This window comes from Reyranella sp. (assembly GCF_004297405.1).
Classification (GTDB): Bacteria; Pseudomonadota; Alphaproteobacteria; order Reyranellales; family Reyranellaceae; genus Reyranella.
This window is the reverse complement of the sequence record NZ_SCVC01000047.1, coordinates 1-55,687: the sequence shown is the minus strand read 5'-3', so window position 1 is coordinate 55,687 and position 55,687 is coordinate 1. Positions and strand designations below refer to the sequence as shown.

Sequence of the window (55,687 nt, the reverse complement as noted above, 5' to 3'; positions counted from 1 at the left end):
ATCATGGCCCATTTCGCGGGCATGGGCGGCATAGTTGCGGCCGACGCAGAAGATACGGCGCACTGGAAACAGATCGCTGGTTCCGTTGACCGGCACACCGACCGTGGCCGGCGGCGTCACGACATAAGCCATCGCTTTCTCCCTCAAGAGCGTGCCTTTATGAAGGGCATCGGAGTAGCAGACAATGACCGACGAAAATGTCCTGATCGTGCAGGCCGATTCGGCCGAAACCTCGCTTGCAAGTGCCCGCCTGGGGGAACGTCGCTGGCGCTGCACGCTGGGTGCAGGTGGCATACGCGAGGACAAGGTCGAGGGCGACGCCGCCACGCCCGTCGGCGAATTTCCGCTGCGCCGAGTCTATTTCCGCAACGATCGGCTGGTTCTACCGAAGACCCAGTTGCCGGCGCGACCGATCAACGAACATGACGGCTGGTGCGACGACCCGCGTGCGCCCACCTACAATCGGCTGGTCCACATCCCCAACGAGTGGAGCCACGAGAAGATGTGGCGCGAGGACGGGCTCTACGACCTCGTTGTCGTCGTGGGCTACAACGACGATCCGCCCGAGGGCGAATGGGGCAGCGCCATCTTCCTCCATATCGCGCGCGAGGATTACAGCCCGACCCAGGGCTGCGTCGCCTTCGCCCGCGACGATCTTCTGGAACTGCTGCCGCTGCTCACCCGCGACACGCGTCTACGTATGCTGGCACACCCGGCAGACGAAGAGGCTCGGCCCGCCTCGGCTGCCGAGGACGAAATGAAGCTCCTCAAGGACTTCGACGAAAGGGACTGGTAGTCAGCCCACCACGCGGCCGATGGCACGGGCGGTGTAGTCGACCAGCGGGATGATGCGCGCGTAGTTGAGTCGCGTCGGACCGATGACGCCAATGGCGCCGAGGATGCGCTCCTGCGAATCGCGGAACGGCGCCACAACCATCGAGCAGCCGGTGTTGGCGAACAGCGGATTGTCGGCACCGATGAAGATCTGAACACCCGACGCCACGTTGGCGAGTTCGAGCAGGCGAACGAAGCTCTCGCCGCGCTCCAGCGCATCGAACAGGAGCCGTACGCGTTCAAGATCCTCGATCGCGGTGATGTCTTCGAGAAGCCGCGCCTGGCCGCGCACGATCAGCGCGCCGCCACCGCCGGGCTCGCCGGCCCAGGTGGCCAGCCCCGACTCGATCACACGCGCCGTCAGATCGTTCAGCTCGGCGCGCTTCAGCTTCAGGTCTTCGAGGATCAGCCGGCGTGCTTCGTCGAAGGTCCGGCCACTCAGTCGCGCGTTCAGATAGTTGCTGGCCTCGGTGAGCGCGGACGGCGGCATGCCGATCGGCGTGTCGATCACGCGGTTCTCGACATGGCCCGACTGCGTGACCGTGACGACCAGCGCCCGGCCGGGGCCGAGATTGACGAATTCGATATGCTTCAGCGGATGCTCGGTCTTGGGCGCCATCACCAGCCCGGCGCAGCGCGACAGGCCCGACAGCATCGTGGTCGCCTGTTCCAGCGCCTCGGTGACGCTGCGGCCGACCGTGGCGCAGCGCGCCTCGATCGATTCGCGCTCTTCCTCGGAGATATTGCCGATTTCGAGCAGGCCGTTGACGAACAGCTTGAGGCCCGCGTCGGTCGGCAGGCGGCCGGCCGAGGTATGCGGCGCATAGAGCAAGCCGGCATCCTGCAGGTCAGCCATGATGTTGCGGATGGTGGCAGGCGAGAGCGTCTCGCTAAGCTTGCGCGTCAGCGCCCGGGAGCCAACCGGCTCGCCGGTCTCGACATAGCTCTCCACGACGTGGCGCAAGACCTCGCGCGCCCGATCATTCAGCTCCGCGACCGAAGCCGCCTGCCGTGGCCCCGCCGGTGTCTCGGCGAGGCCGCCTCCTTGAATACCGATACGGTGGATCGCCATGGCAAAAAATGTAGGTAGTGCAGGCATTGCGGTCAATGAAGGCCGGCGTTACACCCACCGGCTTCACCCCGTCAGGAGACCTTTTATGCGCCCTTCCGGCCGCGCCCCCGACCAGCTTCGCCCGGTTTCGCTGGAACCAGGGTTCTCGCGCCATGCCGAAGGCTCGTGCCTGGTGAAGTTCGGCGATACCCATGTGCTCTGCACGGCTTCGATCGACGAAAAAGTGCCGCCGTGGATGCGCAATACCGGCAAGGGTTGGGTGACCGCCGAATACGGCATGCTGCCGCGCTCCACCCACACGCGCACGGACCGTGAAGCCGCGCGCGGCAAGCAATCGGGCCGCACCCAGGAAATCCAGCGTTTGATCGGCCGCTCGCTGCGCGCCGTGGTCAACATGCAGGCGATGGGCGAACGCCAGATCAACATCGACTGCGACGTGCTGCAGGCCGATGGCGGCACCCGTACCGCCAGCATCACCGGTTCCTGGGTGGCGCTGCACTTCGCCTTCGAGCGCCTGATCAAGGAAGGCAAGCTGGCGGTCAATCCGATCACCGGCCAGGTCGCCGCCGTTTCCTGCGGCCTCTGGGAAGGCAAGGCCGTGCTCGACCTCGATTACCCTGAGGATTCCAAGGCCGAGGCCGACGCCAATTTCGTGCTGACCGGCAATGGCGGCATCGTCGAAGTGCAGGGCACGGCCGAGCAGGACCCGTTCACCGAAGCGCAGTTCATGGAGCTGCTGAACCTCGCCAAGAAGGGCATCGGCGAGCTCACGCTGCTGCAGCGCACGGCGGTCGGCAAAGCCTGATGGCGCGCCGCTTCGTCCTGCCGAAACTGGTCGTGGCGACTCACAACCGCGGCAAGGCGGGCGAGATCCGCACCATGCTATCGCCCTTCGGCGTCGAGATCGTCTCGGCGGGCGATCTCGGCCTGGCGGCACCCGACGAGACCGGCAGCACCTTCGAGGAGAATGCCACGATCAAGGCACTGGCCGCGACGCGCGCCAGCGGCCAACCGGTCCTGGCTGACGATTCCGGGCTCAGCGTGCACGCGCTCGACAATCAGCCCGGCCTCTACACCGCCGATTGGGAAGGCCCGACACGCGATGCGATGGTGGGCATGCGCCGCATCCAGGACGAGTTCGCCGCGCGTGGTGTACCCAATACCGACGACGCCCGCACAGCGACGTTCCATTGCGTGCTGGTGCTGGCGTGGCCCGACGAGCACCTCGAACTCTTCCACGGCACGCTCGATGGCTCGATCGTGTGGCCGCCGCGCGGTACCGGCGGCCACGGCTACGACCCCTGTTTCCAGCCGAAGGGCGACACGCGCACGACGGCCGAGATGTCCGACGCCGAGAAGAACGCCATCAGCCACCGCGGACGGGCTTTCCGGATGATGGTCGAGGCCTGCTTCAGATGAGCGCGACGCCTTTAGGCGTTTATGTTCACTGGCCCTTCTGCAAATCGAAGTGCCCCTACTGCGATTTCAACAGTCACGTTCGCGAGGGTGTCGAGCAGGCGCGCTGGCGCCAAGCCCTGCTCACCGAACTGGAGCATGCGGCACGCGAAGCGCCGGGCCGCCGTGTCGAGACCATGTTCTTCGGGGGCGGCACGCCTTCGCTGATGGAGCCGGAGACTGTCGCGGCGCTGATCGCGCGCACGCGATCGCTCTGGGACACTGCCGACGACATCGAGATCACGCTCGAAGCCAATCCGACCTCGGTCGAGGCCAGCCGCTTCGCCGCCCTGGCCCAGGCCGGCGTCAACCGCGTGTCGCTCGGCATCCAGGCGCTCGATCCCGCGGCGCTGAAGTTCCTCGGCCGTGAGCATTCGGTCGACGAGGCGCTTGCCGCCTTCGAGACTGCGCGCCGGCACTTCGCACGCCATTCCTTCGACCTGATCTATGCCCGCCCCGGCCAGACGCCGGAGGCATGGGCCGCCGAGCTGGATCAGGCGCTAGGCCTCGCCGGCGAGCATCTCTCGCTCTATCAGCTCACCATCGAACGCGGCACGAAGTTCTTCACCCAGCATGCCCGCGGCGCCTTCACCCTGCCCGTCGAGGACGAAGCGGCCGCGATGTACGAACATACCCAGGCACGGCTCGCCGCCGCCGGGCTGCCGGCCTACGAGATTTCCAACCATGCCCGACCAGGGGCTGCCTGCCGCCATAATTTGATCTATTGGCGGTATCAGGATTACGTCGGCATCGGGCCAGGCGCCCATGGCCGCTTCGCCGAGGGCGCCACCAAGAAGGCGACCCGACGCGCGAGCGGCCCGGAAGCCTGGCTGGAGGCCGTGGAGCGTGACGGCCATGGCACGGCGGAAACGTCGTCGGTCGAGGGCCGGGATCTGGTGGAGGAGGCGTTGATGATGGGACTGCGGCTGGCCGACGGTATCGACCGCGCCACCTTTGCCGCCGTCACTGGTGCCGATCCGGTCGAGGCCGTGGGTGAGGCAAAGCTGGCGCCGCTGATCGAAGCGGGGTTTCTCGACGTCGACGCCGCGCATCTGCGCGCGACGCCGGCCGGACAGCAGCGGTTGAATGCGCTTCTGGAGCGGCTGATCGCATGAAGCTACTGGCGATCTTCCTTGCCCTGCTGGCAATGATCGCCAGCGCCTCGGCACAACAGCAACCCCAGCAACAGCCACAACGCCCGCCGGCGAAGCCTGCTCAGTCGGCCAAGCCGGCGGCGCAGCCCGCGGCCAAGCCCGGACCGAAGTCGCCCTTCACCCCGCCCGCCTTCAAGATCACCATTGCGACCGAGGCGGCCTTTCCGCCTTTCAACTATCTCGACCGCAAGGGCATGCCGGCCGGCTTCGAGATGGAGCTGGCGCAGGAAGCCTGCCAGCGCATCAAGGCGGAGTGCGAGTTCATCGTGCTCAAGTGGGACGAGCTGATCCCCGGCCTGCTCGAAAAGAAGTTCGACGTCATCATGTCGTCGCTGGAAGTGACGCGCGAGCGGCGCCAACGGCTAGGCCTCTCGCGGCGCTACTATCTCTCGCCCGGCGCCTTCATCGCCGCCAAGGGTGCGCCGTTCGACGGGCCGCCATCGCTTCTGCGCAACAAGCGCATCGGCGTTCAGAAGGATTCGATGCATGCCGACTGGGCCGACAAGAGCTTTCGCCGCTCTGCCCAGCTCAAACGCTACGGCACCGTCGAGGAAGCGTTGAAGGCGCTCGCCGCCGACGAGATCGATGCGGTGTTCGGCGACAAGGCTCAGCTCTGGCTGTGGAGCCAGAAGCCGGAAGGCAAATGCTGCGAGCTGGTCGGACAGGACATCAAGGACACGCAGACCTTGGGCATCGGCGTCGCCGCCGGCCTGCGCAAGGAGGATGCCAAGCTGCGCGACGCCCTCAACAAGGCCTTCGCCGACATGATCAGCGACGGCACCTACAAGAAGATCAACGAGAAGTACTTCCCGTTCCCACTGAATTGACGCCGGAACAGCCGTCCCAGCAGACGATCAGTGCAACGAGCGTTCACGCGAGACGTAGTGGCCGCGCTTCAATTCCTTGAAGAACTGCGGCACCTGCGGGTGCGACACCGGCTTGCCGGTATCATCGGGCAGCAGGTTCTGTTCGGACACGTAGGCGACATAGGTCGTCTGCGCATTCTCAGCCAGCAGATGGTAGAACGGCTGGTCACGACGCGGCCGGACCTCTTCGGGGATCGAGGACAGCCACTCCTCGGTGTTGGCGAACACCGGGTCGACGTCGAAGATGACGCCGCGGAACGGATAGATCCTGTGCTTCACCACCTGGCCGATGGCGAACTTGGCACGACGGAGGGGGGCCGCGCCAAGCGCCGCCCCGGAGGTGGGGTCGGAAGCTTGGTTGTTGGGTTCCATAAGCAAAGTATTGCTCCGAAGCCGCCCCGAGGCAACGCAGTACGGCCGTAGATTCGACTTCGGACTGCAACAATACGTGAAAAATGGCCGCATGGTCCGCCCCGCAAGATTCCGGCCAATACGCGCCGACCATAAACTTGCCGATTGGTGCAGGTCCGTGAGGAGGCGGCTCGGTTGACGGCTGCCGCCTGCCCGTGGACTCTGCGCCGAGAGGCTGCACGGGAAGGTATAGTTGGCCGACGGCTTGAAAGTACGGTTCTGGGGCGTGCGAGGTTCGATCTCGTGCCCTGGTGCTGAATATGCGCGCTACGGCGGCAATACCTCGTGCCTCGAGGTCACTGCCGGCGGCCGCCGTCTCATTTTCGATGCCGGCACGGGTATTCGCACGCTGGGCGTAGAACTCGCGCGCCAAGCATCGCTCGACCTCGACATCTACTTCACGCACACGCACCTCGATCACATCTCCGGCCTCACCTTCTTTGCACCGCTGTTCGAACGGCGTAACTCGGTGCGCATGTGGGCCGGCCATCTCGAAGCGCCCTACACGCTGAAGAAGGTCGTTGGACACTTGATGCAGGCGCCGCTCTATCCGGTGTCGCTCGATGTGTTCCAGGCCAGCGTCGAGTTCCGCGAGTTCCGCGCCGGCGAAACGCTGTCCTGTGGAACAGTCGGCCTTCGCACCGCACCACTCAACCATCCCAACGGCGCTACCGGCTATCGCATCGATTTCCGCGACAAGTCGATCTGCTACATCACCGACACCGAGCATCGCGAAGGCCAGCGCGACCAGACCATCGTCGACCTGTGCCGCGGCGCCGACGTGATGATCTACGATTCGAGCTACACCGACGATGAATATGCACGCTACCGCGGCTGGGGTCATTCGACCTGGCAGGAAGGCGTGCGGGTCGCGGATGCAGCCGGCGTCGGCACGCTCGCGATCTTCCATCACGACCCCAACCACGATGATGCCTTCATGGACGGCGTGGCACGCGAGGCAGCGGCGCTGCGTCCGGGCACGGCCGCGAACGGCTTGCCGCGTGTGATCGTCGCCCACGAAGGTCTTACTCTTAGCCCGTGAGCATACTGTAATGACTGCCAAGCTCAGCCTGCGCGGCCGCTGGCGGCGGTTCGCGCTCGGATTGCCGACCGTCCTCGGCATGAAGCCGCGCGGCTGGTTCATCCCGCACCGCTATGCGCCACTCCTGCCGCCGCCCGGCGCGCAGCCGCCCTATCCCGCGATCGAGCAGCTCTTCGAAAGCAGGCTGGCCGACTTCACCGCCGTGCTCGATGCCGTCGACGCCCAGGCGACTGCCCTCGAAGGGCTGAAGACCCTGCTCGACCAGTCCTGGTTCCCCTCGCTCGATGCGGCGGTCGCCTATGCGCTGGTGCGCGATCGCAAGCCGCGCCGCATCGTCGAGGTCGGATCCGGCCATTCGACGCGCCTGCTGTCCAAGGCCCTGGGCGGCCTCGGCGAAATCCTGGCGATCGATCCCGCGCCACGCGCGGACATCGCCGACCTGCCGGGTGTCCGCGTCGTACCATCGACCCTGCAGGCCGCGCCGCCCGAGGTGCTCGACGGATTGCAGCCGGGCGATGTGCTGTTCATCGACTCCAGCCATATCCTGATGCCCGGCAGCGACGTCGACATCCTCCTGAATCGCGTCCTGCCAAAGCTTCCCGCGGGCGCGCTGATCCATATCCACGACGTCTTCTTGCCCTACGACTATCCCGCGATCTGGGGTTGGCGCGCCTACAACGAACAGCAGGGGGTGATGCCTCTGTTGGCGACCGGCGCCTACACGCCGCTGTTCGCCAGCGCCTGGGCCGAGCGACGACTGGCCGACCGGCTGGCCTCTTCAGTCGTGGCGCGGCTGCCAAGGCTGCCCGACGCCCTGCCGGCGAGCCTCTGGCTCGAGAAGCGTTAGGGACTACGGATGCTTAGCCGGCTGCGCGCATGGTTGTTCGACGGCGCAGGAACCGGCGAGCTGCCCGAGCGCGTGCAGGCGGCGATCCGCCGCCAGCAGGAGCAGAGCGAGATCCTGATCGGCTGGGTCCAGCTCGCGATCGTCGTGCTGGTCACCACGGTCTACGAGTCGACCGCCATGCCCACGGGCGTGGTGCAGGAGGACTATTCCTTCGAGGTCGAGGTTCTGGCGATCTATGGCCTCTTCTGCCTGCTGCGACTCGGCCTCGCCTATGCCCGCCTGCTCAGGCCCTGGATGCTCTACCTGTCGGTGATCGCCGACATGGCCTTGCTGATGGGCCTGATCTACTCGTTCCACTACAAGTACGCGCAGCCGGCTGTCTTCTATCTGAAGGTGCCGACGCTCCTCTATGTATTCCTGTTCATTGCCTTGCGTGCGCTGCGCTTCGAGGCGCGCTTCGTGCTGTTCACCGGCTTCGTCGCGATCCTGGGGTGGACCGGCCTGATCCTCTACGCCCTAGGCGGCCGCGGCGGGCCGCCCAACCCGACCGATGACTTCGTCGAATACATGACCGGCAACGCGCTGCTGCTCTACGCCGAAATCGACAAGATGGTCGCCATCGTGCTGACCACGATCGTGCTGGCATTGGCCATCGCGCGGGCACGTTATCTGCTGGTGCGCGCGGTAAGCGAAGGCGTTGCGGCCAGCGATCTTTCGCGCTTCTTCGATCCCGGCGTCGCCGCGCGTATCCGTGGCGCCTCGATGTCGATCAAGGCTGGCGAAGGCGAGCTGCGCGACGTCGCCATCCTGACGGTCGACCTGCGCGGCTTCACGCGGCTGTCGACCGAACTCGCACCTGACGCTGTGATGAAGATTCTGCAGGAGTATCAGGGCCGTGTCTGTCCGCTGATCGCAGCTCACGGCGGCAGTATCGACAAGTTCCTGGGCGACGGCATCCTGGCCTCGTTCGGCGCGGTCGTTCCGTCGCCGACTGCCGCGGCCGATGCGTTGCGCGCTGCGGATGCCGTGATCGCCGCCGCCACGCAATGGTCACGCGAGCGGCAGGCAGCCGGCATGCCACCGCTCGAGATCGGCTTGGCCGTATCGTCGGGCCGTGTCGTTTTCGGTGCCGTGGGAGATGGCGAGCGGCTCGAATTCACCGTGATTGGCGACGCCGTGAATTTCGCGGCGAAACTCGAGAAGCACAACAAAGAGGAACATACGCGCGCCGTGACGGATGCCGCGACCTATCGCCTGGCCGCCCAGCAGGGCTATGTGTCGGCCGGCCCCCACGAAAGGCGGACAAACCGCAGCGTTACGGGCGTCGCAGAACCCGTGGATATTGTGATTCTCGCTCCTTGAAGGCTGTCGGGCCCAGAGGGGCGGCATCTCGTTGCCTTGCCCTTGCCTTGCCCTTTCCCCATTCGGAGCCTATGTAATTTGGCGACAGGGCAAGGAAAACGTGGGCAGCGAGCTGGCGGAGCGCCATCGTGGGTAACAACTACGACATCATTCTAATTGGACTCGTCGCGGTCTTCTTGATTCTGCGACTGCGATCCGTGCTCGGCAAGCGCACCGGCAACGAGCGGCCACCGGCGCGTGATCCTTTCACGCCTCCTGCACCGCCGCCGGCGACGCCGCGCAATGGCGACGCCGCGCAGGGCAACGACAACGTCGTGCCGCTGCCGACTGCCAATCAGCCGGCGCCGCGGCCGTCGAACGCCACAAGTGGTCCCGGCGGCATTCGCGCCACGGTGATGCCGACGGCAACGCCGGGCGTTAATGCCATCCGTGCGGCTGATCCGTCTTTCGATCCGCTGGGCTTTGCCGCCGGCGCCCGTGCCGCCTTCACCGCCATTGTCGAAGCCTTCGCGCGCGGCGATACCGCGACACTGAAGCCGCTGCTCGATGGCCCGACTTTCACGAGCTTCGAGGGCGCCATCCGCGGCCGCGCGGAGCGCAATGAGAAGGCTGAAGGGACGTTGATCGGCTTCGAGGCTTCCGACATCGCGGGCGCCGAGATGCAGGGCACGCAGGCCGCGGTGACCGTTCGCTTCGTCAGCGAACAGATCAACGTCGTGCGCAATGCCGAAGGCCAGATCGTCGACGGCAATCCGAACGAAGTACAAAAGGTCGTGGATCTCTGGACATTCCGACGCGACACCAAGTCCAGCGATCCGAATTGGCAGCTCATCAAGACCGAAAGCGAAGGCTGAGGGAGGCGTTGCCGATAATGCGCTGGAGCGTCCTCGCCGGCGGCGCGGCATGGCTGGCCGTTGCGGGTCTTCTGTCTGCTTGCGCCAGCACGCCGGGTGCGGCGCCCGAGAAGCGTCTCGCGATGGCGCCGATCTCCTACAACGAAATTCCCGGCTGGGCCGATGACCGGCATGGCGAGGCACTCGTCGCTTTTCGCCGCTCCTGCCCCAAGCTGACGACAGGGCCCGACACCAAGATCGCGACCGACGGCGGCGAGAAGACGATCACCCCGGCGGAGTGGAGGAACATCTGCGATTCGGCCGCCGCCGTGAAAGCCGGCGACGGCCGCGCTGCGCGCCTCTTCTTCGAAGATAATTTCCGCCCGCTGGTCGTCCAGTCTCCGGGCAAGTTCACCGGTTACTTCGAGCCCGAGCTGCGCGGCAGCAAGGCGCCGTCCCGTCTCTTCACGGTGCCGGTCTATCGGAAGCCGCCCGATCTGCTAGCCGACAAGCCCTACTACACGCGCGCCGAGATCGAGAGTGGCGTGCTGAAGGGCAAAGGCCTCGAAATCGCCTGGGTGCAGGATCCAGTCGGGCTGTTCGAGGTACAGGTCCAGGGCAGCGGCCGCATCCAGCTCGCCGAAGGCGGGACCATGACCTTGGGCTTCGACGGCTCCAACAATCGCCCCTATACGGCGATCGGTGCTGTGCTGGTCGAAATGGGTGTGATGAAGAAGGACGAGGCCACCTGGCCTGCGATCCGCGACTGGCTGAAGCGCAACCCGCAGCAGGCGCGCGACGTGATGCGTCGCAACGAGCGTTACATCTTCTTCAAGGATACCAAAACCTCCGCGCCAATCGGCGCTGAAGGCGTGGTGCTGACGGCCCAGCGCAGCATGGCGATCGATCCCACCCTCACGCCCTATGGCACGCCGATCTGGATCGACACCAAGCGCCCTGTGGCGCGCAAGCCCGGCGCTACAGAGCCCTATCGCCGCCTGATGATCTCGCAGGATACGGGCGCAGCCATCAAGGGTCCGGCGCGCGGCGACGTCTTCTTCGGCGCCGGCGCGCAGGCTGCCGACTGGGCCGGCCGTATGGTCGGCGACGGCCGCGCGATCGTTCTCGTTCCCAACAAGACCTAATGCTGGGACACGGCACCCAAAGTGCCATGTCCCAGCAGCTCAATCGTCAGCGCTTGGCGCGAAACGCCTTGATCGCGGCTTCGAGCCGGTTGCCGTAGTCGGCATCGGCCGCGCGGAAGTGGCCGATGGCGCGCGTGACAATGTCATCGCGCGTCACCTTGCCGAGATTGCCCGCGATGTTGGCGATCAGCCGATCCTTCTCTTCCGGCTTCATCAGCCGATAGAGCGCGCCCGCCTGCACGAAGTCGCTGTCCTCCTTGTGCAGCACCGGCTTGTGGGTGCCGGTAAGGCCGCTGACTTCGATGCGGGCGTAGGTCGGCTCGCTGGTTTCCGCCGGTCCGTTGAAGCTGTTGGGCTCGTAGTTCTTGGCACGGCCGCCATTGGCATCGAAGCGCATGGCGCCATCGCGACCATAGTTGTGCGCGCCGCCCTGTACACGCGTACGATTCACAGGGATCTGCGTGTGATTGATACCCAACCGGTAGCGCTGCGTGTCGCCATAGGAGAACAGGCGGCCCTGCAGCATCTTGTCCGGTGACGGACCGATGCCGGGGACGAAGTTCGCCGGATTGAAGGCGGCCTGCTCGACTTCCGCGAAATAGTTGTCGGGATTGCGGTTGAGCGTCAGCTTGCCGATCGTGATCAGCGGATAGTCCTTGTAGTACCAGACCTTCGTCAGATCGAACGGGTTGAAGCGGTAGTTCTCCGCCTCGGCCGCCGGCATGATCTGAACCTTCACCGTCCACGACGGGAACTGGCCCTTCTCGATCGACTGCAGCAGATCCTGGTGATGATGATCAGGGTTCTCGCCACCGATGCGCGCCGCTTCTTCGCTGGTCAGGTTCTTGATCCCCTGATCCGTCTTGAAGTGGTACTTCACCCAGAAGACATCGTTCTTGGCATTCACCCACTGGTAGGTGTGCGAGCCGAAACCATCGATATTGCGATAGCTCGCGGGAATGCCGCGATCACCGAACAGCCAGGTGAACTGATGCGTCGCCTCGGGTGAATGCGAGAAGAAGTCCCACGCGTTCTCCGGCTCCTGCATGTTGGTGAAGGGGTCGCGCTTCTGCGAATGGATGAAGTCCGGGAACTTCTGCGGATCGCGGATGAAGAAGATCGGCGTACCGTTGCCGACCAGATCGTAGTTGCCTTCTTCGGTGTAGAACTTCAGCGCGAAGCCGCGCGGATCACGCACCGTATCGGCCGAACCGCGCTCCAGTGCGACGGTGGAGAAGCGCAGGAAGGTGTCGGTCTTCTTGCCAACGCCGTTCAGGAAGTGAGCATGGGTCCAGGCGCTGCAATCCTTGGTGAGTTCGAACGTGCCGTAGGCCGCCGAACCGCGGGCATGCACCACCCGCTCGGGGATGCGCTCCCGGTCGAACCGCGCTAGCTTTTCGATCAGGTGATGATCCTGCAGTAGCAGCGGACCGTTCGGGCCGGCGCTCTGGGAACGTTGATTGTCGGCAGTGGGTGCGCCGCTCTCTTCAGTCAGTACGGGCCGATCAGACATCCATCCCTCCTAGGTCTTCCTTCAAACATATCTGATTAGAATCATTCTAAACAAGGGGCCGTTGCACGCTATTTTTAGCGCTGCCATGGTGCCCAGCGTGTCCAATTCATCCGAAAATCTCCACCCCCCGCCGCGCCGCGTTGCGCTTTTCGTCACGTGTCTGGTCGACCTCTTCCGGCCGGCAGTGGGCTTTGCCGCCATCAAGCTCCTCGAAGAGGCGGGCTGCACGGTCGAGGTGCCACCACTGCAGGTCTGCTGCGGTCAGCCGGCCTACAACACGGGCGACCGCGCCACGACCCGGGCCATCGCGATGCAGGTCATGGACGCATTCGAAGGGTACGACGCCGTAGTCGCGCCCTCGGGCTCCTGCGGCGGAATGCTGTCTCACCACTATCCAGGCTTGTTCGACGACGATCCCGCCCTCAAAGCGCGCGCGGAGAATCTGGCCGGGCGCAGCTACGAGCTGATCTCCTTCCTGGTCGACGTGCTCGGCGTCAAGAAAGTCGCCGCCCACTATGACGGCGCCGTTACGTATCACGATTCCTGCTCAGGCCTGCGCGAGCTCGGCGTAAAGGAGCAGCCGCGGCAATTGCTCGGTTCGGTGCAGGGCCTCGAACTTCGCGAGATGAAGACGCCCGAGGTTTGTTGCGGCTTCGGCGGTACGTTCTGCGTGAAGTATCCCGAGATCTCCAACGCCATGGTCGGCGAGAAATCTGCTGACATCACCGCGAGCGGCGCCGGGACCTTGCTGGCGGGCGACCTCGGCTGCCTGATGAACATGGCGGGCAAGCTGCAGCGCGAAGGTAGCGCAGTACGCGTACGCCACGTTGCCGAAGTGTTGGCCGGCATGGGCGACCTGCCCGCGATTGGCGAGCCCGAGACGGGAGCACGCTGATGCAATCCACTGCCCATGCCTTCAAGGACAATGTCGGCACGGCCCTGGCCGATCCCAATTTGCAGGATTCGCTGGCCAAGCTGAAGGTCGGCTTCTCCGAGCGGCGGCGTCAGGCAGCCGAGCGGCTGCCCGAATTCGAGGCGCTGCGCGATCGTGCGCGCGACATCAAAAACCACACGCTCGCCAACCTCGATTTCTACCTCGAGGAGTTCGAGCGCAAAGTCTTGGCCCTCGGCGGTCATGTTCATTGGGCGCCGACCGCCGCCGATGCGCGGCGCATCATCGCCGATCTATGCCGCAGCGTCGGTGCCAAGACGGTCGCCAAATCGAAGTCGATGGTCGCGGAGGAAATCGCACTCAACGAGCATCTCGAAGCGCTGGGCATCGCGCCGATCGAGACGGACCTCGGCGAATACATTATCCAGCTCCGCCACGAGCCACCCAGCCACATCATCGCGCCGGCGGTCCATCTCACCAAGGACCAGGTCGCCGATACATTCCTTGAACATCACCGCAAGCTGGGCTTCGACAAGCGACTGACCGAACGCAACGATCTCGTCGCCGAGGCGCGCTATGTGCTGCGCCAGAAGTTCCTCGATGCCGATGTCGGCCTGACCGGCGCCAACTTCCTGGTGGCCGAAACCGGCTCGTCGATGCTGGTGACCAACGAGGGCAACGCTGATCTCTCCAACACGCTGCCCAAGATGCACATCGTGCTGGCGAGTATCGAGAAGGTGATCCCGACGCTCGAGGACGCTGCCGTGCTGCTGCGCGTGCTGGCGCGTTCGGCGACGGGCCAGGAATCGTCGGCCTATACGACGCTCAACACCGGACCGAAGCGGCCCGGCGATCTCGACGGGCCGGAGCAGTATCACGTGGTGCTGCTCGACAATGGCCGCTCCGGTGTGCTGGGCACGGAGATGCAGGATATCCTGCGCTGCATTCGCTGCGGCGCCTGCATGAATCACTGCCCGGTCTATGGCGCTGTCGGCGGCCATGCCTATGGCTGGGTCTACCCCGGCCCGATGGGCGCGGTGCTGACGCCGCAGCTCGTGGGCGTCGAGGAAGCGAGCAATCTGCCCAACGCTTCGACCTTCTGCGGGCGCTGCGAGAGCGTCTGCCCGGTGCGCATCCCCCTGCCCAAGCTGATGCGGCATTGGCGCGAGCGCGAATTCGAACGGCATCTCACGCCCAAGGCCGTGCGCCAGGGCCTCGCTCTCTGGAGCTTCGTCGCGCGCCGGCCCGGCCTCTACCGCGGCCTGACGACGATCGCCAACCGCGTGCTCTCTCTGTTCGGTCGGGTCGAGGGTCGTTATCACAGCCTGCCGTTGGCCGGCGGCTGGACGCGTTTCCGCGACTTCCCTGCCCCGCCACCCGGCGGCACCTTCCACGCGCAATGGAAGGCCGGGAGGAAGCGGCCATGAGCGCCGACCGGTCGCAGATCCTGAACGGGATCCGCCGCTCGTTGCAGCGGGGCGAACTCGCGGGCGATGGGCTGAAGGACGTGCAGAGCCGGCTGGCCCAGCCACCGCGCGGCCCTACCGTGGCGCGCGCTCAGCTCGCGCCAGCCGACAAGGTGGCGCTGTTCTGCCAGTGGGCGGAGTTCAACAATGCCAGTGTGGCGCGGGTGAGCGCGGCCGACGTGCCGGGCGAGGTCACCGGCTTTCTCGCCCGCAATAATCTGCCGGCCAATGTCGCGATGGCGCCCTCGCCCCTGCTCGAAGGCTACGACTGGGCCAGCCAGAAGATGCTGTCGATCCGGCGCGGCCGCGGCGAAGGCGACGACCAGGTCTCGATCACCGGCGCCTTCGCCGGCATCGCCGAGACTGGCACCTTGGTGATGGCCTCCGGTCCCGACCACCCGGTGTCGCTCAATTTGTTGCCCGACACACATGTCGTGGTGTTGCGCGAGGCCGATATCGTCGGCGGCTACGAGGATGTCTGGGGGCGGCTGCGTGAACGCTACGGCAAGGACCGCATGCCGCGCACCGTGAACACCATCACCGGCCCCTCGCGCACCGGCGATATCGAGCAGACGATCGAGCTTGGCGCGCACGGGCCGCGTCGCATGCACATCCTGGTCGTGCGCGAATGAGGCCGCAGCGATGAAATCTGCCGGCGGCGCGTCTCCTTCGGAGCCAGCAGGCTCCGGCCCAAGGAATGAGCTTCGCGTCGTCGGCACGAGCGTCAGCCGAGAGATCGAGCTGCTGTTCGAGCGGGTCGCCCGGTCGGCGGGCCGGCGCGCACCGCGTGTCCTGCAGGTTGGATCGCGCACCCTCGTTTCGGATCGCAACGAACGCAATTGGCGCAGTCTGATCGCCAAGCGCTTCGGCCCCAAGGCACACTTTGTGGGCCTCGATCTTTTCGAAGGTAGCAATGTCGATTGCGTCGCCGATATCTGCAGCGATCCGCGCACACTTGCTGCAAGGCTGGACGAGGCGGACTTTGATCTGGTGATCAGCCGCCATGTGCTGGAGCGGACGCGCCATCCGGCGCGCGCCGCACGCAACATCGAGCGGCTGCTGCGGTCTGGCGGTTTCGCCTATATCTCGACGGCGTGGTCGCAGGCCTTCCACGTGACGCCTGATGACTATTGGCGCTTCTCGCTGAGTGGTCTGAGGCTACTGTTCGGCCGACTGGAAGTCGCCAGTGCCTTCTACTGCGGCGGTGATGTCGGTCTCGACGTCGCCTATCGCGTCGAACGTGACGGCAAACCCGAACTCGATCCACGGGCTGGTGCCGTCGAGCAGGGTCTCTTCCAGATTGTGCTCGACCACGAAGACAATCGCGCCGTTCTGGCCCGTCAGGCCACCGAACGCCTGCCCGTCTCGCGCACCTACCTGCCGACCCTGTTCGTGAACATGGTGGCGCGCAAATCCTGATCGGCCTCGCCGTTCAAATGGAGCGGGTCGAAGGGGTGCACAAAAGAAAAGAGCGGGCTTTCGCCCGCTCTTCCCAATTTTATCCGTAGGACTTGCGACTAGAAGCGCAGGTCCATACCGACCAGGATGCCCCAGGAGTTGCCGGAGACGGCATTCGAGGGACCCGAAGCGGCGTAGTACAGACCACCACCGGTCAGCTTCACGCCCGGCCCGAGCGCGTAGTTGATACCAACTTCGAACTTCTGGACCGACTCTTGCCCGAAACGCAACCCGGCGAGCGAGTTGGGGTTGAAGGCGTTGGAGCTGATGCCCGGAACACCCGTAGCAGCAGCAGCGACCGACTGGGCGCCCGTGCCCGGAGCGATGCTGTTGACCGACACCGAGCCGTTACCGTTGGTGTTGAACGAGCCAACCCAGTTGAACGACATCTGCCACGGACCGGTCTCGTACATCACGCCCGCGGTGTAGAAGCGGGTGTCGTTGTCGACGTTGGTGAAGTAGTTCGAGCCGAGGCCGTTGTTGTCGTAGCCGATGGCGCCACCGAGGGTGAAGCCGGCGAAGCCGACCTGCGCACCGACGACCCACTGCTTCCACGACGTCAGGTTCGCACCGTTGGCGTAGTTCTGGGTGCCGAAGGGCTGGTTGCCGGGGATGAACGAGGCGTACATGAACGCGCCGTAGAGGGCGACGGTCACATCACCGAACTTGTTCAGATAGTTGACACCGACGTCGAACACGTCCTGCCACGAGTAGTCAGCAGACGGGCAGTTCGGAGCGGATGTCGGATCGTTGTAGCCGCACACGCTGGCGAGACCAGCCGGACCCGGGCTGCCGAGGCCGGAGAGGGCGCCTGCCTGCTGGCCGAGGTTGGCCTTCGGACGATAGCCGACACCGATCTGCAGACCCTGGAAGCGGGGCGTGAAGTAGTTAATGCCCTGACCGTCCTGGAACTGACCGGCGTTGGTCGTCGTCGTGGCGTGGAACCACGCCTTGTTGTTCGCCATCACCGAGGCGTTGGCCCAGGCGAAGTTGCTGTTGTGCTGAATGGCGCCGAAGCCGAGCAGGGCCGACGGCGTGCCGTAGTACATACGGTACGAAGCCGGATCGCGGCCACCGAACTCGACACGACCCCAGTCGCCGAAGGCGAAGAGGAAGGCTTCGTCGATCCAGCGGGTCGCGCCAGTGGTGCCGGCGGAGGCGTTCCAGCCTTCGAGTTCCACGTGCAGACCGACCGACGTGCCGTTATCGAGCTTCGTCTGGCCGATGAAGTGGATTTCACCTTCCTGCTGGAAGTTGAGGCCCTTGTACTGGGTCCAGGTGCCGTCCATGGCGACCGTGGAATTGATGCCGCCGGCGATCGCGTAGAACTGATAGTAGCCGCCTACGCCGATCTTAATCGGGTCGGCTGCCATGGCCGGGGCGGCCATCAGCCCGCCGACGACCAAGGCGGTCGAGCCGAGTAGAAGCTTTTTCATCATTCTCCCTCTCTCATTGATCAGAGACTGGTACGTACCAAAAGGCCTGTCCGACCGGCGGAAAGTGGAAGCCTGAACGCAGCGACTCACGGCTCCCGCCAATGCGGCGAGCCAATAAAACACTTCACCCAAAAGGGGGTCAAGAAATGGACGCGCCGCCGCTCCATTCTGTCCGCACCTGTGGCGTCTTTGTCACATTTTCCAGCGGCTTCGGGGCATCTTCTAACCCATCGAATCCAATAAGTCTTTGTGCAAAACTTAGATCGAGTGTTGTTATAGTTTTTATAAGCTACTTATTGTGGTGCGCTGTCTCGCGCGCTTGCAGTCCACCACCGCTTGGGCCTATGGTCCGGCCGCCGCCGTGCCGTCACGGCCAAAGAGGATTAAGGGCGCCAAATCATGCCGGGCTCGTCTAAATCACCGATCACCATCGCGTGCAGCATCGCGCTCGCTCTGGCCGCCCCTCTGGCCCTGGGCGCCTGCAACGACGGCAGCAGCGCTCTTGAGCAGTCGACAGGACCGTCCGGCGCCCGGAGCAACGAGGACATGCGCCAAGGCCTGGGCGGCCGCAATCGGGAAACGGGCGGGATGTTCGGCCCCGGCGGCCTCTTCGGTTCCAAGCAGCAGAAGAAGGACGACACCGGAACGGGCGTGGCGGTGAACGCCTATCTGTGGCGCGCCTCCCTCGACACCATCAATTTCATTCCGCTGGTCTCGGCCGATCCGTTCGGCGGGGTCATCATCACCGACTGGTATACGCCTTCCGAAACGCCCAACGAGCGCATGAAGGTCCAGGTCACCATCCTCGACCGCGACCTGCGGGCCGACGGCGTCCGCGTCGCGGTGTTCAAGCAGCAGACCTCGCCCCGCGGCGGCAACTGGGTCGACGCCCAGGTCGATCCGCGCACCAATATCGATATCGAGAACGCGATCCTGACGCGCGCGCGCCAGCTTCGTATCGCAGGCGGCTCCTGACGCACTCCAGGCCTGTCGCCAAAAGCTTGACGTGAGAGGCCGCAGCGGGCATCCGCTGCGGCCTCAGTCTTTTTCGGGATCAAGTCCGTGTCGTCGACGCCCACAGCACCCGCCGCACCTGCGCGCTACAATTTCCATGAAACCGAGGCCAAGTGGCAGAAGGTCTGGGAGGATCGTCAGACCTTCAAGGCCGCCATGGATAAGGCGCGGCCCAAGTACTATGTGCTCGAAATGTTCCCCTATCCGTCGGGGCGCATCCATATGGGCCACGTGCGCAACTACACGCAGGGTGACGTGATCGCCCGCTACAAGCGCGCCAAGGGCTTCAACGTGCTGCATCCCATGGGCTGGGACGCTTTCGGCCTGCCGGCCGAGAATGCCGCCATGGAGAAGAAGGTCCATCCCAAGAAATGGACCTACGAGAACATCGCCACCATGAAGACGCAGCTCAAATCGATGGGCCTGTCGCTCGACTGGAGCCGCGAACTCGCGACCTGTGACCCGACCTACTACCGCCACCAGCAGAAGATGTTCCTCGACTTCTGGAAGGCGGGGCTCGCCTACCGCAAGGAAGCGTGGGTGAACTGGGATCCCGTCGACAACACCGTGCTGGCCAACGAGCAGGTGATCGAAGGCAAGGGCTGGCGCACCGGCGCACCGGTAGAGCGCCGCAAGCTCACGCAGTGGAATCTCAAGATCACCCATTTCGCCGATGAGCTGCTGAGCCGCCTCGACACGCTCGAGCGCTGGCCGGAGAAGGTGCGCCTGATGCAGGCGAACTGGATCGGCAAGAGCCGCGGCGCGCGCGTCTTCTGGCAGCTCACCGATGCATCCGGAAAGGACCACGGCAAGCTCGAGATCTTCACCACCCGGCCCGACACGCTTTATGGCGCCTCGTTCATGGCGCTGTCGGCCGAGCATCCGCTGGTCGCGGGGCTCGCGGCCAACGATCCCGGCCTGCAGCGCTTCGTCGCCGAATGCCGCAAGACCGGAACGGCGGCGGCCGAGGTCGAGACTGCGGAAAAGCAAGGCTACAAGCTTCCTTTGCTCGCGCAGCATCCGCTGATGCCAGGCAAGACGGTACCGGTCTACGCCGCCAACTTCGTGCTGATGGAATATGGCACCGGCGCGATCTTCGGCTGCCCCGGCCATGACGAGCGCGACCACGAGTTCGCCACCAAGTACGGCCTGCCGATCCTGCAGGTCGTGGCGCCGGCTGATGGCACGAAGATCGACATCGCTGCCGCGCCGTTCATTGAAGATGGCGTTGTCGTCAATTCCGACTTCCTGAACGGGCTCGACGTCGAGGAAGCCAAGAGCCGGGTCATCGCGCGGCTGGAAGAGATGGGTGTCGGCAAGGGCACCATCCAGTATCGCCTGCGCGACTGGCTGGTTTCACGTCAGCGCTACTGGGGCTGCCCAATCCCGGCGATCCATTGCGAGAGCTGTGGCGTCGTGCCGGTGCCGGACAAGGATCTGCCGGTCGAGCTGCCGGACGATGTGACTTTCGACCGGCCGGGCAATCCGCTCGACCGTCATCCAACGTGGAAGCATGTCGCGTGCCCGACCTGTGGCAAGCCGGCGCGTCGCGAGACCGACACGTTCGACACCTTCATCGATTCGAGCTGGTACTTCGACCGATTCACCTCGCCGCAACTCACGACGGCGCCGTTCGATCGCGAAGAGAACCACTATTGGATGCCGGTCGATCAGTATATCGGCGGCGTCGAGCACGCGATCCTGCATCTGCTCTATTCACGCTTCTGGACGCGTGCCATGCGCGAGGTCCAGATGACCAGTCGTGACGAGCCGTTCGACGGCTTGTTCACGCAGGGCATGGTCTGCCACGAGACCTATCGCGCGAGCGACGGCTCATGGCTGACACCCGAGGAGATCGAGCGGGTGGAGGGCGGCAAGGTCGTGCGTCTTTCCGACAGGAGCCCCGTCGAGGTCGGCCGCTCGGAGAAGATGTCCAAGTCGAAGAAGAACGTCGTCGACCCGGACCAGATCATCCGCGACTACGGCGCCGACACTGCGCGCTGGTTCATGCTCTCGGACTCTCCGCCGGAGCGCGACCTCGAATGGACCGAGGCCGGCGTCACCGGCGCCTGGCGCTTCCAGCAGCGCTTGTTCCGCATTGCCACGGCCGCACTCGAAGGCCTGCCGCCCGCTGGCACGCCCAAGCCCGCCGCTTTCTCCGATGCCGCCACGGCGCTGCGCCGCGCGGCGCACAAGTCGATCGCCGGCATTTCGACCGACATTGAAGCCTTCCATTTCAATAAGGCGGTGGCGCGGCTCTACGAGTTCGCCAACACCATCGACTCGGTCAAGGCTGAGGACGAGTCGACCAAGTGGGCGCTGCGCGAGGCGCTGGAAATCTTCGTGCGCCTGATCGGCCCGATGACGCCGCATCTCGCCGAAGAACTGTGGGATGCGCTCGGCCATAAGAGCCTGCTGGCCGACTCGCCCTGGCCGCTGCCCGACGACGCCCTGCTGGTCGACGACACCGTCACCGTAGCAGTTCAGTTGAACGGCAAGCTGCGCGGCACCATCGCGCTTGCGAAAGATGCGCCCAAGGACATTGCCGAGAAGACCGCCCTTGCTCTGCCCGAGCTGGCGCGTGGCCTCGACGGCAAGACGCCCAAGCGCGTGATCGTCGTGCCCAACCGCATCGTCAACGTCGTGGTGTAGTATCAGTGCCTCACCCTGAGGAGGCGCGAAGCGCCGTCTCGAAGGGTGGGCAACCGGGTGGCGGCCTGTCCTTCGAGACGCGCCGCGATGCGGCGCTCCTCAGGACGAGGTTGTTCATTGAAGATCGAGCCGCGCAACGCTGAAGCTTTTCTCAGGAAGCCGGATCCCAAGATCCGGGGCGTGGTGATCTACGGCAATGATGACGGGCTGATCGGCGAACGTGCCGCCCAGCTCGCAAAGACCATCTGCGAAGACCTCAAGGACCCGTTCCGTGTCGTCGACATTGCGGGAGACGTGCTGAAGGGCGATCCCGCGCGGCTGGCCGACGAGTTCGGCGCCATGTCGCTGATGGGCGGGCGGCGCGTGGTCCGTGTACGGCCGGCCGGCGAGGAGTCGGCAACGGCGCTTCAGAATCTGGCGGAGGCAACGGCCGGCGATGCGTTGATCATAGTCGAAGGCGGCAATCTCACGCCGCGTTCGACCTTGCGCACGCTGGCCGAAACCGAACCGACCCTGGCGGCGCTGCCTTGCTATATGGACAACGAGGCGGCGCTCGAAGGGCTGGTCGAGAGCTCGGCCCGCGCGCTCGGCCTCACAATCGAACCCGAGGCGCTCGAATGGATCGTCGAGCGGCTAGGCGGCGATCGCGGCCAGACGCGCAGCGAGATCGACAAGCTCATGCTCTACAAGGGCACCGACGCCGGCAAAACCGTCACGCTCGACGATGCGATGGCCGTACTGGGCGACACGGCCTCGATCGGCATCGACGACGTGATTGCCGCGACCTTCGATGGCGAACCGGTGGCGCTGGACCGCGCGCTCGATCGCGTCTTCGCCGAAGGCGGCAATCCGGTGCAGCTCGTGCGTTCCCTGCAGCGCCACGCCGACCAGCTTCATCTCGTGTCGGGACATGCCGCGAAGGGCGGCAATCTCGAAGCCGCGATGTTCAAGGCTCGTGGCCTGCCACGCGGCGGCCCGGTGCGCCAACGCTTCGAGCGTCATCTGCGCAACTGGCCACTGCCGCGACTTTCCTCGGCGCTGACGACCATTCTGGAGGCCGAGATCGAGTGCAAGCGCACCGGCTTGCCCGACGAGGCGATCGCCCGTCGGCTCTGCCTCAGGCTCTCGCAGGCCGCACGCGCAGGACGGGCGCGGCGCTAACTGTCCTTGCCGGTTGTGGGATCCCACAGCGGCGAGGCCATGGTCTCGCTGAAATTCTTGAACATCAGGTTGAAGGAAATGCTAATGCGCTCGCTCTGCCCGTTGTTGGCAGGCACGGTGTGCTTCAGCCACGCCGGGAAGATCAGCAGGCGGCCTTCCTTGCTCTCGGCATTGGCGCCATTGGCGGTCAGCCGTGTGTACTGACGTGGCTTGGGCATGATCATCGACGCCTGGCCGCGCGGATCCTGGAACAGGATCAGCGAGCCCGCTGTCGGCACCGACACGTAGTAGACGCCGCTCAGATAGTTGTTCGGATGATGGTGCATCGGGTGATAGGCGCCCGGCGGATTGACGTTGGCCCAGCAGCCCGTGATGGCCATCGGATACTGATCGACCTGCAGGAAGCGCGCGACGCCCCGCGCGGCCGTCTCGACCAGCTTGGTGAACTCGGCAAAGGCCGGACGCGTGTGCAGATCCTGCGGTGTCTGCCAGTTGCTGCCTGCAGGAACGGCCGGACGCGGCGCGATCAGCCGCTCGATCTCGGCTTTCAGCTTGGCGTTCAGCGTCGCCGCGGCGGCGGGCTGGAGATCCACGATCCACAAAGGGGTGGGGAAGAGTTCCTGGACGTCCTGCTTCTCGATCATGCCGGACGATCATATCCAGCAACGTCCGCGAAGTCGCCGCCGGGCAGGGGAACTATCGCTTGCCCTTCGTCGCACCCCCGGTGTTGAGGGGGATCGCGGCCTGCGCGGAGAGCACCAGGAAGGTGAAGCTCTCCTCGATGTAGAGCCGCACGCGCTCTGAATCGTGATCGAGGTAACCGATCGAGAAGTCCTGGCCGACGGTCAGTTCGAAGTCGCCGCCGCGCAGCGAGATCACCAAGCCACCATCCAGGCCGGGCGCGGCATGGACGTCGCCGTCGATCAGCCGCTGCACATGGCTCAGGATCGGATAACCGCCATCGGTGCGCGCAGTGAGATCCTTGTAGAGCTGCTCGCTCAACACGACGGCGAAGGGACCTTCGACGCCTTCGTCGCGCAACGCCTTCAGCGCCGCGGCGACCGCGTCGGGATAGTCGGCATGGCTGCCGCCCAACGGCACGGCCTTGCCTGCCTGCACTTCGCAGATACCAGCGATTTGCGCCGCCTCATAGCCGTGAAAGATTGCGCGATCCTCGGCGATGGCGATTTCGCGCGCCGCGGCCGTGACGGAATCCAGATCGGGATCGCGGGCACCGCGATCGATCGCGTCGAGTTCGCTGCGGCTCATTTCGAAAGGAATGCGCAGCTCGACCAGCGGTTGGATGCGACGCAACCGCGCCTGCACTTGATCGGCTGAGGGCGGCGAGGCGATTGGATCGGCGCGGCCCAACTCGACGTCGGACGCGCCCCAGCCCAGCGGCCCTCGAAAATCGACGACGCGTCGAGCGGCCAACAGAGCGTGCAGGGTGCGCTTCGCTTCCTTCTCGATCTCCTCCCAACCGGCTTCGGTGATCGGCGCACGATCGCGGAAAAGATGGTTCTTCATGGCGTCACTTCTCCGGCTGCCGACGCAGGCTGCCGATGCCGAGGCTGCCCGACGGTGCGGTCTCTTCGCCAGCGCTCTCCATGTTCGCCTCGATCTCGGTGATCGGACCTTCCTTGAACAGGAACGTCCGCAAATGCTTGTCGAGCACGGGATCGGTGCGACGCAGCCATTCCAGCGCCATGGCCGCGTGCTCCTTTTCCTCGTCGCGATTGTGTTCGAGGACGGCGCGCAACTCGGGGTTCGCGGTGGCTTTGGCCCGCTGGTCGTACCAGTCGACGGCTTCGAGCTCTTCCATGAGCGAGACGATCGCGCGGTGACGATCGATGACCTCCGGGCCGAGGGCGACCGGATCCTCGTGAAGTGTTTCGCTTGCCATGTCCGGACCAACGCGTGATCGCACCGCCGGTTCCGGCCGGATGCCGTCACCCCCACTGAATCAGCGTTTCGCCAGAGCATTGAAGCGCCAGCGCGCAATCAGAAACACACCCACTCCAAACAGGGCGAAGGCCGTCGCACTCGCCAGCGCGATGCCGATCAATCCGCCGCCAAGCTGCAACGCTGCCCAGCCTCCAACGACGACCACGACGACACGCGCCACGGCCAGCAGAAATGGACCGGTGACATAGCCGATGGCGAGGCAGGCGAAATAGCAGGCGAGCCCGACGCCGGTCAGCGGAAAGACGGCGGCAAGGCCCAGGAGATAGATCGATCCCGCCGCGCGGATCGCGGGATCGGCCGTGAAGAGGGCCATCCAGTTTCCGCCGAACAACGCGACGCCTGAGAAGATCAGACCGATGGCGCCCGCCACGGCAGCCCCCGTATAGGCAGCCCGCCGGGCCCGTGCGAAGTCACGCGCGCCGGCTGCCGTAGCCACCATGGTGATGACGGCCGAACCGAAGGCGAAGGTGATGGGATATTGCAGCAGCTCCAGCCGATTGGCCGCGCCATAGGCGGCAATCGCCGTGCTCCCGAGACCCGCGATCAGGCCGGCTACCAGGAAGGTCGTGATCTGGAAGGCGAGGGCACTCGCCGCCGACAATGCACCGACGCTCAGGATCTCCTTCGCTTCACCGGTTCGCCAGCGAAGGTGGCGACGCTCCAGTCGCACCAGCGCATGGCGAGACACGAGATGGAGCACGAGAATGATCGTCCCGACGGCGTAGGCCGCAATGGCCGCGATGCCAGCGCCAACGATGCCCATCGCCGGCACAGGCCCCCAGCCAAGGATCAGGAGAGGTGACAAAGCCAGATGGAAGACTTCGCCGATGGCGATGGCAAAGGCCGGGACCACCATGTTGCCGGCACCGCGCGAGACATTGGCCAGCAAGTTCATCGACCAGACGAAGCCCGCCCCGCCGAACATCACCGCGCTGTAGAGCACGGCCATCTCCAGGGCGCCCGAGGCCAGGCCCATGGTCCTGTAGAGGTGTGGACCGGCGAGCACCATCAACGCCGTGGTGAGGGCAGCACCAATCAGGGCGATGGTCACGGCGACGCCGGCCAGCGAGCGAGCACGCTCGGAATCGCCCGCGCCCAGCGCACGGCCGATCGAGGACGAAACGCCGGAGCCGATGCCCGAGGCGGTCGCGGTCTGCAGGATCAGAAACAGGGGAAAGACGACGGCGGCACCGGCGAGGGCATCGCTGCCCAACCAGGAGACGAAGAGCGCATCGGCCGTGAGGAAGGTGATGCGCGCCGCCGCTTCGCCGATGTTGGGCAGGGCCAGGGTCAACAGCAGGGGCAGGACCGGCGCTTCGAGGATGCGCTGGGTGCGCGCGGACAGGCCTGAGGTGGACGACGCAGACATGGAACTCTCCCGGGCTTGCCCCGGAGAGGTGCGCTCTGATCGTCATCAGGTCGATTACCTGTCCGGTAATGCCGCGCCTGCCTGTAAGGGCCCTGTCAGGTCCAGCGAGCAGCATGATGTCGGAGCATCGATGCGGATTCTCATCGTCGAAGACAATTCCGACTTCAGCAGCCTGGTTGCGGCGAACTTGGCGCGCGCCGGCTTCGACGCCGACCAGGTGAGCACAGCCGCCGACGCGCAAAAGGCGGTCGCATCGGTCGACTATTCGGCCGTGGTGCTGGATCTCGGCCTGCCTGACGACGAGGGCATCGATCTGCTGCGGACACTGCGGTCGTCGACCCACACCTTGCCGATCATTGTTACGACAGCGCGGGACAGCCTCGACGACAGAGTTGTCGGTCTGCAAAGCGGAGCCGACGATTATCTCGTAAAGCCCTTCGCCATGGATGAACTCGCCGCACGGTTGCACGCGGTGCTGCGTCGAGTCGACCAACCTGCGGAGCAAATGCTGCAGGTCGGCAACGTCGTGCTCGATCTCGGCAATCGTCTCCTCAAGATCGGAGATGAAATACAGTCCCTGCCGGCACGCGAGCTGGAGTTGCTGGAGCTGTTGCTGCGCAACCAGGGCCACGTCATCAAGCGCGAGGCCCTGGTCAACCAGATCTTCGGCAAACACGGGCAGCAGAGTGCAGGTGCCCTCGACGTCTATCTATGCCGGCTGCGCAAGCTTTTCAGTGACGCGAAAGCCACCGTGAGGATCGACAACATTCATGGCCTTGGCTTCCTGTTGTCGGATGCCAGCGAGACGATCACCCCCGTGGCGGCAGCTCGTAGCCTGCATTCTTGAGCGCCTTCTCGAGGCCAGCGATGCCGCCGGTGTTTCCCGCCTTGCACTGCTCCAATGCAGCGCGAGATTCGAGGCTCTGCGACTGAGAGGCCCGATGCACGTCCTGGTTGAGATACCTTTCGTACTTTGCGGCGAGCGCGCTGCAGTAGGCGGCATCGCTCGACTGCGCAAAAGCGGCGGCCGGCGCCAGCAATCCCATCACAACCACGGCCCACGTCGAAAGTGTCTTCATCATCGTGTCCTCCATTGCTCTCCTCGAGCAAGGACACTTCATCGCCGGAAAGGGGCTGCTTTCCGGCGTACTTCTTTCGGAGTTCTTACAGGGTCAGCGCCGGGTCAGCTTGTCCACGACCGTGTCGAGCTGATCGAAGTCGCGGATTTCCAGCGTGAGCAGGCTCTGTTCGCCGAGGCCACGCAGCTTCAAGTCGGCCTTGAGACCAAGCGCTTCCTCGATCCGCTTCTCGAGCGCGCGTGTGTCGGCGCTCTTGGCGGAGTCCGTCGTCGCTGCCTTGCCATTTGCCTTGCCGCCCTTTCGCGGTGGCGTCTGCTTCTCTTCGCCGCCGAGCTTCTCGAGGTCACGCACCGAGAGCTTTTCGTCGATGGCGCGGCGGGCAAGCGTCAGCGGATCGGGCAGGCCGATCAGGGCGCGACCATGGCCGGCAGTAAGGTCGCCTTCCTTGATCATCTCCTGGATCGTCGCGGGCAGGTCGAGCAGGCGCAATGTGTTGGCGACGTGCGGCCGGCTCTTGCCCATCGTGCGGGCGATTTCTTCCTGGGTCTGCTTGAAGTCGGCGATCAGGCGCTGATAGCCGTTGGCTTCATCGATGGCCGTCAGGTCGGAACGCTGCAGGTTCTCGATCAGGCCGATCTGCAGCGCATCCTGGTCGGTGATGGTGCGCAACACCACCGGCACATCGTGCAACTGAGCGAGCTGGGCCGCCCGCCAGCGCCGTTCGCCGGCAACGATCTCGTAAGTGTTGGCCGAATCGTCCAGCGGCCTCACAAGGATAGGTTGTAGAAGACCGTATTCCTTGATCGATTCGACGAGCTGCTGGATGCCCTCGAAGCTGGTGCGCGGCTGCATCTTGCCGGGCTTGAGCTGGCCGATCGGCAGAGTGAAGGGCGTGCGACTGGGAGCAGCGCTCGCGGCCTCTCGCACCACCGGTTCGGGCGGCGCGGCGGGCGGCGGTGCAGGCGGTGGTGGGGCGACGGCGGCGGCGACTTCGTCGTCACCAAGAAGCGCACTGAGGCCGCGGCCGAGACCGCGCGGCTTAGGAGGCTGGCTCATGCGAGGCCTTTTGTTCTGCCTGTTCTGCAATGGTGCGCCGGCGGCGGATGAATTCGCTCGCCAGCAGGATATAGGCCTGCGATCCGGCGCAGGCATTGTCGTAGATCAGCACCGGCATGCCGTGCGAGGGCGCTTCGGCGATCCGAACGTTGCGTGGGATTGTCGTCCCGAAGACCAGCTCGCCATAGTGCCCGCGCACATCTGCCTCGACCTGCTGGCTGAGGGTCATGCGGCGGTCGACCATGGTCAGGACGACCCCGGCGATGTGCAACTTTGGGTTGAGTCTCTTCTTCACCCGTTCGATCGTGTTGCCGAGTGCGCCGATGCCTTCGAGCGCCAGGAATTCCGCCTGCAGCGGCACGAGGACAGCGTCGACAGAAACCAGGGCGTTCAGAGTGACAAGGCCGAGGGACGGGGGGCAGTCGATCAGGATGATCGTCCAGCGCTGGCGCGCTTCGCCGCCGGGGCCGTTCAGCGCCTGATCGAGACGATGCTCACGGTCATCCATGTCGATCAGTTCGATTTCCGCGCCAGCGAGCTGGACCGAAGCGGGCATCACCTCAAGGCTCGGGATCTGCGAACTCCGTACACATTCGGCGAGCGGGTTCAGTCCCAGGAGAAATTCATAGGATCCGGGTGAGCGATCATTTCTACCTATCCCTAGACCGGTCGAGGCATTGCCCTGAGGGTCTAAGTCTATCAAAAGAACCTTCTCACCGACGGCAGCCAAGGCGGTGGCGAGGTTGATCGCGGTCGTGGTTTTACCAACGCCACCTTTTTGATTGGCGATCGCAAAGATCTGGGGAGCCGCCGACGCCTTTGGAGGCGTCTCAGGAGCCGGAGGGGGCGCCGGGGGTGGCGGCTCGATAGGGGCCGATTCGAAGGATGACGGCGTCACGATCTGTTACGCTGGCGATAGGCTCGGGCGAGATATCCCATTCCTTCTTGGCCTCCTCGACCTCCGCCGGCCAGCCCTTCCCCTTGTGGAAAAGGCAAATAGCGGTATCTTTTCGGTGACGCTCGGCCCATCGGAGCAATTGCCCCAAAGGTGCCAGGGCGCGCGCCGTCACAACATCTGCTGCTGCGGGCGGCGCGGCCTCTATACGAGAGATGGCGATTTTCGGTTGGTTTTCCAAGCCCATACGCCTGCCAACTTCACCTAAAAACGCGGCTTTTCGCGCATCCGATTCGATCAGCGTGACCCGCAAGTCGGGCCGCATCACTGCGATGACCAGCCCCGGAAATCCGCCGCCACTGCCTAAATCGGCCAGCGTTTCGGCGGTATCGGGTATAAGGGGAACCACCTGGGCCGAATCCAGGATATGGCGCTTCCAGACCCCATCCATGGTGTTCCGGCTGACCAGGTTGATAGCTTTTTGCCAGCGCTCCAGGGTTTCGACGAAGACTTCCAGACGGTGGCGTGTTTCACGTGAAACATCTGCCAGAGGATCCCGATCCATGGCCTACGCGGCCCGGCGGCGGACGTGCTTCAGGAGAGCAATGAGAGCGGCCGGGGTCACCCCCGAAATCCGGGCAGCCTGGCCGAGGGTTCCCGGCTTATGGGTCTGGAGCTTCTGGCGGACTTCATTGGAAAGACTGCCAATGGCGGCGTAGTCCAGATCAGCCGGAAGTTCCAACGCCTCATCCCTGCGGTAGGCCGCGATGTCCTGGCGCTGCCGGGCGAGGTAGCCCTCATAGCGAGAGTCGATCGTCAGCTGTCCAGCGATCTCCGGCGCCACGCCGGCCAGCTCCGGCCACAGACCGCAGAGCCGGGTCCAGTCGATCTCCGGATAGGCCAGCAGGTCGAGGCCGGACTTCGGTACACCATCCTGGTTGATGGAAATCCCTCGCTTGGCCAGGACCGACGGGCTGAGACGCAGCGACCCGGCCAGGGTACGAGCCACTTCGAGGGCCTGTTGTTTCACGTGAAACATTCCGGCCCGGTGGCTGCTGACGCAGCCGATCTCCAGCCCGCGTGGCGTCAGACGCTGGTCGGCATTGTCCGCCCGCAGCCACAGCCGATACTCGGCTCGCGACGTGAACATGCGGTACGGCTCGGTCACGCCCAAAGACACCAGATCGTCGATCAGGACGCCGAGGTACCCATCGGCGCGGTCGACTGTGAACGGTTTGTCGAGCGCCGCATTCAATCCGGCAATCAGCCCCTGGGCCGCCGCTTCCTCGTAGCCCGTCGTCCCGTTGATCTGACCCGCCATGTAGAGGCCCGGAACCTTCCGGGTTTCCAGGGTCGGGTGAAGCTCTCTCGGATCGATGTGATCGTATTCAATGGCGTATCCCGGCCGCAGCATGGTTGTGCGTTCCAGCCCCGGAATCGTCTGCAGCATGGCGAGCTGCACCTCCTGGGGAAGCGACGTCGAGATACCGTTGGGATAGACCGTGTCGTCGTCCAGCCCCTCGGGTTCGAGGAAGATTTGATGGCGCTCGCGATGGCCGAACCGCACGACCTTATCCTCAATGGACGGACAGTAGCGCGGGCCGACACTCTCGATCTGACCGGAATACATCGGCGCGCGATGCAGGTTGGCGCGGATGATCTCGTGGGTTGCCGCCGTGGTCGTGGTGATGTGGCAGGCGATCTGCGGCGTGGTGATGCGAGCCGTCAAGTAGCAGAAGGGCTGTGGCGGGTCATCGCCGTCCTGCCGCTCCAGCGACGCGTAGTCGATCGTACGTCCATCGAGCCGCGCCGGCGTGCCGGTCTTCAAGCGTCCCAAGGCAAAGCCGAGACGATTCAGCGTCTGCGCAAGCGCTGTCGACGGCTGCTCGACCACATCGTCCCGCCCATTGCCGCGCACGCGGCCGGCGGGGATCTTGGTCTCGCCCATATGAATCAGGCCTCGGAGGAACGTCCCTGTCGTCAGGATCACGCGCCCCGCGCCGATTTGATCGCCCGATTCGGTGACCACACCGGCACACGCACCGGTTGCATCCAGAACAATATCCGCAACTGCATCGCCACGGATTTCGAGATTGGATTGCTCGGCGAGCAAATCCTGTACCGCCGCCCGATAGAGTTTGCGGTCGGCCTGTGCGCGGGGCCCGCGCACAGCCGGTCCCTTGGACAGGTTGAGGGTACGGAACTGGATACCGGCCCGGTCGATGGCCCGGCCCATGATGCCGTCCAGGGCGTCGATCTCGCGGACTAGGTGGCCCTTGCCCAAGCCGCCGATGGCCGGATTGCAGGACATCTCGCCGATCGTCTCGACCCGATGGGTCAGGAGCAGGGTGCGGGCGCCCAGGCGCGCGGATGCCGCCGCGGCTTCACAGCCGGCATGGCCGCCGCCCACTACGATCACGTCATATGAAGAAAAGGCCCGCATGGCGGTGCCTTTTACGCCCCTCGGTCAGGCCCGGTCCAGATCGCCCTCGAGATGACTTGTATCATTGATGCGTTCGACCCGGACCGCACCGCCGGCGAGCACGTCGATTTCGTTCAACGCGCATGGATCCTGCGCAAAACTCCAATAGGCCGAGAGGGGCTGGTCGACGAGTTGGAGCAGCAGCGCGCGATTGACGCTGTCGTGGCCGACCAGCACGACCGTGTCGTTGGGGTGCTTCTCCAGCACCAACCGCAACGCGTTGGCGGTACGCGCCACCACGTCCTGCAGAGACTCGCCATCGGGAAAGCGCACGAGATGAGGGGCGTGCCGCCACAGGTGATAGGCCTCCGACGATTCCTGCTCGATCTCCGCATGGGTGCGCATCTGCCAGGCGCCGTAGTGGATGTCGCCCAGCCCTTCGTGGACGGCTGCAGTCACGCCGCTGGCCTCGGCGATATGGCGGCCGGTAACGATGCAGCGCTGCAGCGGGCTCGTATAGACGGCGGCCGGCTTCCAATGTCGCGCGATCCGGGTCGCGAGGGCGGCGGCCTGCTTTACACCGACCTGTGTAAGAGGCAGCTCGGCCCGACCACGGAAGCGGGCAGGTTCGATGCCGTCGACATGCCCGTGGCGGGTCAGCAGGATCTTGGCCATCCTGCCAGTGTAGCCGAGACGTAGCGAAGAACTAGGCCGCGCGTTTCCGAGCCGCCGTCTTGCGGCGGCTCTTTGCTTTCGGCTTCGCTTTCGTGCGACGGCCATGGGCTTCGAGGAAGCGCTCGGTCTTCTCGCGCGAAGGACCGCCGCCACCCTTCAGACTCTTCCTCAACGCCTCCATGAGATCGACGACCTTCTCGTCCTCTTCTTCCGGCGCCGCCGTGGTCACGGTCTCGCCCTTCTTCTTGCGGGCGATCAAGTCACGCAGAGCATCTTCGTAGCGATCCTTGAAATGCTTGGGCTCGAATTCGGCCTCCTGCTGTTCGATGATCTTCTCGGCGATCTGCAGCATGCGCGGCTCGGGCTTCGGCAGGCTGCGGTCGAACACTTCCGAAGCATCGCGAATCTCGTCGTGCGTGCGCAACGTGGTGAGCAGGATGCCTTTGCCTCGCGGCTCCAGTGCACAGATACGCTCGCGTTGATGCATCACGACGCGGCCCAGTGCGACCTTCTTCTGCCGGACCATCGCCGCCAGGATCACGGAGAACGCCTCGATGCCCGTCTTGCCGGACGGCGCCAGATAGTAGGGCTGGTCCCAATAGATGCGATCGATGCCGCCAGCATCGACGAACTCCTCGATGTCGAGGATGCGCGTCGATTCCAGTCGCACCGCGTCGAGTTCCTCTTTGTCGAGCAATACGTACTTGTTCTTCGACACCTCAAAGCCGCGCACCAGATCGGCACGATCGACGGTCTTGCCCGTGCCCGCATCGACCGTCTGCATGCGGATGCGGTTGTTGGTCTTGGGATTGATCAGGTTGAAATGAATGTCAGCGCTACGCTCCGTCGCCGTATAAAGCGCGACAGGACAGGTGACGAGCGACAGACGCAGGTGGCCTTCCCAGGTCGGCCTCAATCCCTTCTGCTTGGCCATGGCGGTTATCCTTTCATCTTCAGGAGACGTTCGATCGCCGCGCGCAGCGGCTTCGCCGATCTTGCGTAGGTTCGCCACGGCTTGCTGCGTTTCAACAACGCCGGCGCCGTGCGCACCGTGTACTTCGTGGGATCGAGGCCCGCCTTCACCTGGCTCCACTCGATCGGCATGGAGACCGTGGCGCCGGGACGCGCGCGCGACGACAACGGCGCCACCGCCGTCGAGGTCCGGTCGTTGCGCAGATAGTCCAGGAAGATGCGGCCCTTTCGTTCCTTCTTCGCCATGTTGATCAGGTAGCGCGCCGGCTCGTCTTCGGCGATGCGCCGGCAGATCTCCTTGGCGAAGGTCTTGGCCGTGTCCCAGTCGGGGCTCTTCGGATCGGAGGTCAGCGGCACCACAACATGCAGGCCTTTGCCGCCTGTCGTCTTGCAGAAAGGCACGAGGCCGAGCGGCTTCAGCCGATCCGCCACCTCGCGCGCACCGGCGATCACGGCCGAAAACTTCACATCGGGCCCGGGATCAAGATCGAACACCAGCCGGCCCGGCAGCTCTGGATTGCCCGGTTGGCAGTTCCAGGGATGCAGCTCCGTGCCGCCCATCTGCGCCACCGCCGCCAGGCCTTCGACCCGGTCGATCTGCAGGTAAGGCTTCCCGTCGCCTTTGACCTTCACCTCTTCGAGCAGGTGCGAGGAGCCGGCCATGGCATGGCGCTGGAAGAACGTTTGACCGTCGATGCCGTCCGGCGTGCGCACAAGGGAGCAGGGACGACCCTTCAGATGATCGATCATCCAGTCGCCGACGGCCTCGTAATACCGGGCCAGCTCGAGCTTTGTGACGGGTGGCGTCTCGTCCGGCCACAGCGGCTTGTCGGGATGCGAGATCGATACACCCATCACAATGGCCGGGCCCGACGCTTTCGAAGACTTCGCTGTCGCACGGGTTCGACGCTTGGTCGGAGCGGGCTTGGCCATGCGGGTCTTCTCCGGCTTGGCGGGCTTCTCCGCCTCGACCTCTTCGGCCGGCTTGTCGGTGCGCAGCCCCTTGAACGCAGCCTGACGCACATTGCCGGCGCCGGTCCAGCCGGCGAACTCGATCTCGGCCACCAGCTTAGGCCTCGCCCAATGCATGTTGGCTTCCTTGGGCGGACTGGCGCCGGCCGCGAACGGACTCGTGTCACTTTCGAGATCGCGCAGCTTGGGCAGCAACGAGCGCATCACCGCCGCGCCGAATCCCGTGCCGACGCGGCCGACATAGACGAGCTTCTTTCCCCTATGCACACCCGCCAGCAGCGACCGCAGCCGTCTGCCTTCGCTGGTCCAACCGCCAATCACGACCTCGTGGCCGGCGCGGCACTTGGCCTTGGTCCAGCTACCACCACGGCCGGAGCGATAGGGCGCCGACAACTCCTTGGAGATGATTCCCTCGAAATGCATGCGACAAGCCGACTGGAGAACGGCATCGCCGCCGGTCTCGAAGTGATCGACATAGCGCAACCCCGGATGCTTGGTCTTCAATCCCGCCAGCACGTCCTGCAACCGGGCCTTGCGCTCCATCAACGGCAAGTCCCGCAGGTCCTCGCCTTCGACGAACAGCAGATCGAAGGCGTAGTAGATCAGGTTCTTGGAATCGCCCTCGGAGAGAGCGGCCTGCAATGCCGCAAAATCGGGCGCGCCGTGACGGTCGAGCGCCACGACTTCACCGTCCATGATGCAGTCTGGAAGTTTCTCCGCCTGCCGGGCGATGGCGGCAAACTTTTCCGTCCAATCCAGCCCCTTGCGCGTGCGCAGTACGGCATCGCCATCCTCGACCCTGAGTTGCAGGCGATAACCGTCGAACTTTACCTCATGCGCCCAGCCAGCAGCCGACGGCGCACGTTCTACGAGCTTGGCGAGCTGCGGCTCGACGAAGCGCGGCATCGAGGAGGTCTTGCGGACTTTTGTCTCCCGCCTTTTCGCTGCCTTCGTCTTCTTACCCTTGGCCGTCATAAACGGCGTCGGTGCCTTCCCGGTACCGAGTGCGATCTGCTTCAGCGTCCGGCCCGACGCTATCGACCTCGGATCCTCCAGGATCGTGTCGTCGTCGCCTTCGAGAGCCGCCGCGTCGCGATGCTTGATCAGTAACCAGTTGACCCGCTTGCGGCTTCCCTTGCGGTCCCAGCGCATGCGCACCAGCACCCAACTTCCTTCGAGCCGGTTACCGACGAGCGTGAATTTGAGATCGCCGCGCTTCAGACCATCGTGAGGATCACCTTCGGGAAGCCAATAACCGCGGTCCCAAACCTGCACCGTGCCACCGCCATACTGTCCCTTGGGGATCGTGCCTTCGAAATCCCCATAATCTAGAGGATGGTCTTCGACCTCCACGGCGAGGCGTTTGACCGTGGGATCGAGCGACGGCCCTTTGGTCACTGCCCACGATTTGAAAGTGCCGTCGAGCTCCAGCCGGAAATCGTAGTGCAGCCGCGTCGCATCGTGACGCTGGATGACAAAGCGAAGCTGCTTGTTTGCCGCCACGGCTCCTTTGCCCGACGGTTCCTCCGTCCGACTGAAATCGCGCATCGCGCGATAAGAGGCGAGGCTGTCTTTGCGCATGGGTTTACGATGAACGAGCCTGCGCACGACTCGTTCCGGTTGCAAGCGGCCAGTCTGTTCACTTCCCGATGCAGAAGTCGCGGAAGATCACGTCCAGCAGTTCGTCGATGCGGACCGTGCCGGTGATGCGGCCGATGGCACGCAAGGCAAGTCGCAAGTCCTCGGCAGCGAGCGCTACTTCGGGTGCAACCAGCGAGCGACCAAGTGCGGCCTGACACTCGACCAACGCCTCACGATGGCGCGCTCGGGTGAGAGGAACAACGCCGGCGCCCTCCTGCATCAGCTCGCCAGCAGATCGCTCCAGGCGCACCAGCAAGTCGGGCAAGCCAGCGCCGTTGTTTGCGGACAGTTGTACAACCTCTGGCGACTCAACCGGCGCCAGATCTATCTTGTTCACGACGACGATGTCGTATGCCGGATTCCAGTTCTCCGTCGCCGCGATGAGTGTCCTCATCTCTGCGCGCCAGTCGCCAGAAGCGTCGAGCACCAATAGCCGCAGGTCGGCGGCTGCCGCACGTGCCTTCGCCCGGCGCACGCCTTCCTGTTCGATGGCGTCGGGCGAGGCACGCAGGCCTGCCGTGTCAGCCAGCACGACCGGCCAACCGCCGAGATCGAGATGCACTTCGATCACGTCGCGCGTCGTCCCTGCCGTCTCGGAAACGATCGCCGCATCGCGCCGCGCCAGCAGATTCAGCAGCGAAGATTTGCCGGCATTGGGCGGTCCGATGATGGCAATCGACAGACCCTCGCGCAGCCGCTCACCGCGACGGTCCGCGAGATGGGTCTCTACCTCCGATTGCAGCTCGGCTATCGCGACACGCACCTCATCGGCAAGGCCGCCGGGCAGATCCTCGTCGGGAAAATCGATGGCTGCTTCGAGATGGGCCAGCGCACGCAGACCGGCGCCGCGCCATGCCTCGTAGAGCCGGTGCAGCGCGCCATCCATCTGCTGCAGAGCCTGCCGTCGCTGGGCGCCGGTTTCGGCCGCGACCAGGTCGGCGATGCCTTCGGCTTCAGTGAGATCGAGCTTGCCGTGCTCGAAGGCGCGACGCGTGAATTCTCCCGGCTCGGCCAGACGGCAGAATCCCAGATGGGCAATGGCATCGAGCGCAGCACTCACGACGGCACGGCCGCCGTGCAGGTGCAGCTCCGCCATCGGCTCGCCAGTCTCGGTGTTGGGCGCCTCGAACCACACGACCAGACCGCGGTCGATCGCCTCGCCGCTCACGGGATCGCGTACCGTGCGCAACACCATCCGGCGCGACGCGGGCAGAACATCTTTTCCGGTGAGGGCGACCAACGCCTCGCCGGCGCGCGGGCCGCTCAACCGGATGACCGAAATCGCGCCGGGATGCGCACGCGAGGGCGTCGGCGTGCCCAGCGCGTAGATCGTGGCCTCGGTCACGAGCGCTTGGGCGGGGCGGGCTGCCGGGCCGGCGGCTGTGCCGGCTGGCCGGGGATGGGACGCGCCATCACCTTGTCGGAGATCTTCTCGTAGAGGGATTCCGGGATCAGCCGGCGCTCGACTAGCTCGGTCTTGGCCTTGAACGGCCGCGCCCGGATGATGGCGTCGGCCCGCACTTCGCCAATCCCGTCCAGGGTCATGAGATCGTCGCGGCTGGCGCTGTTCAGGTCGATCAGGCTGGACGCTGGTGCCGTCGGCGCGGGCGCCGGCCGGCCGGCGCCTTGGGCAAATGCACCCGTCACGCTAAAAGCCAGCGCCGCGGCGACGAAGAAGGCTTTGAACTTCATGGTGCGCCTTTATGGCATGAAACCCGGCCGGGCTGGCAGGGGGCGGGGTCGGACCTGTAGTATCGCGCCCACATGGGCAAACCCTACGATCAGATCCCCGACCGACGTGCCATCGTCCGCCGGCGCGCCTTGGACGAGGCCTTGGCCGCCCTGGTCGAGGACCTGCCGGCCGGCGGCGACCCGCCGCGCCCGGCTGTACTGGCCCTGTTGCGCGAAGCCCTGGCCAACGGTCGGGCCGAAATCCGCCGGCGGTTCGAGGAGCCCGGTCCGCTACGCAACGACGGGCCGGCGGTTCTGGTGGCAACCTCCTATCTGATGGACCAGATCATCCGGGTCCTGTTCGACTTTGCCGACCAGTACGCCTACCCCGCGGCCAATCCGAGCGCGGCCGAGCGGCTGGGGGTGGTCGCCACGGGCGGCTACGGACGGGGCGAGCTGGCGCCGCTGTCCGATATCGATCTCCTGTTCCTGCGGCCCTACAAGCAGACGCCGCGCGGCGAGCAGATCGTCGAGTTCATGCTCTATCTCTTGTGGGATCTCGGCCTGAAGGTCGGGCATGCCACCCGCACCGTCGATGAGAGCCTGCGCTATGCCGAGCGCGACCAGACGATCCGCACGGCGCTGCTGGAAGCGCGCTATCTCTGGGGCGACCGCGAACTGTTCGACGAGCTGACCCGCGGCTTCGCGCAGAAATTCTACATCGGCGACGGCCATGACTTCGTCGAGGCCAAGCTCGCGGAACGTGACCAGCGGCATCACCGGATGGGCGACTCGCGCTATGTCGTCGAACCCAACGTCAAGGAAGGCAAGGGCGGGTTGCGCGATCTGCACCTGCTCTTCTGGATCGCCAAGTATCTCTATCGCGTCAGCGAGCCTGGCGAATTGGTGGCCAAGGGTGTGCTGACCAGGGACGAGGCGCGTCACTTCGAGCGCGCCGAGCGTTTCTTCGCCACGGTGCGCTGCCATATCCATTATCTGACCGGCCGCGCCGACGATCGCCTGTCCTTCGACCTGCAGCGCGAGATCGCCGTGCGCCTCGGCTATCAGGACCGATCGGGCAGCCGCGGCGTCGAGCGTTTCACCAAGCACTATTATCTTCACGCCAAGACTGTCGGCGATCTAACGCGCATCTTCGTCGCCGCGCTGGAGGACAGCCGCCGGCGCAAGCCCAAGCTCGCGGCACTGTGGCAGACGCTACGGCCACGCCAGCTCGAGGGCTTCCGACTTGATGGCGAACGGCTGGCAGTCGCAAGCTCCGATGCCTTCGCCAAGGATCCGGTGGCGATCCTGCGGCTCTTCCATGTGGCGCAGGAGAACGGCCTCGACATCCATCCGGCGACGCTGAGGCTCATCACCCAGAACATCCGGTTGGTCGATCGCCTCAGGACCGATCCCGAGGCCAATCGTCTCTTCATGGAGATGATGACGTCGCGGCACGATCCGGAGACGACGCTGCGGCGTCTCAACGAAGCCGGCGTGTTCGGCCGTTTCATTCCCGATTTCGGTCGTGTTGTCGCGCAGACGCAGCACGACATGTATCACACCTATACGGTCGACGAGCACACGATCCGCGCCATCGGCATCCTCTCGCGCATCGAGTCGGGGGCGCTCAAGGAAGACCATCCGCTGTCGGCCGACATCGTGCACAAGATCCTGTCGCGACCGGTGCTCTATCTCGCCGTGCTGCTGCACGATATCGCCAAGGGCCGCGGCGGCGATCATTCCGTGCTGGGCGCCGATGTGGCGATGCAGCTCGGACCGCGGCTGGGGTTGAGCGCTGCCGAGACGGAAACCGTCGCGTGGCTGGTGCGCTATCACCTCGCCATGTCGGCCACGGCCTTCCAGCGCGACCTGATGGACCCAAAGACCATCGACACTTTCGCCGCCCTGATACAATCGCCCGAACGCCTGCGTCTGCTGCTGGTCCTGACCGTGTGCGATATTCGCGCCGTCGGGCCCACCGTCTGGAACAACTGGAAGGCTGCCTTGCTGCGCCAGCTCTATGGCGCCACGGAGCAGGTCCTGTCGGGCGGCACCCTGGCGGGCGGTCGTGCGGAGCGCATCAAGCACATCCAGGCCGATGTCGCGGGCCGGCTCGTCGGCTGGTCCGATACCGACAAGGAGGCGCATTTTGCGCGCGGCTATGCGCCGTATTGGCTGTCCTTCCCGCCAGAGACCCTGGCACGCCAGGCCGAGCTGGTGCGCCGCGCCGAGCGCGACAAGCAACCGCTCGCCTTCGAGCATCGCGTCGATGTCGAACGATCCGTCACCGAGATCACGATCTATACGCTCGACACGCACGGGCTCTTTGCGCGTCTCGCCGGGGCCATGGCGATCAGCGGCGCCAACATCGTCGACGCCAAGATCTTCACCCTGGCCAACGGCATGGCGCTCGACACCTTCTGGATCCAGGATCTCGAGGGCAGACCGTTCGATGGTCCGCAGCGATTGGCGCGGCTGGCAGCCCGCGTAGAGCTGGCACTGTCGAATCGTCTCGATATCCAGCGCGAACTCGACGGCCAGCGCGCTTCCTGGCCAAAGCGCGATCGTGTCTTCACCGTCGAGCCGCGTGTGCTGATCGACAACAACGCCTCGGACACGTTCACGGTGATCGAGGTCAATGGCCGTGACCGGCCGGGCTTCCTGCATGTCGTGACGCGCGCACTCACACGCCTCAACCTGCAGATCGCTTCGGCGCATGTCACGACATACGGCGAACGCGCCGTCGACGTCTTCTACGTGAAAGACCTGTTCGGCCTGAAAGTCGTGAACCAGGAGAAGCTCAAGCAGGTCGCCACGACCGTTGAAGCCTCCATCCGCGACTTCGACGCCCGCTTCGATCCTTTGCCGAAGGCGGCGGAGTAATCTGTCAGGCCGCTTTCAGCGCTTTCGGACGAACTCAGCACGCAACACAAGGCCCTTGATGCCTTCGTAGCGGCAATCGATTTCCTGGGGATCCGCGGTCAGACGGATCGATCGAATGGTCGTGCCACGTCGCAGCGTCTGGTTTGCGCCTTTGACTTTCAGATCCTTGATCAGAACGACGCTATCGCCATCAGCAAGGACATTGCCGACGGCATCGCGCACTTCGACGACGTCCGCCGCCCGCTTTGCCGCCGCTTCTGCTGCAGGAATCCATTCGCCAGTGGCTTCGTCGTAAACATAGTCATCATCGGGATCCGCCACTCGTCTCGCTCCTTGCAACAACTCTAAGGTAAGGTTGCAGAGCGAGCGCTGTACGCGCCGAAGATCGTCGTCGCAAGCCTCGGCATACGCGTCACATGACCACGACGCGTGATGATTGAGGAGCGTTCCTGCCCGCCGATGGGCGGGAGAATTACTCCGGCTTGAAACCGGCGTCCTTCAGGAGGGCGGTATTGGTTTCTACTTCCTGCTTGATGAAGGCGGCAAACTCCTTGGGGCCGCGCGCCGTCGGCACGATGCCGAGCGACGTGGTCTTTTCGATGAAAGCCTTGTCCTTGGAGACTTCGGCCATTGCGCCAGCGAGCTTGTTCACGACAGCGTCGGGCGTGTCCTTGGGCGCCCAGACGCCGTACCAGGAGCTCAGGTGGAAATCCTTCAGGCCGACCTCGTCGGTTGTCGGAATGTTGGGCGCCAGCGACGTGCGCTGCTTCGAGGTGACGAACAGGCCCTTGGCCCGTCCCGACGTGGCGAGCGGCAGCAGTGCCGTCCAGGGGTCCATGAAGAACTGCACTGCGCCCGACATCAGGTCGGTGTTCGCCGGCGCGGTGCCCTTGTACATGATGGTGTCGAGCGGCAGGCCGGTCTGCTTCAGGAAGGCCAGGGTTGCGATGTGGCCTGCCGAGCCGCCGGAGGAGAGCGCGAAGAAGTACTTCTTTGGCTCCTTCTTCACGGCTGCCATGACCGCGGCATAGTCGTTGCCCGGCACATTGTTGTTGGCCAGCAAAACCAGCGGAGCCTCGCCGGCCTGGGCGATGGTGCGGAAGTCCGTCTGCGGATCGTAGGGGCAGGACGGTACGACGGTCTTGCCCAGGACGAAGAGGCTGGCATTGAACAGCAGCGTGTAACCGTCAGGCTCGGCACGCCGCACCGTGTCGGAGCCGATGGTGCTGGAAGCGCCACCAATGTTCTGGATCACGATCTGCTGGCCGAGCTTCTCGCCCAGGAACTGGGCGGTGATGCGCCCCAACCCGTCCGTGCCGCCGCCGGGCGGGTAGGGGACGATCATCTTCAACGGTCTGTTGGGAAAATCGCTCTGGGCCCGCGCCGGCCCGATCGCTGGAGCAGCCAGAAGGGAGACGCCGGCGGCGCCGATCAAAGTCCTGCGACGGAGAGTCATGGGAAGTGCCTCAGGGTTTCACGGAGACTGACGATGCACAGGCTGTGCCACGCGCTGTCTCGCAGATCGTCCGAGACACTTTGCGTTCCTTGACCTCGCCGCAGGGCACGCCGAGCGCCCGCGACAGGTCGAGATGCTGCTTCAAGGTCGCCGTTGCCCCCGGCGCGATCGGAAAGGGGGCACCGTCGCGATAGGCCGATGCCAGTTCGATCGTGCGCTCGCGCCCGTCGTTCAGCGCCAGCACGACATCGACCTGCAGATAGCCGATCGTCTCACCCGATTTGTTTTCGACGACGAGGCTCGGCACGCAGTTGCCATAGACATTGGCATCGCCGCCGCGCTTCACGTCTATCCCATTCGCGGCAAATGCCGCCACACTCCCAAACACCAGACCCAACGCTACAAAGGCTGCCCTCATGGTCGCCTCCTGCTTCGTTATCCGGCCTGCAACCTCTGCTCGCGACGAATCGCCAACATTTGCAGGATCGACGCCGCCGTCTCTTCGATGGAACGGCGCGTGACATCGATGGTCACCCACTTGCGGCGGGCGTAGAGGCGGCGCGCTTCCTGGATCTCGCGCTGCACCCTCTCCATGTCGGTATAGTCCGTCTCGGTCTCCTGCTGCATGAGACGCAGACGATTGACCCGGATCTGTACCAGACGCTCCGGATCGGTAATCAACCCCACGATCAACGGGCGCTTGGCTTCTTCGAGTTCGGCAGGTGGCGGCACGGCCGGCACCAGTGGCACATTGGCCGCGCGCACGCCGCGATTGGCGAGATAGACGCAGGTCGGTGTCTTGGAGGTGCGCGACGGACCCACCAGGATCACGTCGGCATCCTCGAGATCGTGCGTCGACTGACCGTCATCGTGCGCCAGGGTGTAGTGCATGGCGTCGATGCGATCGAAATAACCTTCGTCGAGCTGATGCTGACGGCCCGGCCACTGCTCGCTCTTGGAGTGGAAGTGAACGGCCAGCACGCTCATCGCCTGGTCGAGCACGCCGACGCAGGGCAATTGCAGGCGTCGGCAATGATCGCGCACGACATCGCGCAGTTCGGGATCGACCAGCGTATAGAGGACGGGGCCGCGGTCGCGCTCGACCGCCTGCATCACCTTCTCCATCTGGCCGGGCGTGCGCACCAGCGACCAGACATGCTCTTGGACGAAGATGCCCTCATATTGCACGAGGCAGGCACGCGCCACGCTCGACACGGTCTCGCCGGTCGAGTCGGAGACGAGATGCACATGGAAGTTCCGGTTCGCCACGGCTTGTTTTACCCCACAGGACCCTCGGGAGGAACGCGGGAATGCTTGTTGGAACACGGGGACAGGTCGGGCCGTTGTCCACGAGCCCCGGATTCGAGACCCGACTCGCCATGCCGATCCCAAGGATCGTCCCTTGCGGACAAGCTTGCAGGAATGTCCTGCGAATCGTGAATCTCGCGGTGGAATCGCGTGGAATTGGGGTTTGCCGATCCACAGGCGCCTGGGGAGTGTTGGCCAATAAGGCGCATCCCCACATGCCACAGGCCCTACTACTGCTACTACCTATTATGAATAGAGTAAGAGGGAAGGCATGAGGATGACGCGTGAGCAGCAATAAGTTCTTGGAAACATTGGCGGGGCGGCGCTTTGCGACGCCACCCGTCTGGTTGATGCGTCAGGCCGGACGGTACCTGCCGGAGTACCGGGCCGTGCGCGCGACGACCAATTCGTTCCTCGAATTCTGCTACACGCCGGACAAAGCCGTCGAGGTTACCCTGCAGCCCATCCGGCGCTTCGGGTTCGACGCGGCCATCATCTTCTCCGACATCCTCGTGGTTCCCGACGCGCTCGGCCAGAAGGTCTGGTTCGAGGAGGGTGAGGGGCCAAAGCTCGAGGCGCTGACCGATCCGGCGCAGTTCGGCCGGCTGTCACGTGCCCGGCTCGGCGACTATCTCGCGCCAGTCTATGAGGCTATCAAGCAGACACGCGCAGCGCTCCCCAAGGAAACGGCCCTATTGGGCTTCGCCGGCGCGCCCTTCACGCTCGCCTGCTACATGATCGAAGGAAGCGGCAGCAAGGATTTCGCCAAGGTCAAGAAATGGGCCTACGCCCATCCCGAATCCTTCGGCCTGCTGATCGACCTGCTGGTCGATGCTGTGGTCGATCATCTTTCCAATCAGGTCGAGGCCGGCGCCGATGCAGTGCAGCTTTTCGATTCCTGGGCCGGCGTGCTGCCGGAAGAACAGCTCTTCCGCTGGTCTCTCGATCCCTTGGTGCGGATCGCCAAAGGATTGCGCGAGCGTCATCCGTCGATCCCTATCATCGCTTTTCCGCGCGCGGTAGGACCGGCAGCGCTGATGTATCGACGTCCCGATAGTTTCACCGCGCTCTCGATCGATACCGGCATCGGTGCGCATTGGGCGGCCAAGGAACTGCAGCCGCATATCTGCGTGCAGGGCAATCTCGACCCCATCATGCTGGTGGCGGGCGGCGCGGCGCTGGAGCAAGAGGCCAAGCGCATCCTCGACAAGCTCGGCCACGGTTCCTTCGTGTTCAATCTCGGCCATGGCGTGGTGCCGCAGACACCACCCGAGCATGTCGCGCAGCTGGTCGAGATCGTGCGCAACTGGAAGCCCAGGACCGAGTGAAGATCGCGTCATGAAGATTGCCCTATGAAAATTGCAATCGTCCTGTTCAATCTCGGCGGCCCGGATTCGCCCGAGGCCGTGCAGCCGTTCCTGCGCAATCTGTTCAGCGATCCCGCCATCCTGCGTCTGCCCTCGCTGTTGCGTGGTCCGTTGGCGAATTTCATCGCCCGCCGTCGCGCGCCGAAAGCACGGGACATCTACGCAAAGATCGGTGGCAGCTCGCCGATCCTCGGCCAGACCGAAGCGCAGGCGCGCGCGCTCGAAGAAGCGCTGGGCACCGAGCACGAATGGCGCGGCTATGTCTGCATGCGCTACTGGCATCCGATGACGGAGGCCGTGGTGCGTTCGGTGAAACGCTTTGCACCGGATCGCGTCGTGTTGCTGCCGCTCTATCCGCAGTTCTCGACCACGACGACGGACTCATCGGTCAAGGCGTGGAAGGAGGCTGCCGCCAAGGCCAAGCTGTCGGTGCCGACGCAAACCGTCTGCTGCTACCCCGACGAGGAAGGTTTTATCTCGGCGTCGGTTGAACTCCTGAGGCAGGGACTGCGCGAAGCCGGCAACCGGCCGTCCCGCGTGCTCTTCTCCGCGCACGGTTTGCCCGAGCGTGTGATCAAGGCGGGCGATCCCTATCAGGCGCAGGTCGAACGCACGGCACAAGCGATCGCCGACCGGATCGGCGGCCTCGATTGGTCGGTCTGCTACCAGAGCCGTGTCGGGCCGCTGAAATGGATCGGCCCGTCGACCGATGCCGAGATCGCGCGCGCCGGTGCGGACAGCAAGGCCGTCGTGCTCTACCCGCTGAGTTTCGTGTCGGAGCACTCGGAAACCCTGGTCGAGCTCGACATGGAATATCGCCATCTCGCCGAGAAGAGTGCCGTACCGACTTACGTGCGTGTGCCGACGGTGGGGACGCATCCTGCTTTCATCACAGGCCTTGCTGATCGCGTGCGTGCCATCCTGGCCGAGCCGCAGGTTTCTGTTTGCCACGGCGCGAAGTCGATGCCCTGCCGCTACGTCCACACCGGCTGTCCGCTGATCGCCGGAGGGGTGTGATGCTCTACGAGGTCCTGAAGGCGCTGCACATCGTGGCGGTGATCGCCTGGATGGCCGGGCTGCTCTACCTGCCGCGCCTGTTCGTCTATCACGCCGATGCGCCGCCGGGCTCTCCGCAAAGCGAGACCTTCAAAGTGATGGAGCGCCGCCTGCTGCGCGGCATCATGAACCCGGCGATGATCCTCGTTTGGATATTTGGCCTGCTGCTCGCCTGGCGTGGTGACTGGTGGCATGCCGGATGGTGGCAGATGAAGTTCGCCCTCGTCGTCGGGCTCACCTTCGTGCATCACCTCTACGGCCGCTGGCGCAAGGAATTCGAAGCAGACCGCAATACACGGCCCACCACCTATTACCGCTGGTGGAACGAAGTGCCGACCCTGCTGATGATCGCCATCGTGTTCCTGGTAGTGCTGAAGCCGCTCTAAGCCGAAGACGTCTGATGGAGGAGTTGGCCGGGCCAGATTCCTCTTTCGACATGGTCGGTCACGATGTCGGCGATCGTATCGCCGGCGAATCGGGCGAGGCGCAGGACGGGCCGGTCCGCGGGATAGGACAGGACCAGGCGTCTGACTGGCACGGGATCGATCAACGGTGCGGCTGCCAGACGGTTGGCAGCGATGTCGTCGTGAATGGGCGGCAGAGGCAGGATCGTCCAACCATGGCCGTGGCGCACCAGGTCCTTCAGCGTCGCATAGGAGTCGGCCTCGACCGCGACATTGAGGGTGATGCCGGCTTCCGTGGCGCACTGTTCGACGATCGTCCGCAAGCCGTGGCGCGTGCTGGGCAGCAAGATGCGCCGGCCTTCGAGGTCCTTGAACGGAATCGCGTGCGTGCCCGAAAGGCCCGAGTCGGGCGGCCCGATCAGGAACAGGTTTTCGAGCAGCAGGGGTTGCGAGCGCAGCGACCGGGCCGAGTGCGGGTCGTAGAGGACAGCCAGGTCGATCTCGCCGCGATGCAGCCAGTCGAGCAGGTAGCCGGTGTAGGCGCCGACCAGGCGCAACTCGACTTGCGGATGCGCTTTCCCGAAGGCCGCGACCAGGGGAACCGAGATGATGTCGGCGACCGTCGGCGGAAAGCCGATGCCGATCCGGCCGCGCAAGGGTGTGTCGAGGTCGGCGGCTGCGGCGCGGATCTCTTCCAGCTCGACCATGACCCTCGTGGCGTGTTCGAGGATCTCGCGGCCTTTGTCCGTCAAGATCATGCCGCGGCCGTGGCGGGCGAACAGGCGCACGGCGAGCTCTTCTTCCAGCATCCGGATCTGGCGGCTGAGGGCCGGCTGGGCAACGCCCAGACGTTCGGCCGCTTTGCTCAGGCTGCCGAGTTCGGCGACGTGGATCAGCGTGCGAAGTTGGGAAAGCTCCATGGAGCTATACAATATCGCTATAGCTGATCACAGAGAATGGTCTTCGATGGCGAACTTGGTGATAGCTAGTATCTCCCGCTAATCGCCTTCCTTGAAGCAGTCCGAGACGGGAGAGACATGAACGCCAGTACGACGCCTGATTGGCGCGACCAGATTTTCGAGGTCCTGCAGGATCACGATGTGAAGCAGGTCTACCACGTGCCCGACGCCGGGCATGGACGCCTGATCGAAGCCTGCCAGCGCTCCAACTCCATGCGCACCCTGGCGCTCACGACCGAGGAGGAGGGCATTCCGCTCGCCGCCGGGGCGTGGCTGGGTGGCCAGCGTTCGGTGCTGCTGATGCAGAGCTCGGGCGTGGGCAACACCATCAACCTGATGGGCATGCCCAAGACCCTGCGCTTTCCGTTTCTGACCCTGATCACGATGCGCGGCGACTGGGGCGAGTTCAATTCCTGGCAGTATCCCATGGGGCAGGGCACGCCCAAGGTGCTCGAAGCGATGGGTGTGCTGCTCTACTCGGTTGAGACCGCAGCCGAGGTGAAGGCGACCGTCGACGCCGCCGCCCGCTCGGCTTTCAACGGCGGCCAGGCCGTCGCCGTGCTGCTGCGACAGAAGCTGATCGGCATCAAGAATTTCGGGAAGAAGTAGCATGAGCCCCAACACTCAAAAGGCAACGCTCCAGCGCCGCCCGCTGGTGAAGAAGATCCTTGAAGGTGCGGACGACAACCTGCTGGTGATCGCGGGCCTCGGCTCGTCCAACTGGGACATCACCGAAGCAGGGGACCGCCCGCTCAACATGCCGCTCTGGGGCTCGATGGGCGCACCGGTCGGCATGGGCCTCGGGCTGGCCCTGGCGCAGCCCAAGAAGCGCATCCTGGTGATCACCGGCGACGGTGACATGCTGATGAGCCTGGGCTCTCTGGCGACCGTTGCGGCCCAGCAGCCGGACAATCTCGCGATCGTCGTGCTCGACAACGAGAAATTCGGCGAGACCGGCAATCAGGCGACACACACCAGCCCGCTCAACAACGGCCCGACCGATTCGGGCGCCGGCACCGATCTCGCCATGATCGCCAAGGGCTGTGGCATCGCCGATACCGGCACGGTCCGTGATGCCTCCGAAGTTGCGGCGCTTGTGAAGGACGTCCGCACCAAGAAGGGGCCGGTGTTTCGGCTCGTAAAGGTGATGGTCGAGAAGCTAGAGTTCGTCATGCCACCGCAGGACGGCGCGCATCTCAAGGATCGCTTCCGTCAGGCCCTGCTCGGACATCCATAGGGGACAGACCCCGGAGGCTTCATGACCGACTACGCTCCCTTCCCGCTGATCGATCTTTCGGGCAGCCCGCGAGAGCGTGGTCGGATACATGGCAAGGCTGCTGCCGATCGGCTGCGGCGCGGCGCCAAGATGTACGCCGAGTCGCTGCTGAAGAGCGGCGTCGACTGGAAAGAGCTGGAGCGGCGCGCCGAGGCGATGGTGCCGCTGATCGAGAAGTTCGATCCGGCCTATGTCGAGGAAATGCGCGGCATCGCCGAGGGCGCCAACGAGCCCTTCGCCGCGGTCGTGCTGATGAACGCCCGCACGGAAATGGTTGTGGCGGCCCGCAAGCAGCAGGCAGCCAAGCATTTCCCCGATGGCTGCACGGCGGCGCTGGCGCTGCCCGAGGCGAGCGCGGACGGCGTGCTGCTGCATGGCCAGAACTGGGACTGGCGAGCGGAGTGCGCGGACACCGGTGTGGTGCTGCGCATCCGTCGCGACGATGGACCGGACATCCTGACCTTCACCGAAGCAGGCGGCCTTGCGCGCTCGGGCATGAACTCGGCCGGCATCGGTCTCACGGCCAACGCGCTGGAATGCGATCGCGATTATCAGCGTGGCCCCGGCGTGCCGCTGCCCTTCATCCGCCGCAAGGTGCTGGAGGCTGCGCATCTGGCGCTTGCCGTCCACACGGTCGTCTCGACGCCGAAGCCCGGCTCCAACCACATGGCCATCAGCCACTGTGGCGGCGAGGCCTTCGGCTTCGAGTGCGCGCCGGACGATACGTTCTGGATCGCGCCTGACCGCGGGCTTTACGTCCATGCCAATCACTGGATTTCCGAGTCTGCGCGCGCCAAGGTGAAGGACACCGGCCTCGCCGAGACGCCGGACTCGATCTACCGCGACAAGCGCGTGCGCGATCAGCTTTCACCGAAACGCGGCAAGCTCACGCTCGAAGATTTTCGCCAGGCCTTCTTCGACGATTGGGGCACGCCGCATTCGGTGTGTCGGCCGCCGCGGCTCAGCAATCGCGGCGTCATGGTCGCGACCACGGCGATGATCCTGATGCGGCCGGCGGAAGGTCATCTCGAAGCCTGCCCGATGCCCGCCCTCAATCGTCAGTTCACGACCTATTCGCTGACACCCGACCGCATCGCCCAGAAGCAGGCGGCCGAGTAGCGATCAGCCCGGATACCAGGACGGCTTGCGCTTCTCGCGGAAGCTCGCGAGGCCTTCACGGGCTTCGTCCTGCTGGCGGGTACGCGCATGCTCGTCGATCAGGTCGCGCAGCTCGCCATCGTCGACGAAGGCACGGGCCGACGCCAGTGAGCGCAGCTTGGTGGCCGTGGTGGCGCGCGGGGCGTTCATCAACACCGCGTCGATGATCGTCTCGCCAGCCGCGTCGAGGCCACCTGTCGGGCAGACTTCGTGCACCAGGCCGAGGCGGCAAGCTTCAGCGGCGCCAAAGCGCTCGCCGGTCAGCGCGTAGCGGCGGACCTGGCGGAAGCCCATCGACTGGCAAAGCTGCGGCAGGATGATGCCGGCCATCAGGCCCCAGCGCGTCTCGCTGATGGAGAAGATCGCGTCTTCGGATGCAACGACGACATCGCAGGCAGCGGCAATGCCGGTGCCGCCGCCGAAGCAGCCGCCGTGGATCAAGGCGAGGGTGGGCACCGGGCAGGTGTCGAGCCGCCGGATCGCTTCGGCTGTGAGTCGGCTCACTCTGTCGTTCTCAGCGGGCGACTGGCTGGCGACACCGGTGATCCAGGAAAGATCGGCGCCGGCCTGGAAGTGCTTGCCGTTGCCGCGCAGCACCACGATGCGCAGATGCGCCTCGCGGCCCAACGCATCCATGGCATCGTGCAGACCCTGGATCAGGTCGCCGTTGTAGGCGTTGTTCACCTTCGGCCGGTTCAGCGTGACGGTGGCCACGCCGCGCCGGTCGATCGCCCACAAAACAGTGTCGTTTGCCATTTTCTCAGTCGACCTTCGCGTAGCTGTCCTTGAGGGAAATCTTGCCGTCTTTCACTTCGTAGAGGTCGATGCCGTAACGGTCGAACGGCTTGCCGGCATGGTCGATGCCGGTGACGCGGAATGTGCCGAACAGCTTGTCGCCGGCGCGGTGAATGCGTGCCTCGGAGTAGCGCGCTTCACGCGGCGCCTTGCTCTTGTCGGCGAAGTAGGCGCGCAGGTCCTCCTTGCCCTTGAGCACACGGCCGGACGGCGCGCCACCGGCGCTGAGGCGCCATTCGAAATCGTCGGTGACGCAGGCGGCAATCTCGTCGACGTCGGCCTTGTTGAAGGCCTTGCCGAAACGGCGGAACAGGTCGTCGATGGCGTCGGCCATGGTGTCCTCCTCGGTTTACTCGGGCGTTACTTGGCGGGAAGCAGTGTGGCGAAGGTCGTCGCGAGTTCGCGCTTTACGACGGCAAGGTCGACCTGGGCCAGATCGTATCGACGCGGTGTTTCGAGAGCCGATACGATGACCACATCCTTGGCGACGACATCGCCGCGCACATGCAGCGCCGGAGCGGCGTCGGAACCTTTGGGACGAACTGTCAGCACCATGGCAGGCGCTGCGTCGGCGTTGTCAGCCTCATCCGGCGAGAATTCGAGCGTCGCGACATTGGCCTCGTGACCGGCGCCGCGCAGCGCATCGACGGCCTCGTCGAACTCCGGACGGATGATATCGCGGCATTTCACCCAAAAGGCCTGCACGAAAAGATCGGTCTCAGTATCCATCTCCCCTCCTGTCGTTGGTTATCGCGACCCTAGCATCTAAATCTCCCAGGGCGGGGGCGAGAACTTTTCGAGGATGAAGTCGATGAAGGCCGTGACCTTGGGCGCGAGGTGGCGGCGGTGCGGATAGACGGCATGGATCGGCACCGGCTGCTCGGCGCGAAACTCTTCGAGCAGCGAGACCAGTTCTCCGCTTTTGACCGCCGCGGCTACCGTGAGGCGGGTCAGTCGGACGATGCCCAGTCCCTGTAGGGCCAGCCGCATCTGCGCCTCGCCTTCGGTGACGGCAAGGCGGCCGCCGACTTCGATCTCGCGTACCTCGCCGTCGATGCGGAAGAGCCAGCGATTGAGATAGCTGTGCTCGCGCGAGACGATACAGGCGTGGCGCGTCAGATCTTCCGGCCGCTGTGGCGCGCGGCGATGCTTGAGATAGGAGGGGGAGGCGCAGACCAGGCGCACGTCTTCGCCGATCTTGCGCGCAATGAAGCTGGTGTCGGCGAGGCGGCCGATGCGGATCGCGACATCGACACCTTCTTCGATCATGTCGACGACCCGGTCGGTCGGCATCAGTTCGAGCTGGAGCTGCGGGTAACGCTGCAGGAACTCGCCGATCACCGGCGCGAGCTGATGGGTCGAGAAGGCAAGCGAGGTCGTAACCTTGAGCAGCCCATAGGGCGTGCTGCTGTGCCGGCTGATCTGGTCCTCGAGCGCCTCGATCTCGCCCACGATGCGCCGTGCCGTGGCGTAGAAGGCCTCGCCTTCCTCGGTGAGGTGCAGGGCGCGCGTCGTACGCTGCAGCAGCCGCACGCCTAGCCGCGTTTCCAGCCGCGTCACCAGTTTGCTGACGGCCGACGGGCTCAGGCCGAGCGCTGGCGCCGCGGCGGAAAAGCCATTGGACTCAACGACCCGCACGAAGGCGGCCATCTCGCTGGCGTGATCGATCATGTCGCTATTAGTGAAAATCCTTCACAAGTAATAGTCAATTACTCCGTATTAACCATCCAATGGAATGGAATTAGGTTCATTTCCATCCCTTGGAGGTTTTCATGTTCACGGTTTCCTATCCCACCATTGCCGAACGTCAGGCCTATGAGGTCCGCGCGCTGCGGCTGCGTGGGGCGGTCGTGGCCAGCCTCGCTCGCACCGTCGCCCGCTGGGTTTCCGCCGCCGCGCGCTGAGCGCCGGCTCAGGTTGATCTGAGCTTTTTCGGTACTTTCACCCCGGCCGCCTGCAACAGCACGGCGGCCGCTTGGCGTGCCGCTGTCGCGACCTTCGGATCACCGCGCACGATCGCTGCGGCGATGGCGCCGTCGATCAGCAGTAAAAGCTGCATCGACAGCGTCTCCGGATCGGCGACGTCCAATTGCACCAGCAGGGTCTGAAACCATTTGCGCCGCTGTTCCTTGAAGGCCAGCGCGATCTTGTTGGCGGCGTGCGCAGGCTCCTTGAGCTCGGCCACGGCATTGACGAAGGGGCAGCCGCGAAAGACGCCGGTGCCGCCCCCGGTTCCTATCGTGCGCTCCAGCCGCTCGAAATTGCCCAGGATCTGCTCTACCGGCGGTCGCTCCGACGGTGGCGCCGGCTTCAGCCGCCGCGACAGGTAGGCGACGATCAGGTCGTCCTTCGACGCGAAGTGATTGTAGAGCGTGCGCTTGCTGATGCCGATCTCGGCCGCGATCGTGTCGACGCCGACCGCGCGGATACCCTGGCCGTAGAACAGCCGGTCCGCCGTCTCGAGAATGCGCTCCTGCATGGCAGCTCTGTCTTCGGATCGCGTCATGCTACACAGACCTGTTTACTTATTCCTTGACCAACTCCACCTCGAAACTAAGGTGCACAGACCTGTGTAATCAAGGTGGAGCGTTACCATGACCGTCCTCAAGGAACTGCGGCCGGTCATGCCGATCCTGATCGGCGCCTCGGTCATGTTGAGCCTCGGCATGGGCGTGCGCCAGAGTTTCGGCCTGGTCATGCCGTCGCTGACCCGCGATATCGCGCTCACCGTTTCCGATTTCGCGCTGGCCATGTCGGTACAGAACCTCGCCTGGGGCTTCCTGCAGCCGGTAGCTGGCGCCCTCGCGGTGCGCGTCGGCTTCCGGCCGGTGATGATGGCGGGCTCGGCGCTCTACATCGCCGGTCTCGCGCTGTTTGCGATGGCGGGCGGCATGACGGGCGTGATGCTGGGTGGTGGTGTCCTGATCGGCCTGGCGCTCGCCTGCACGGCCTCGGCCATCTCGCTCGCGGTCGGCTCGCGCACCGTGTCCGGTCCACTGCGCAGCTTCGTGCTGGGCGCCATCACCGCCACCGGCTCGCTGGGCGCACTGCTGGCCGCACCGCTCGGCCAGATGCTGACGGCGGACCTGGGCTGGCGGGCCGGCATCGTGGGTTTTCTGGTGCTGGTGGTCGGCATGCTGCCGGCGGCGTGGATCGCCGGCCGGGTCGACAAGCTCTCCTTGCCGCCCACGACCGCCACCCAGATCGGCAATGTGTCGGCGCGGACTGCGCTCGTCAGCGCGTCGCGCAGCCTGCCGTTCCTGGTGATGACCACGGCCTACTTCGTCTGCGGCATGCAGCTCCTGTTCATCACTACCCACCTGCCGTCCTATCTCGCGATCTGCGGCATGGATCCCACGCTCAGCGCCGAGGCGTTGGGCGCGATCGCGCTGTTCAACGTGTTCGGCAGTCTCTTCTTTGGTTGGGCCGGCGGCCGCTGGTCCAAGCTCGCTCTGCTGGGCGGCATCTATATCGCGCGTTCGATCGTGCTGGCGGCGTATTTCTTCTTCCCGCCGACGCCGCTCTCCACCCTGGTCTTCGCCTCGATCATGGGCTTCCTGTGGCTGGGCGTCGGCCCGCTGGTCGCGGGCTCCGTCGCCGAGATGTTCGGCGTGCGCTGGCAGGCGATGATCCAGGGCGTCGCCTTCATGAGCCACCAGGTCGGCAGCTTCCTCGGCGCTTTCGGCGGCGGACTGATCTTCGACGCGATGGGTTCCTACGACCTCGCCTGGCGCCTGGGCGTCGGCATGGGGCTCGTGGCCGGCATCGTGCAGGTGAGCTTTGCGCTGCTCGGGCCGCCGCCGAAACCGGCGACAGCCTGAGGGCTGACGTTCAGGGCCGGAGGTTTCAGCTCTCCGGCTTGAACTCGTGCTTGATCTCCTGCTTGCGCCACTTGAAGCGCAGCTCGGCGAGGCCGACGCACAACACGTAGAACACCGGCGTGAAGATCAGGCCGAAGATCGTGACGCCCAGCATGCCCGAGAACACCGCCGTGCCCAGCGACTGCCGCATCTCTGCACCTGCGCCAGTGCTGAACACCAGCGGCACCACGCCCAGGATGAAGGCGAGCGAGGTCATCAGGATGGGCCGCAACCGCGTGCGCGCCGCCGTGACCGCGGCATCGTAGCGGTTCATGCCCTGCTCATGTGCCTGCTTGGCGAACTCCACGATCAGGATGGCGTTCTTGGCGGCGAGGCCCACCAGCACGATCAGGCCGACTTCGACCAGCACGTTGCGGTCGAGCCCGCGGATGTTGACGCCGATCATGGCCGCGAGAATACACATCGGCACGATCAGGATGACCGCGAGCGGCAACAGCCAGCTCTCGTAGAGCGCCGCCAGCAGCAGGAACACGAACAACACGGCGAGGCCGAAGGCCAGGACCGCGGTATTGCCCGCGAGCTTCTCCTGCAGCGCGATCTCGGTCCATTCGAGATCGAAGCCCGACGGCAGGACCTTCTGCGCCAGCCCTTCCATGGTGGCGATGCCCTGGCCCGACGAATAGCCGCGCTGCAGCGCGACCTGCACCTCGGCCGCCGGGTAGAGGTTGTAGCGCGCCACGCGATAGGGGCCGGTGATGTCGCGGAAGGTCGCGACGGCGCCGATCGGCACCATCTCGCCGCTGACGCTGCGGGTCTTGAGGTTCTCCACGTCGCGCAGGGTCAGGCGGTAGGGATTGTCGGCCTGCACGGTCACGCGATAGGTGCGGCCGAGGATGTTGAAGTCGTTGATGTAAGCCGAGCCCATATAGGCCGACAGTGTTTCGAACACGCGAGCGATCGGCACGCCGAGCTGCTCGGCCTTGGTGCGGTCGATGTCGGCGAAGATCTGCGGCGTGCGCGTGTTGTAGAGCGTGAAGGCCTGGGTGAGGCCCGGCGCCTGGCCGGCAGCGCCGGCCAGTGCCCAGGTGGCGCCTTCCAGCGCCGTCAGGCCGCGCGAGGCGCGATCCTGCACATAGCCCTTGAGGCCGCCGCCGGTGCCGATGCCCGGCACGGCCGGCGGTTCGAGCACGAACACGAAGGCCTCGCGCAGGGCAAACATGCGGCCGCGCAGGTCGGCCAGGATCGCGTCCTTGCTGAGGTCGCGCCGTTCGTTGAACGGCTTCAGGGTGACGAAGATCACGCCCGTGTTGGGCGCATTGGTGAAGGTGGCACCGTCGAAGCCGACGAAGGCCACGGCATGCTCCACACCCGGCCGCGACATGATGATTTCGCTCGCCTGCCGCACCAGCGCGTCGGACCGCTCCAGGGTCGATCCGGCCGGAAGCTGCATGGCGGCGATCAGGTACGAGCGGTCGAGCTGAGGCACGAGGCCGGTCGGCGTGACGGCCAGGCGGTTCCAGGTGAGCCCGACCAGACCGGCATAGATCACCAGCATGATGAAGCCCATACGGATCAGCCGCGCCGTCGTGCGGCCATAGGCGTTCGACAGCCAGTCGAAGCCGCGATTGAAGTGCCTGAAGAACCAGTGCATTGGCCAGGCGATGCGGTCCATCAGGCCGGGGTTCGACTTCTCGACATGCGACAGCGCATGGGTCTTGAGCAGCATCGCCGCCATGGCGGGCGAGAGCGTCAGCGACACGAAGGCCGAGATCGCGGTCGAGGCGGCGATGGTGATGGCGAACTGCTTGTAGAAGGTGCCCTGCAGGCCGGTGATGAAGGCGGTCGGCAGGAACACCGCGATCAGCACCAGC

57 protein-coding genes (1 of these 57 cut by a window edge) are annotated in these 55,687 nt (G+C 64.8%); 27 read left to right on the top strand and 30 right to left on the bottom strand.

Features of this window, described 5'->3' with window-relative positions; all coding sequences use genetic code 11:
- Window positions 1-132: the start of a fumarylacetoacetate hydrolase family protein gene (locus EPO50_RS30170; protein WP_296350596.1), read on the bottom strand. It extends 570 nt beyond the left edge of the window; 132 of the gene's 702 nt are visible here — the first part of the coding sequence; the start codon lies at window positions 130-132; its stop codon lies beyond the left edge, outside the window.
- Window positions 133-184: 52 nt separating this feature from the next.
- Here EPO50_RS30170 and EPO50_RS30165 point away from each other — a divergent pair, with 52 nt between their 5' ends.
- Complete coding sequence (locus EPO50_RS30165; RefSeq protein WP_296350594.1) at window positions 185-796, top strand: L,D-transpeptidase family protein; 612 nt, start codon at window positions 185-187, stop codon at window positions 794-796.
- Here EPO50_RS30165 and hrcA read toward each other — a convergent pair whose 3' ends face one another.
- Window positions 797-1,906, bottom strand: a complete 1,110-nt coding sequence (gene hrcA, locus EPO50_RS30160) for a heat-inducible transcriptional repressor HrcA (RefSeq protein WP_296350593.1) — start codon at window positions 1,904-1,906, stop codon at window positions 797-799. It abuts the gene before it with no gap.
- 85 nt (window positions 1,907-1,991) lie between these two features.
- Between hrcA and rph the strand changes: the two genes are divergently transcribed.
- Genes rph through EPO50_RS30140 form a run of 4 tightly spaced genes read left to right on the top strand, consistent with a single transcriptional unit; the run spans window position 1,992 to window position 5,342 of the window.
- Window positions 1,992-2,711, top strand: a complete 720-nt coding sequence (gene rph / locus EPO50_RS30155; protein ID WP_296350591.1) for a ribonuclease PH — start codon at window positions 1,992-1,994, stop codon at window positions 2,709-2,711.
- Window positions 2,711-3,325, top strand: a complete 615-nt coding sequence (rdgB, locus tag EPO50_RS30150; RefSeq protein WP_296350589.1) for an RdgB/HAM1 family non-canonical purine NTP pyrophosphatase — start codon at window positions 2,711-2,713, stop codon at window positions 3,323-3,325. The genes rph and rdgB overlap by 1 nt, the downstream gene beginning before the upstream one ends.
- The gene (hemW, locus tag EPO50_RS30145; RefSeq protein WP_296350587.1) at window positions 3,322-4,476 is read left to right on the top strand and encodes a radical SAM family heme chaperone HemW; all 1,155 of its coding nucleotides are present in this window, start codon (window positions 3,322-3,324) and stop codon (window positions 4,474-4,476) included. The genes rdgB and hemW overlap by 4 nt, the downstream gene beginning before the upstream one ends.
- On the top strand, window positions 4,473-5,342 hold the full coding sequence (locus EPO50_RS30140) for a transporter substrate-binding domain-containing protein (protein WP_296350586.1): 870 nt from the start codon (window positions 4,473-4,475) through the stop codon (window positions 5,340-5,342). Before hemW ends, EPO50_RS30140 begins: the two co-directional genes overlap by 4 nt.
- Window positions 5,343-5,369: 27 nt before the next feature.
- On the opposite strand, the gene hspQ is transcribed toward EPO50_RS30140, so the two are convergent.
- Entirely contained in the window at window positions 5,370-5,753 is a 384-nt protein-coding gene (gene hspQ / locus EPO50_RS30135; protein WP_296350583.1) for a heat shock protein HspQ, read from the bottom strand.
- 232 nt (window positions 5,754-5,985) lie between these two features.
- Between hspQ and EPO50_RS30130 the strand changes: the two genes are divergently transcribed.
- From EPO50_RS30130 to EPO50_RS30110, 5 genes are all read left to right on the top strand, one after another.
- Window positions 5,986-6,834: an MBL fold metallo-hydrolase gene (locus EPO50_RS30130; RefSeq protein WP_296350581.1), complete on the top strand. Its 849-nt coding sequence runs from the start codon at window positions 5,986-5,988 to the stop codon at window positions 6,832-6,834.
- Between the two features lie 10 nt (window positions 6,835-6,844).
- A complete protein-coding gene (locus EPO50_RS30125; RefSeq protein WP_296350579.1) occupies window positions 6,845-7,681 on the top strand; it encodes a class I SAM-dependent methyltransferase in 837 nt (278 codons plus the stop codon).
- 9 nt (window positions 7,682-7,690) lie between these two features.
- Entirely contained in the window at window positions 7,691-9,043 is a 1,353-nt protein-coding gene (locus tag EPO50_RS30120; RefSeq protein ID WP_296350577.1) for an adenylate/guanylate cyclase domain-containing protein, read from the top strand.
- 128 nt (window positions 9,044-9,171) lie between these two features.
- Window positions 9,172-9,897 carry a Tim44/TimA family putative adaptor protein gene (locus EPO50_RS30115; RefSeq protein ID WP_296350575.1) on the top strand — a complete coding sequence of 242 codons (726 nt, stop codon included), beginning with the start codon at window positions 9,172-9,174 and terminating at the stop codon, window positions 9,895-9,897.
- Window positions 9,898-9,914: 17 nt separating this feature from the next.
- Window positions 9,915-11,021, top strand: coding sequence for an MltA domain-containing protein (locus tag EPO50_RS30110; RefSeq protein ID WP_296350573.1), 1,107 nt, complete (start codon window positions 9,915-9,917; stop codon window positions 11,019-11,021).
- A 46-nt stretch (window positions 11,022-11,067) separates the two neighbouring features.
- Here the strand turns inward: EPO50_RS30110 and EPO50_RS30105 are convergent, their stop codons facing one another.
- Window positions 11,068-12,534, bottom strand: a complete 1,467-nt coding sequence (locus EPO50_RS30105; RefSeq protein ID WP_296350572.1) for a catalase — start codon at window positions 12,532-12,534, stop codon at window positions 11,068-11,070.
- A 97-nt stretch (window positions 12,535-12,631) separates the two neighbouring features.
- On the opposite strand from EPO50_RS30105, the gene EPO50_RS30100 reads away from it, so the two are divergent.
- The 4 genes from EPO50_RS30100 to EPO50_RS30085 are packed head-to-tail and all read left to right on the top strand — an operon-like array spanning window position 12,632 to window position 16,311.
- A complete protein-coding gene (locus EPO50_RS30100) occupies window positions 12,632-13,429 on the top strand; it encodes a (Fe-S)-binding protein (protein WP_296350570.1) in 798 nt (265 codons plus the stop codon).
- Entirely contained in the window at window positions 13,429-14,853 is a 1,425-nt protein-coding gene (locus tag EPO50_RS30095) for a LutB/LldF family L-lactate oxidation iron-sulfur protein (RefSeq protein WP_296350568.1), read from the top strand. Before EPO50_RS30100 ends, EPO50_RS30095 begins: the two co-directional genes overlap by 1 nt.
- Entirely contained in the window at window positions 14,850-15,524 is a 675-nt protein-coding gene (locus EPO50_RS30090; protein WP_296350565.1) for a lactate utilization protein, read from the top strand. Before EPO50_RS30095 ends, EPO50_RS30090 begins: the two co-directional genes overlap by 4 nt.
- Before the next feature lie 10 nt (window positions 15,525-15,534).
- Window positions 15,535-16,311, top strand: a complete 777-nt coding sequence (locus EPO50_RS30085) for a methyltransferase domain-containing protein (RefSeq protein ID WP_296350563.1) — start codon at window positions 15,535-15,537, stop codon at window positions 16,309-16,311.
- Between the two features lie 98 nt (window positions 16,312-16,409).
- On the opposite strand, the gene EPO50_RS30080 is transcribed toward EPO50_RS30085, so the two are convergent.
- Window positions 16,410-17,786 (bottom strand): porin, encoded by a 1,377-nt coding sequence (locus EPO50_RS30080; protein ID WP_296350561.1) that lies wholly within the window; start codon window positions 17,784-17,786, stop codon window positions 16,410-16,412.
- Window positions 17,787-18,185: 399 nt separating this feature from the next.
- On the opposite strand from EPO50_RS30080, the gene EPO50_RS30075 reads away from it, so the two are divergent.
- From EPO50_RS30075 to holA, 3 genes are all read left to right on the top strand, one after another.
- Window positions 18,186-18,761, top strand: a complete 576-nt coding sequence (locus EPO50_RS30075) for a DUF3576 domain-containing protein (RefSeq protein ID WP_296350559.1) — start codon at window positions 18,186-18,188, stop codon at window positions 18,759-18,761.
- 87 nt (window positions 18,762-18,848) lie between these two features.
- Window positions 18,849-21,452 carry a leucine--tRNA ligase gene (gene leuS, locus EPO50_RS30070; RefSeq protein ID WP_296350557.1) on the top strand — a complete coding sequence of 868 codons (2,604 nt, stop codon included), beginning with the start codon at window positions 18,849-18,851 and terminating at the stop codon, window positions 21,450-21,452.
- 117 nt (window positions 21,453-21,569) lie between these two features.
- On the top strand, window positions 21,570-22,613 hold the full coding sequence (holA, locus tag EPO50_RS30065; protein ID WP_296350555.1) for a DNA polymerase III subunit delta: 1,044 nt from the start codon (window positions 21,570-21,572) through the stop codon (window positions 22,611-22,613).
- Here the strand turns inward: holA and EPO50_RS30060 are convergent.
- From EPO50_RS30060 to EPO50_RS30045, 4 genes are read right to left on the bottom strand one after another with little or no spacing between them, the layout of a single operon-like run.
- Window positions 22,610-23,257, bottom strand: a complete 648-nt coding sequence (locus tag EPO50_RS30060) for a TIGR02466 family protein (RefSeq protein ID WP_296350553.1) — start codon at window positions 23,255-23,257, stop codon at window positions 22,610-22,612. The genes holA and EPO50_RS30060 overlap by 4 nt on opposite strands.
- A gap of 52 nt (window positions 23,258-23,309) precedes the next feature.
- Entirely contained in the window at window positions 23,310-24,140 is an 831-nt protein-coding gene (locus EPO50_RS30055; protein ID WP_296350551.1) for a family 1 encapsulin nanocompartment shell protein, read from the bottom strand.
- 4 nt (window positions 24,141-24,144) lie between these two features.
- Complete coding sequence (locus EPO50_RS30050; protein WP_296350549.1) at window positions 24,145-24,516, bottom strand: ferritin-like domain-containing protein; 372 nt, start codon at window positions 24,514-24,516, stop codon at window positions 24,145-24,147.
- Window positions 24,517-24,576: 60 nt separating this feature from the next.
- Window positions 24,577-25,947, bottom strand: a complete 1,371-nt coding sequence (locus EPO50_RS30045; RefSeq protein ID WP_296350547.1) for an MATE family efflux transporter — start codon at window positions 25,945-25,947, stop codon at window positions 24,577-24,579.
- Between EPO50_RS30045 and EPO50_RS30040 the strand changes: the two genes are divergently transcribed.
- On the top strand, window positions 25,931-26,794 hold the full coding sequence (locus tag EPO50_RS30040) for a response regulator transcription factor (RefSeq protein ID WP_296350545.1): 864 nt from the start codon (window positions 25,931-25,933) through the stop codon (window positions 26,792-26,794). The two genes, EPO50_RS30045 and EPO50_RS30040, sit on opposite strands and share 17 nt — an antisense overlap.
- On the opposite strand, the gene EPO50_RS30035 is transcribed toward EPO50_RS30040, so the two are convergent.
- The 10 genes from EPO50_RS30035 to EPO50_RS29990 all read right to left on the bottom strand — a co-directional run bounded on the left by EPO50_RS30035 (window position 26,757) and on the right by EPO50_RS29990 (window position 37,351).
- Window positions 26,757-27,029 (bottom strand): hypothetical protein, encoded by a 273-nt coding sequence (locus EPO50_RS30035; RefSeq protein WP_296350543.1) that lies wholly within the window; start codon window positions 27,027-27,029, stop codon window positions 26,757-26,759. The two genes, EPO50_RS30040 and EPO50_RS30035, sit on opposite strands and share 38 nt — an antisense overlap.
- Window positions 27,030-27,119: 90 nt before the next feature.
- A complete protein-coding gene (locus EPO50_RS30030; protein ID WP_296350541.1) occupies window positions 27,120-28,082 on the bottom strand; it encodes a ParB/RepB/Spo0J family partition protein in 963 nt (320 codons plus the stop codon).
- Window positions 28,066-28,881, bottom strand: a complete 816-nt coding sequence (locus EPO50_RS30025; RefSeq protein ID WP_296350773.1) for a ParA family protein — start codon at window positions 28,879-28,881, stop codon at window positions 28,066-28,068. The genes EPO50_RS30030 and EPO50_RS30025 overlap by 17 nt, the downstream gene beginning before the upstream one ends.
- Window positions 28,882-28,912: 31 nt before the next feature.
- Entirely contained in the window at window positions 28,913-29,542 is a 630-nt protein-coding gene (gene rsmG / locus EPO50_RS30020) for a 16S rRNA (guanine(527)-N(7))-methyltransferase RsmG (protein ID WP_296350539.1), read from the bottom strand.
- A 3-nt stretch (window positions 29,543-29,545) separates the two neighbouring features.
- The gene (mnmG, locus tag EPO50_RS30015; protein ID WP_296350537.1) at window positions 29,546-31,420 is read right to left on the bottom strand and encodes a tRNA uridine-5-carboxymethylaminomethyl(34) synthesis enzyme MnmG; all 1,875 of its coding nucleotides are present in this window, start codon (window positions 31,418-31,420) and stop codon (window positions 29,546-29,548) included.
- Window positions 31,421-31,444: 24 nt separating this feature from the next.
- Entirely contained in the window at window positions 31,445-32,074 is a 630-nt protein-coding gene (locus tag EPO50_RS30010) for a histidine phosphatase family protein (protein ID WP_296350536.1), read from the bottom strand.
- Between the two features lie 31 nt (window positions 32,075-32,105).
- On the bottom strand, window positions 32,106-33,008 hold the full coding sequence (locus EPO50_RS30005) for a Ku protein (protein ID WP_296350534.1): 903 nt from the start codon (window positions 33,006-33,008) through the stop codon (window positions 32,106-32,108).
- A gap of 5 nt (window positions 33,009-33,013) precedes the next feature.
- Entirely contained in the window at window positions 33,014-35,599 is a 2,586-nt protein-coding gene (gene ligD, locus EPO50_RS30000) for a DNA ligase D (protein WP_296350532.1), read from the bottom strand.
- 58 nt (window positions 35,600-35,657) lie between these two features.
- Window positions 35,658-37,004: a tRNA uridine-5-carboxymethylaminomethyl(34) synthesis GTPase MnmE gene (gene mnmE / locus EPO50_RS29995; protein ID WP_296350530.1), complete on the bottom strand. Its 1,347-nt coding sequence runs from the start codon at window positions 37,002-37,004 to the stop codon at window positions 35,658-35,660.
- The gene (locus EPO50_RS29990; RefSeq protein ID WP_296350528.1) at window positions 37,001-37,351 is read right to left on the bottom strand and encodes a helix-hairpin-helix domain-containing protein; all 351 of its coding nucleotides are present in this window, start codon (window positions 37,349-37,351) and stop codon (window positions 37,001-37,003) included. Before EPO50_RS29990 ends, mnmE begins: the two co-directional genes overlap by 4 nt.
- 72 nt (window positions 37,352-37,423) lie before the next feature.
- Here EPO50_RS29990 and EPO50_RS29985 point away from each other — a divergent pair, with 72 nt between their 5' ends.
- Window positions 37,424-40,216: a [protein-PII] uridylyltransferase gene (locus EPO50_RS29985; RefSeq protein WP_296350527.1), complete on the top strand. Its 2,793-nt coding sequence runs from the start codon at window positions 37,424-37,426 to the stop codon at window positions 40,214-40,216.
- A 15-nt stretch (window positions 40,217-40,231) separates the two neighbouring features.
- On the opposite strand, the gene EPO50_RS29980 is transcribed toward EPO50_RS29985, so the two are convergent.
- From EPO50_RS29980 to EPO50_RS29965, 4 genes are all read right to left on the bottom strand, one after another.
- Window positions 40,232-40,537, bottom strand: coding sequence for an alkylphosphonate utilization protein (locus EPO50_RS29980; protein WP_296350524.1), 306 nt, complete (start codon window positions 40,535-40,537; stop codon window positions 40,232-40,234).
- Window positions 40,538-40,688: 151 nt separating this feature from the next.
- Window positions 40,689-41,672, bottom strand: a complete 984-nt coding sequence (locus EPO50_RS29975) for a tripartite tricarboxylate transporter substrate binding protein (RefSeq protein WP_296350522.1) — start codon at window positions 41,670-41,672, stop codon at window positions 40,689-40,691.
- Between the two features lie 10 nt (window positions 41,673-41,682).
- Window positions 41,683-42,090 carry a hypothetical protein gene (locus EPO50_RS29970; RefSeq protein ID WP_296350520.1) on the bottom strand — a complete coding sequence of 136 codons (408 nt, stop codon included), beginning with the start codon at window positions 42,088-42,090 and terminating at the stop codon, window positions 41,683-41,685.
- 17 nt (window positions 42,091-42,107) lie between these two features.
- Complete coding sequence (locus tag EPO50_RS29965) at window positions 42,108-42,941, bottom strand: pyruvate, water dikinase regulatory protein (protein WP_296350518.1); 834 nt, start codon at window positions 42,939-42,941, stop codon at window positions 42,108-42,110.
- Window positions 42,942-43,264: 323 nt separating this feature from the next.
- Here EPO50_RS29965 and hemE point away from each other — a divergent pair, with 323 nt between their 5' ends.
- The 3 genes from hemE to hemJ are packed head-to-tail and all read left to right on the top strand — an operon-like array spanning window position 43,265 to window position 45,789.
- Window positions 43,265-44,308 (top strand): uroporphyrinogen decarboxylase, encoded by a 1,044-nt coding sequence (hemE, locus tag EPO50_RS29960; protein ID WP_296350516.1) that lies wholly within the window; start codon window positions 43,265-43,267, stop codon window positions 44,306-44,308.
- A gap of 24 nt (window positions 44,309-44,332) precedes the next feature.
- Window positions 44,333-45,364, top strand: coding sequence for a ferrochelatase (hemH, locus tag EPO50_RS29955; protein ID WP_296350514.1), 1,032 nt, complete (start codon window positions 44,333-44,335; stop codon window positions 45,362-45,364).
- Entirely contained in the window at window positions 45,364-45,789 is a 426-nt protein-coding gene (gene hemJ, locus EPO50_RS29950) for a protoporphyrinogen oxidase HemJ (protein ID WP_296350512.1), read from the top strand. The genes hemH and hemJ overlap by 1 nt, the downstream gene beginning before the upstream one ends.
- Here hemJ and EPO50_RS29945 read toward each other — a convergent pair.
- Entirely contained in the window at window positions 45,786-46,727 is a 942-nt protein-coding gene (locus EPO50_RS29945) for a LysR substrate-binding domain-containing protein (protein ID WP_296350510.1), read from the bottom strand. The genes hemJ and EPO50_RS29945 overlap by 4 nt on opposite strands.
- Before the next feature lie 117 nt (window positions 46,728-46,844).
- On the opposite strand from EPO50_RS29945, the gene EPO50_RS29940 reads away from it, so the two are divergent.
- The 3 genes from EPO50_RS29940 to EPO50_RS29930 are packed head-to-tail and all read left to right on the top strand — an operon-like array spanning window position 46,845 to window position 49,161.
- On the top strand, window positions 46,845-47,375 hold the full coding sequence (locus EPO50_RS29940) for a thiamine pyrophosphate-binding protein (RefSeq protein WP_296350508.1): 531 nt from the start codon (window positions 46,845-46,847) through the stop codon (window positions 47,373-47,375).
- 1 nt (window position 47,376) lies between these two features.
- Window positions 47,377-48,003 (top strand): thiamine pyrophosphate-dependent enzyme, encoded by a 627-nt coding sequence (locus tag EPO50_RS29935; protein ID WP_296350506.1) that lies wholly within the window; start codon window positions 47,377-47,379, stop codon window positions 48,001-48,003.
- 21 nt (window positions 48,004-48,024) lie between these two features.
- Window positions 48,025-49,161: a C45 family peptidase gene (locus EPO50_RS29930; RefSeq protein WP_296350504.1), complete on the top strand. Its 1,137-nt coding sequence runs from the start codon at window positions 48,025-48,027 to the stop codon at window positions 49,159-49,161.
- Window positions 49,162-49,164: 3 nt separating this feature from the next.
- On the opposite strand, the gene EPO50_RS29925 is transcribed toward EPO50_RS29930, so the two are convergent.
- The 4 genes from EPO50_RS29925 to EPO50_RS29910 are packed head-to-tail and all read right to left on the bottom strand — an operon-like array spanning window position 49,165 to window position 51,666.
- A complete protein-coding gene (locus EPO50_RS29925) occupies window positions 49,165-49,956 on the bottom strand; it encodes an enoyl-CoA hydratase-related protein (RefSeq protein WP_296350502.1) in 792 nt (263 codons plus the stop codon).
- 4 nt (window positions 49,957-49,960) lie between these two features.
- Window positions 49,961-50,329 (bottom strand): nuclear transport factor 2 family protein, encoded by a 369-nt coding sequence (locus tag EPO50_RS29920; protein ID WP_296350500.1) that lies wholly within the window; start codon window positions 50,327-50,329, stop codon window positions 49,961-49,963.
- Window positions 50,330-50,355: 26 nt separating this feature from the next.
- Complete coding sequence (locus EPO50_RS29915; protein WP_296350498.1) at window positions 50,356-50,724, bottom strand: hypothetical protein; 369 nt, start codon at window positions 50,722-50,724, stop codon at window positions 50,356-50,358.
- 36 nt (window positions 50,725-50,760) lie between these two features.
- Window positions 50,761-51,666, bottom strand: coding sequence for a LysR family transcriptional regulator (locus tag EPO50_RS29910; RefSeq protein ID WP_296350497.1), 906 nt, complete (start codon window positions 51,664-51,666; stop codon window positions 50,761-50,763).
- Between the two features lie 101 nt (window positions 51,667-51,767).
- Between EPO50_RS29910 and EPO50_RS29905 the strand changes: the two genes are divergently transcribed.
- Window positions 51,768-51,899, top strand: a complete 132-nt coding sequence (locus tag EPO50_RS29905; protein WP_296350495.1) for a hypothetical protein — start codon at window positions 51,768-51,770, stop codon at window positions 51,897-51,899.
- 8 nt (window positions 51,900-51,907) lie between these two features.
- Here the strand turns inward: EPO50_RS29905 and EPO50_RS29900 are convergent, their stop codons facing one another.
- Window positions 51,908-52,501 (bottom strand): TetR/AcrR family transcriptional regulator, encoded by a 594-nt coding sequence (locus EPO50_RS29900; protein ID WP_296350493.1) that lies wholly within the window; start codon window positions 52,499-52,501, stop codon window positions 51,908-51,910.
- 88 nt (window positions 52,502-52,589) lie between these two features.
- Here EPO50_RS29900 and EPO50_RS29895 point away from each other — a divergent pair, with 88 nt between their 5' ends.
- Entirely contained in the window at window positions 52,590-53,816 is a 1,227-nt protein-coding gene (locus EPO50_RS29895; RefSeq protein WP_296350491.1) for an MFS transporter, read from the top strand.
- 25 nt (window positions 53,817-53,841) lie between these two features.
- Here EPO50_RS29895 and EPO50_RS29890 read toward each other — a convergent pair.
- On the bottom strand, window positions 53,842-55,687 hold a 1,846-nt coding region (locus tag EPO50_RS29890; RefSeq protein ID WP_296350489.1), incomplete at its 5' end, for an efflux RND transporter permease subunit.

Bases quoted from the DNA above. Each gene is read 5' to 3' on its own strand.
- EPO50_RS29900 (WP_296350493.1), bottom strand. From the start codon at position 52,501: ATGACGCGATCCGAAGACAGAGCTGCCATGCAGGAGCGCATTCTCGAG.
- EPO50_RS29935 (WP_296350506.1), top strand. From the start codon at position 47,377: ATGAGCCCCAACACTCAAAAGGCAACGCTCCAGCGCCGCCCGCTGGTG.
- EPO50_RS29910 (WP_296350497.1), bottom strand. From the start codon at position 51,666: ATGATCGATCACGCCAGCGAGATGGCCGCCTTCGTGCGGGTCGTTGAG.
- hspQ (WP_296350583.1), bottom strand. From the start codon at position 5,753: ATGGAACCCAACAACCAAGCTTCCGACCCCACCTCCGGGGCGGCGCTT.
- EPO50_RS30080 (WP_296350561.1), bottom strand. From the start codon at position 17,786: ATGAAAAAGCTTCTACTCGGCTCGACCGCCTTGGTCGTCGGCGGGCTG.
- EPO50_RS30035 (WP_296350543.1), bottom strand. From the start codon at position 27,029: ATGATGAAGACACTTTCGACGTGGGCCGTGGTTGTGATGGGATTGCTG.
- EPO50_RS29920 (WP_296350500.1), bottom strand. From the start codon at position 50,329: ATGGCCGACGCCATCGACGACCTGTTCCGCCGTTTCGGCAAGGCCTTC.
- EPO50_RS30110 (WP_296350573.1), top strand. From the start codon at position 9,915: ATGCGCTGGAGCGTCCTCGCCGGCGGCGCGGCATGGCTGGCCGTTGCG.
- EPO50_RS30095 (WP_296350568.1), top strand. From the start codon at position 13,429: ATGCAATCCACTGCCCATGCCTTCAAGGACAATGTCGGCACGGCCCTG.
- EPO50_RS30055 (WP_296350551.1), bottom strand. From the start codon at position 24,140: ATGAAGAACCATCTTTTCCGCGATCGTGCGCCGATCACCGAAGCCGGT.
- EPO50_RS30050 (WP_296350549.1), bottom strand. From the start codon at position 24,516: ATGGCAAGCGAAACACTTCACGAGGATCCGGTCGCCCTCGGCCCGGAG.
- EPO50_RS30085 (WP_296350563.1), top strand. From the start codon at position 15,535: ATGAAATCTGCCGGCGGCGCGTCTCCTTCGGAGCCAGCAGGCTCCGGC.
- EPO50_RS29915 (WP_296350498.1), bottom strand. From the start codon at position 50,724: ATGGATACTGAGACCGATCTTTTCGTGCAGGCCTTTTGGGTGAAATGC.
- EPO50_RS30165 (WP_296350594.1), top strand. From the start codon at position 185: ATGACCGACGAAAATGTCCTGATCGTGCAGGCCGATTCGGCCGAAACC.
- EPO50_RS29990 (WP_296350528.1), bottom strand. From the start codon at position 37,351: ATGAAGTTCAAAGCCTTCTTCGTCGCCGCGGCGCTGGCTTTTAGCGTG.
- EPO50_RS29905 (WP_296350495.1), top strand. From the start codon at position 51,768: ATGTTCACGGTTTCCTATCCCACCATTGCCGAACGTCAGGCCTATGAG.
- EPO50_RS30060 (WP_296350553.1), bottom strand. From the start codon at position 23,257: ATGATCGAGAAGCAGGACGTCCAGGAACTCTTCCCCACCCCTTTGTGG.
- EPO50_RS30090 (WP_296350565.1), top strand. From the start codon at position 14,850: ATGAGCGCCGACCGGTCGCAGATCCTGAACGGGATCCGCCGCTCGTTG.
- EPO50_RS30140 (WP_296350586.1), top strand. From the start codon at position 4,473: ATGAAGCTACTGGCGATCTTCCTTGCCCTGCTGGCAATGATCGCCAGC.
- EPO50_RS29975 (WP_296350522.1), bottom strand. From the start codon at position 41,672: ATGACTCTCCGTCGCAGGACTTTGATCGGCGCCGCCGGCGTCTCCCTT.
- EPO50_RS29895 (WP_296350491.1), top strand. From the start codon at position 52,590: ATGACCGTCCTCAAGGAACTGCGGCCGGTCATGCCGATCCTGATCGGC.
- EPO50_RS30120 (WP_296350577.1), top strand. From the start codon at position 7,691: ATGCTTAGCCGGCTGCGCGCATGGTTGTTCGACGGCGCAGGAACCGGC.
- mnmG (WP_296350537.1), bottom strand. From the start codon at position 31,420: ATGCGGGCCTTTTCTTCATATGACGTGATCGTAGTGGGCGGCGGCCAT.
- EPO50_RS29925 (WP_296350502.1), bottom strand. From the start codon at position 49,956: ATGGCAAACGACACTGTTTTGTGGGCGATCGACCGGCGCGGCGTGGCC.
- ligD (WP_296350532.1), bottom strand. From the start codon at position 35,599: ATGCGCAAAGACAGCCTCGCCTCTTATCGCGCGATGCGCGATTTCAGT.
- hrcA (WP_296350593.1), bottom strand. From the start codon at position 1,906: ATGGCGATCCACCGTATCGGTATTCAAGGAGGCGGCCTCGCCGAGACA.
- hemH (WP_296350514.1), top strand. From the start codon at position 44,333: ATGAAAATTGCAATCGTCCTGTTCAATCTCGGCGGCCCGGATTCGCCC.
- EPO50_RS30105 (WP_296350572.1), bottom strand. From the start codon at position 12,534: ATGTCTGATCGGCCCGTACTGACTGAAGAGAGCGGCGCACCCACTGCC.
- EPO50_RS29930 (WP_296350504.1), top strand. From the start codon at position 48,025: ATGACCGACTACGCTCCCTTCCCGCTGATCGATCTTTCGGGCAGCCCG.
- EPO50_RS29970 (WP_296350520.1), bottom strand. From the start codon at position 42,090: ATGAGGGCAGCCTTTGTAGCGTTGGGTCTGGTGTTTGGGAGTGTGGCG.
- EPO50_RS30010 (WP_296350536.1), bottom strand. From the start codon at position 32,074: ATGGCCAAGATCCTGCTGACCCGCCACGGGCATGTCGACGGCATCGAA.
- EPO50_RS30005 (WP_296350534.1), bottom strand. From the start codon at position 33,008: ATGGCCAAGCAGAAGGGATTGAGGCCGACCTGGGAAGGCCACCTGCGT.
- EPO50_RS30030 (WP_296350541.1), bottom strand. From the start codon at position 28,082: ATGAGCCAGCCTCCTAAGCCGCGCGGTCTCGGCCGCGGCCTCAGTGCG.
- rdgB (WP_296350589.1), top strand. From the start codon at position 2,711: ATGGCGCGCCGCTTCGTCCTGCCGAAACTGGTCGTGGCGACTCACAAC.
- EPO50_RS29940 (WP_296350508.1), top strand. From the start codon at position 46,845: ATGAACGCCAGTACGACGCCTGATTGGCGCGACCAGATTTTCGAGGTC.
- rsmG (WP_296350539.1), bottom strand. From the start codon at position 29,542: ATGGATCGGGATCCTCTGGCAGATGTTTCACGTGAAACACGCCACCGT.
- hemJ (WP_296350512.1), top strand. From the start codon at position 45,364: ATGCTCTACGAGGTCCTGAAGGCGCTGCACATCGTGGCGGTGATCGCC.
- rph (WP_296350591.1), top strand. From the start codon at position 1,992: ATGCGCCCTTCCGGCCGCGCCCCCGACCAGCTTCGCCCGGTTTCGCTG.
- EPO50_RS29985 (WP_296350527.1), top strand. From the start codon at position 37,424: ATGGGCAAACCCTACGATCAGATCCCCGACCGACGTGCCATCGTCCGC.
- EPO50_RS30045 (WP_296350547.1), bottom strand. From the start codon at position 25,947: ATGTCTGCGTCGTCCACCTCAGGCCTGTCCGCGCGCACCCAGCGCATC.
- EPO50_RS29945 (WP_296350510.1), bottom strand. From the start codon at position 46,727: ATGGAGCTTTCCCAACTTCGCACGCTGATCCACGTCGCCGAACTCGGC.
- EPO50_RS30075 (WP_296350559.1), top strand. From the start codon at position 18,186: ATGCCGGGCTCGTCTAAATCACCGATCACCATCGCGTGCAGCATCGCG.
- EPO50_RS30125 (WP_296350579.1), top strand. From the start codon at position 6,845: ATGACTGCCAAGCTCAGCCTGCGCGGCCGCTGGCGGCGGTTCGCGCTC.
- hemW (WP_296350587.1), top strand. From the start codon at position 3,322: ATGAGCGCGACGCCTTTAGGCGTTTATGTTCACTGGCCCTTCTGCAAA.